Source organism: Bradyrhizobium sp. 153 (assembly GCF_023073835.1).
In the GTDB taxonomy this organism is placed as follows: domain Bacteria; phylum Pseudomonadota; class Alphaproteobacteria; order Rhizobiales; family Xanthobacteraceae; genus Bradyrhizobium.
Genome location: NZ_JADPKH010000120.1, coordinates 220,110 through 277,598, shown reverse-complemented (window position 1 = coordinate 277,598; position 57,489 = coordinate 220,110). Strand labels below are relative to the sequence as shown.

Annotated in this window: 49 protein-coding genes, 1 tRNA gene and 8 pseudogenes (1 of these 58 cut by a window edge); 33 read left to right on the top strand and 25 right to left on the bottom strand. The window is 61.1% G+C overall.

The features are described from left to right. Positions 1–536: 536 nt before the first annotated feature. Positions 537–1,457 carry a hypothetical protein gene (locus tag IVA91_RS29130; RefSeq protein WP_247459729.1) on the bottom strand — a complete coding sequence of 307 codons (921 nt, stop codon included), beginning with the start codon at positions 1,455–1,457 and terminating at the stop codon, positions 537–539. Positions 1,458–1,898: 441 nt separating this feature from the next. Between IVA91_RS29130 and IVA91_RS29125 the strand changes: the two genes are divergently transcribed. Next, complete coding sequence (locus tag IVA91_RS29125) at positions 1,899–3,068, top strand: hypothetical protein (protein WP_247459728.1); 1,170 nt, start codon at positions 1,899–1,901, stop codon at positions 3,066–3,068. 112 nt (positions 3,069–3,180) lie between these two features. On the opposite strand, the gene IVA91_RS29120 is transcribed toward IVA91_RS29125, so the two are convergent. Beyond that, positions 3,181–3,256 (bottom strand) — tRNA-Ile (locus tag IVA91_RS29120). A gap of 356 nt (positions 3,257–3,612) precedes the next feature. After that, positions 3,613–3,819, bottom strand: coding sequence for a hypothetical protein (locus IVA91_RS29115; protein WP_247459726.1), 207 nt, complete (start codon positions 3,817–3,819; stop codon positions 3,613–3,615). A gap of 365 nt (positions 3,820–4,184) precedes the next feature. Here IVA91_RS29115 and IVA91_RS29110 point away from each other — a divergent pair, with 365 nt between their 5' ends. Further along, on the top strand, positions 4,185–4,418 hold the full coding sequence (locus IVA91_RS29110; RefSeq protein WP_247459724.1) for a hypothetical protein: 234 nt from the start codon (positions 4,185–4,187) through the stop codon (positions 4,416–4,418). A 2-nt stretch (positions 4,419–4,420) separates the two neighbouring features. Here IVA91_RS29110 and IVA91_RS29105 read toward each other — a convergent pair whose 3' ends face one another. From IVA91_RS29105 to IVA91_RS29090, 4 genes and pseudogenes are all read right to left on the bottom strand, one after another. Beyond that, positions 4,421–4,600, bottom strand: a complete 180-nt coding sequence (locus IVA91_RS29105; protein WP_247277346.1) for a hypothetical protein — start codon at positions 4,598–4,600, stop codon at positions 4,421–4,423. 874 nt (positions 4,601–5,474) lie between these two features. Then, complete coding sequence (locus tag IVA91_RS29100) at positions 5,475–5,789, bottom strand: GNAT family N-acetyltransferase (RefSeq protein ID WP_346015538.1); 315 nt, start codon at positions 5,787–5,789, stop codon at positions 5,475–5,477. A gap of 742 nt (positions 5,790–6,531) precedes the next feature. Then, on the bottom strand, positions 6,532–7,911 hold the full coding sequence (locus tag IVA91_RS29095; protein ID WP_247459722.1) for an aspartate aminotransferase family protein: 1,380 nt from the start codon (positions 7,909–7,911) through the stop codon (positions 6,532–6,534). 345 nt (positions 7,912–8,256) lie between these two features. Further along, positions 8,257–8,534 (bottom strand): annotated as a pseudogene (locus tag IVA91_RS29090) (IS3 family transposase); the annotation flags it as partial. Between the two features lie 43 nt (positions 8,535–8,577). Here IVA91_RS29090 and IVA91_RS29085 point away from each other — a divergent pair. Next, positions 8,578–9,711: pseudogene (locus IVA91_RS29085) on the top strand (IS30 family transposase). 40 nt (positions 9,712–9,751) lie between these two features. Here the strand turns inward: IVA91_RS29085 and IVA91_RS29080 are convergent. The 5 genes and pseudogenes from IVA91_RS29080 to IVA91_RS29055 form a co-directional block, all read right to left on the bottom strand. Beyond that, positions 9,752–10,380, bottom strand: a pseudogene (locus IVA91_RS29080) (IS3 family transposase); the annotation flags it as partial. Next, positions 10,381–11,741 (bottom strand): annotated as a pseudogene (locus tag IVA91_RS29075) (IS110 family transposase). A gap of 238 nt (positions 11,742–11,979) precedes the next feature. Next, positions 11,980–12,234 (bottom strand): annotated as a pseudogene (locus IVA91_RS29070) (transposase); the annotation flags it as partial. Between the two features lie 723 nt (positions 12,235–12,957). After that, entirely contained in the window at positions 12,958–13,647 is a 690-nt protein-coding gene (locus IVA91_RS37225; RefSeq protein WP_247418314.1) for a P63C domain-containing protein, read from the bottom strand. Between the two features lie 407 nt (positions 13,648–14,054). Further along, complete coding sequence (locus IVA91_RS29055) at positions 14,055–14,228, bottom strand: hypothetical protein (protein WP_247418318.1); 174 nt, start codon at positions 14,226–14,228, stop codon at positions 14,055–14,057. Between IVA91_RS29055 and IVA91_RS29050 the strand changes: the two are divergent. From IVA91_RS29050 to IVA91_RS29040, 3 genes and pseudogenes are all read left to right on the top strand, one after another. Next, a pseudogene (locus IVA91_RS29050) lies at positions 14,191–14,390 on the top strand (erythromycin esterase family protein); the annotation flags it as partial. The gene IVA91_RS29055 and the pseudogene IVA91_RS29050 overlap by 38 nt on opposite strands. Positions 14,391–14,564: 174 nt before the next feature. After that, on the top strand, positions 14,565–15,956 hold the full coding sequence (locus IVA91_RS29045) for an alpha-amylase family protein (protein WP_247459768.1): 1,392 nt from the start codon (positions 14,565–14,567) through the stop codon (positions 15,954–15,956). A 17-nt stretch (positions 15,957–15,973) separates the two neighbouring features. Continuing rightward, positions 15,974–16,213, top strand: coding sequence for an alpha-glucosidase C-terminal domain-containing protein (locus tag IVA91_RS29040; RefSeq protein ID WP_247459720.1), 240 nt, complete (start codon positions 15,974–15,976; stop codon positions 16,211–16,213). Between the two features lie 105 nt (positions 16,214–16,318). On the opposite strand, the gene IVA91_RS29035 is transcribed toward IVA91_RS29040, so the two are convergent. The 4 genes from IVA91_RS29035 to IVA91_RS36885 all read right to left on the bottom strand — a co-directional run bounded on the left by IVA91_RS29035 (position 16,319) and on the right by IVA91_RS36885 (position 18,400). Further along, positions 16,319–16,717 carry a low affinity iron permease family protein gene (locus IVA91_RS29035; protein WP_247418312.1) on the bottom strand — a complete coding sequence of 133 codons (399 nt, stop codon included), beginning with the start codon at positions 16,715–16,717 and terminating at the stop codon, positions 16,319–16,321. Between the two features lie 238 nt (positions 16,718–16,955). After that, the gene (locus tag IVA91_RS29030; RefSeq protein WP_247280273.1) at positions 16,956–17,141 is read right to left on the bottom strand and encodes a DUF3606 domain-containing protein; all 186 of its coding nucleotides are present in this window, start codon (positions 17,139–17,141) and stop codon (positions 16,956–16,958) included. A 66-nt stretch (positions 17,142–17,207) separates the two neighbouring features. Next, the gene (locus tag IVA91_RS29025) at positions 17,208–18,257 is read right to left on the bottom strand and encodes a glycosyltransferase family 4 protein (RefSeq protein ID WP_247280272.1); all 1,050 of its coding nucleotides are present in this window, start codon (positions 18,255–18,257) and stop codon (positions 17,208–17,210) included. 14 nt (positions 18,258–18,271) lie between these two features. Next, a complete protein-coding gene (locus IVA91_RS36885) occupies positions 18,272–18,400 on the bottom strand; it encodes a hypothetical protein (protein WP_256464978.1) in 129 nt (42 codons plus the stop codon). Positions 18,401–18,514: 114 nt separating this feature from the next. On the opposite strand from IVA91_RS36885, the gene ligD reads away from it, so the two are divergent. The 5 genes from ligD (at position 18,515) to IVA91_RS29000 (ending at position 23,443) form a co-directional block, all read left to right on the top strand. Then, a complete protein-coding gene (gene ligD, locus IVA91_RS29020; protein ID WP_247418311.1) occupies positions 18,515–20,332 on the top strand; it encodes a DNA ligase D in 1,818 nt (605 codons plus the stop codon). A 5-nt stretch (positions 20,333–20,337) separates the two neighbouring features. Beyond that, entirely contained in the window at positions 20,338–20,835 is a 498-nt protein-coding gene (locus IVA91_RS29015) for a hypothetical protein (protein ID WP_247418310.1), read from the top strand. 5 nt (positions 20,836–20,840) lie between these two features. Then, positions 20,841–21,584, top strand: a complete 744-nt coding sequence (locus IVA91_RS29010; RefSeq protein WP_247418309.1) for a PIN domain-containing protein — start codon at positions 20,841–20,843, stop codon at positions 21,582–21,584. Between the two features lie 266 nt (positions 21,585–21,850). Next, the gene (locus IVA91_RS29005; RefSeq protein ID WP_247418299.1) at positions 21,851–22,210 is read left to right on the top strand and encodes a cupin domain-containing protein; all 360 of its coding nucleotides are present in this window, start codon (positions 21,851–21,853) and stop codon (positions 22,208–22,210) included. Positions 22,211–22,381: 171 nt separating this feature from the next. Next, positions 22,382–23,443 (top strand): transposase, encoded by a 1,062-nt coding sequence (locus IVA91_RS29000; protein WP_247459717.1) that lies wholly within the window; start codon positions 22,382–22,384, stop codon positions 23,441–23,443. An 8-nt stretch (positions 23,444–23,451) separates the two neighbouring features. Here the strand turns inward: IVA91_RS29000 and IVA91_RS28995 are convergent, their stop codons facing one another. The 6 genes and pseudogenes from IVA91_RS28995 to IVA91_RS28970 all read right to left on the bottom strand — a co-directional run bounded on the left by IVA91_RS28995 (position 23,452) and on the right by IVA91_RS28970 (position 29,515). Next, entirely contained in the window at positions 23,452–23,601 is a 150-nt protein-coding gene (locus IVA91_RS28995) for a hypothetical protein (protein WP_247280266.1), read from the bottom strand. Between the two features lie 1,530 nt (positions 23,602–25,131). Then, a complete protein-coding gene (locus IVA91_RS28990) occupies positions 25,132–26,859 on the bottom strand; it encodes a methanol/ethanol family PQQ-dependent dehydrogenase (RefSeq protein ID WP_247459715.1) in 1,728 nt (575 codons plus the stop codon). A gap of 84 nt (positions 26,860–26,943) precedes the next feature. Beyond that, the gene (locus IVA91_RS28985) at positions 26,944–27,528 is read right to left on the bottom strand and encodes a ubiquinol-cytochrome c reductase iron-sulfur subunit (RefSeq protein WP_247416190.1); all 585 of its coding nucleotides are present in this window, start codon (positions 27,526–27,528) and stop codon (positions 26,944–26,946) included. 123 nt (positions 27,529–27,651) lie between these two features. Next, a complete protein-coding gene (locus IVA91_RS28980) occupies positions 27,652–27,930 on the bottom strand; it encodes a hypothetical protein (protein ID WP_247416193.1) in 279 nt (92 codons plus the stop codon). Positions 27,931–28,078: 148 nt separating this feature from the next. Beyond that, positions 28,079–28,423 carry a hypothetical protein gene (locus IVA91_RS28975; RefSeq protein WP_247280263.1) on the bottom strand — a complete coding sequence of 115 codons (345 nt, stop codon included), beginning with the start codon at positions 28,421–28,423 and terminating at the stop codon, positions 28,079–28,081. Beyond that, positions 28,423–29,515: pseudogene (locus tag IVA91_RS28970) on the bottom strand (IS5 family transposase). Before IVA91_RS28970 ends, IVA91_RS28975 begins: the two are co-directional and overlap by 1 nt. Before the next feature lie 729 nt (positions 29,516–30,244). Here IVA91_RS28970 and IVA91_RS28965 point away from each other — a divergent pair. The 8 genes and pseudogenes from IVA91_RS28965 (at position 30,245) to IVA91_RS28930 (ending at position 38,708) form a co-directional block, all read left to right on the top strand. Further along, positions 30,245–30,625, top strand: coding sequence for a hypothetical protein (locus IVA91_RS28965; protein ID WP_247416196.1), 381 nt, complete (start codon positions 30,245–30,247; stop codon positions 30,623–30,625). 97 nt (positions 30,626–30,722) lie between these two features. Continuing rightward, positions 30,723–31,352, top strand: coding sequence for a TerC family protein (locus IVA91_RS28960; protein WP_247459712.1), 630 nt, complete (start codon positions 30,723–30,725; stop codon positions 31,350–31,352). Positions 31,353–31,551: 199 nt separating this feature from the next. Further along, positions 31,552–33,057, top strand: a complete 1,506-nt coding sequence (locus IVA91_RS28955) for a CHASE3 domain-containing protein (protein ID WP_247416201.1) — start codon at positions 31,552–31,554, stop codon at positions 33,055–33,057. Between the two features lie 1,091 nt (positions 33,058–34,148). Further along, positions 34,149–35,945 carry a lanthanide-dependent methanol dehydrogenase XoxF5 gene (xoxF5, locus tag IVA91_RS28950; RefSeq protein ID WP_247459710.1) on the top strand — a complete coding sequence of 599 codons (1,797 nt, stop codon included), beginning with the start codon at positions 34,149–34,151 and terminating at the stop codon, positions 35,943–35,945. Positions 35,946–36,196: 251 nt separating this feature from the next. Further along, a pseudogene (locus IVA91_RS28945) lies at positions 36,197–36,429 on the top strand (ion transporter); the annotation flags it as partial. An 837-nt stretch (positions 36,430–37,266) separates the two neighbouring features. After that, a complete protein-coding gene (gene ybgC, locus IVA91_RS28940) occupies positions 37,267–37,707 on the top strand; it encodes a tol-pal system-associated acyl-CoA thioesterase (RefSeq protein WP_247280257.1) in 441 nt (146 codons plus the stop codon). A 23-nt stretch (positions 37,708–37,730) separates the two neighbouring features. Beyond that, a complete protein-coding gene (locus IVA91_RS28935) occupies positions 37,731–38,162 on the top strand; it encodes a YbgC/FadM family acyl-CoA thioesterase (RefSeq protein ID WP_247416337.1) in 432 nt (143 codons plus the stop codon). Positions 38,163–38,240: 78 nt separating this feature from the next. Continuing rightward, positions 38,241–38,708: a nuclear transport factor 2 family protein gene (locus IVA91_RS28930; protein WP_247280240.1), complete on the top strand. Its 468-nt coding sequence runs from the start codon at positions 38,241–38,243 to the stop codon at positions 38,706–38,708. A 109-nt stretch (positions 38,709–38,817) separates the two neighbouring features. Here IVA91_RS28930 and IVA91_RS28925 read toward each other — a convergent pair whose 3' ends face one another. Both IVA91_RS28925 and IVA91_RS28920 read right to left on the bottom strand, forming a co-directional pair. Next, entirely contained in the window at positions 38,818–39,537 is a 720-nt protein-coding gene (locus tag IVA91_RS28925; protein WP_247280239.1) for a type 1 glutamine amidotransferase, read from the bottom strand. Positions 39,538–39,589: 52 nt separating this feature from the next. Continuing rightward, a complete protein-coding gene (locus IVA91_RS28920) occupies positions 39,590–40,516 on the bottom strand; it encodes a LysR substrate-binding domain-containing protein (protein WP_247280238.1) in 927 nt (308 codons plus the stop codon). A gap of 273 nt (positions 40,517–40,789) precedes the next feature. Here IVA91_RS28920 and IVA91_RS28915 point away from each other — a divergent pair, with 273 nt between their 5' ends. The 10 genes from IVA91_RS28915 (at position 40,790) to IVA91_RS28870 (ending at position 50,887) form a co-directional block, all read left to right on the top strand. Next, complete coding sequence (locus IVA91_RS28915) at positions 40,790–41,824, top strand: ABC transporter substrate-binding protein (protein WP_247280237.1); 1,035 nt, start codon at positions 40,790–40,792, stop codon at positions 41,822–41,824. Between the two features lie 27 nt (positions 41,825–41,851). Next, positions 41,852–42,892: an ABC transporter ATP-binding protein gene (locus IVA91_RS28910; RefSeq protein WP_247280236.1), complete on the top strand. Its 1,041-nt coding sequence runs from the start codon at positions 41,852–41,854 to the stop codon at positions 42,890–42,892. Further along, entirely contained in the window at positions 42,889–43,764 is an 876-nt protein-coding gene (locus tag IVA91_RS28905; RefSeq protein WP_247280235.1) for an ABC transporter permease, read from the top strand. The genes IVA91_RS28910 and IVA91_RS28905 overlap by 4 nt, the downstream gene beginning before the upstream one ends. After that, the gene (locus tag IVA91_RS28900) at positions 43,761–44,567 is read left to right on the top strand and encodes an ABC transporter permease (protein WP_247280234.1); all 807 of its coding nucleotides are present in this window, start codon (positions 43,761–43,763) and stop codon (positions 44,565–44,567) included. Before IVA91_RS28905 ends, IVA91_RS28900 begins: the two co-directional genes overlap by 4 nt. A gap of 8 nt (positions 44,568–44,575) precedes the next feature. Then, entirely contained in the window at positions 44,576–45,772 is a 1,197-nt protein-coding gene (locus tag IVA91_RS28895; protein ID WP_247280233.1) for an FAD-dependent oxidoreductase, read from the top strand. A 139-nt stretch (positions 45,773–45,911) separates the two neighbouring features. Beyond that, positions 45,912–46,208 (top strand): (2Fe-2S)-binding protein, encoded by a 297-nt coding sequence (locus IVA91_RS28890; RefSeq protein WP_247280232.1) that lies wholly within the window; start codon positions 45,912–45,914, stop codon positions 46,206–46,208. After that, positions 46,205–47,623: an NAD(P)/FAD-dependent oxidoreductase gene (locus IVA91_RS28885; RefSeq protein WP_247280231.1), complete on the top strand. Its 1,419-nt coding sequence runs from the start codon at positions 46,205–46,207 to the stop codon at positions 47,621–47,623. The genes IVA91_RS28890 and IVA91_RS28885 overlap by 4 nt, the downstream gene beginning before the upstream one ends. Further along, a complete protein-coding gene (locus IVA91_RS28880; RefSeq protein WP_247280230.1) occupies positions 47,620–48,741 on the top strand; it encodes an FAD-dependent oxidoreductase in 1,122 nt (373 codons plus the stop codon). The genes IVA91_RS28885 and IVA91_RS28880 overlap by 4 nt, the downstream gene beginning before the upstream one ends. Positions 48,742–48,755: 14 nt before the next feature. After that, entirely contained in the window at positions 48,756–49,103 is a 348-nt protein-coding gene (locus IVA91_RS28875; protein ID WP_247280229.1) for a RidA family protein, read from the top strand. 170 nt (positions 49,104–49,273) lie between these two features. Next, positions 49,274–50,887, top strand: coding sequence for an ABC-F family ATP-binding cassette domain-containing protein (locus IVA91_RS28870; protein ID WP_247280228.1), 1,614 nt, complete (start codon positions 49,274–49,276; stop codon positions 50,885–50,887). 175 nt (positions 50,888–51,062) lie between these two features. On the opposite strand, the gene IVA91_RS28865 is transcribed toward IVA91_RS28870, so the two are convergent. After that, positions 51,063–52,391 (bottom strand): dicarboxylate/amino acid:cation symporter, encoded by a 1,329-nt coding sequence (locus IVA91_RS28865; protein WP_247280227.1) that lies wholly within the window; start codon positions 52,389–52,391, stop codon positions 51,063–51,065. Between the two features lie 125 nt (positions 52,392–52,516). On the opposite strand from IVA91_RS28865, the gene IVA91_RS28860 reads away from it, so the two are divergent. From IVA91_RS28860 to IVA91_RS28845, 4 genes are all read left to right on the top strand, one after another. After that, a complete protein-coding gene (locus IVA91_RS28860; RefSeq protein ID WP_247280226.1) occupies positions 52,517–53,851 on the top strand; it encodes a solute carrier family 23 protein in 1,335 nt (444 codons plus the stop codon). Between the two features lie 54 nt (positions 53,852–53,905). Next, positions 53,906–54,736: an SDR family oxidoreductase gene (locus IVA91_RS28855; RefSeq protein WP_247280225.1), complete on the top strand. Its 831-nt coding sequence runs from the start codon at positions 53,906–53,908 to the stop codon at positions 54,734–54,736. 211 nt (positions 54,737–54,947) lie between these two features. Then, entirely contained in the window at positions 54,948–56,747 is a 1,800-nt protein-coding gene (locus IVA91_RS28850; protein WP_247280224.1) for a cation:proton antiporter, read from the top strand. A gap of 76 nt (positions 56,748–56,823) precedes the next feature. Beyond that, positions 56,824–57,489: the 5' portion of an NAD-dependent protein deacetylase gene (locus tag IVA91_RS28845; protein WP_247280223.1), read on the top strand. 156 nt of this gene lie beyond the right edge of the window; the window shows 666 of its 822 coding nt (coding positions 1–666); the start codon lies at positions 56,824–56,826; its stop codon lies off the right edge, out of view.

The window sequence follows — 57,489 nt, the reverse complement described above, 5'->3', positions numbered from 1 at the left end:
GTCCGAAATTCATGATCGTTGCGCGATTGTTCACGATGGCGCGCTAAAATCATGGTGAAGAACGGCGACTACGTCCCCAGCGCGACGCTGAGCCGTCCATGAAGATCGCCATCGGGGTCGATGGCTTCGAACTCCAGCGATGGATTCACATCGCTCAGCCTTGGCACGACATCGCTCGTACGCGAATCGCTTCCTCCGGAGAGCCGCCGCGTGGCGGGTCCTGACCGACGACGCCTAGGGCGCGCTCTCGGGCATACTGGGCAGAGCGGTCCTGTATCCACCCGTGCTCCTGGTATTCGCGAAGGGCGCCGGCCTCCTGCAGCACCGAGATCGACCAGCCCCGCGGCGTTCGAATCGTGGGCCACCTTTCCTTGAACATCAGCATCGAGATCGCTCCTGCCGGAGACGAATGCTTGCGAGTCGCCCTCTCCGGCTAATACAGGGCGGGGATTCCAGACTGCCGCGGCTGCGACTTTTCCATGGTGTTCCGACGCACATTGTACAAAAGGCGTTCACCGTATCGCGTTGGCCGGAAGTTAAAGAACGCGGAGACGAGCCGAGCTGAGGTGGTACGCGCTAGACGAGTTCCTTTCTGCAATCTCGGCGTGCGTGATGAAGAGCCGGTTGATCTTTCCATCCCTCATCGTCGGCTGTGCGACGACCTTGAGGACGAGGCCTTCATTAAGTGCGCGGGTGTACACGTTCCCAGGCTTGCCAAGTGCATCGTCGGCGATCTTCCCGGAGACGATCTTCTTCTTTGGCTCGTTCAGGATTTCGACCCGACAGGCGCCGTTTGTTTTGAAGACGCCGTGAATGCGGACAACATACTCCTCCTTATCACCGAGGCTGAGAGTATCCGGCGATCGGAGCACTTCTGCTGCGGGCTCGTCGATCACGGTAGCGGCGCTCGCGTCACCGATCTGCATGTGATTGACAGTCTTTCCGACCGGGTCGGGGAGCTGTCGGACCGAGGCGCGGTTCTCGCGTGTCATGGTTGTGATCATCCGTTGTAGCCAGGCCTTATCGCGCATATGGCCTTCGTGGACCTGTTTCGCGAACTCGTTGTGGGCCATCGCGAGTTCATGGATCCGATCAACGGCATTATTGCTGTCCTTCTTCGACAGGACCTTATCGATGACCGCCTTGCTCGAAAGGTCGATGAATTTCTTCGCTACCGTGATGAGGATCGGACTATAGAGCGGGAGCTGTCCCGAATTGGAGATGGCGAAGATCTCCTGCAGCAGGCCGTTCTCGCGGCTCGGCCCCACGCAAAAGCGTATGTGGTAAGAGCGCGGGTCGTGCGTGATGTTCTCCCAGAAAAGTTCGTGACAGATGCTATTCGCGAGCTTAGTCGCGCCCATAAGCGATCGGCCGAACTGCTGTGCGTCCACGAGATGTTGGTCGGCGAGTAGTCCTCGGTACGATATTGTTATCGGCTCGAAAAGTGGCTCCGTCATCCCAAATCCCCCTCAATCCATTAGTTTACTTGCATTTTCTCAGATGGTCTACGGACGGTTGAAACCCGCGGTTCCGTTGGATCAAGGTCGCCGCGGGAATTCGAGTGGCGGATTTCGAGTGTCTGTCTTGATAATCTGTGATCTCAGGCTGCGCGCAGCGGCAAGCGGCCGAGGGTCCAGGGTTCAGAGTGTTGATCTTGTGATCAGGAAGTGTGCCGTTGCTGAAACGAGGCCTGTGACGGCGAACGACGCTTCACAGCACGCGCGGATCATCTAGCACTTTCCTAACTTGCGGATGACTCCTAACAGAGCAGTTGGCGCCGGCGCAGCCATGGTCGAGCCACCGCGCGACTTGACGACTGAAAAGCAACGGAGAACTCATGTTCCGCGCCCGGTCGTCCCACAGGAACCGAGAAGTTCTCGATGTTAAGAGCAGCAATCATGAATGGTGAATATATCCGGAAGGAGCTGTACGACTTGGTGTGGTCTCAGCCGATGAGAACCGTGGCAGCGAATGTCGGTATCTCCGATGTTGCGCTCGCTAAGCATTGTAAGAACGCGGACATCCCTGTGCCGACCCGAGGATATTGGGCGCGCAAACAAGCCGGAAGGTCGACCACCCAAATCGCGTTGCCGCCTCGCTTCCCCGGTGCTTCCGATCGGATTGGTGAACCGCCACGCAACGATTATTGGGGCGCGGATTGGACGGAAAGATTCAAAGACGTTACGATCCCACCTATTCCGACCTTCGAGGAGGACATGTCTTCCGTCGAAGAGCGCTCCAGAAAGTTGGTGGGGCAGGTCCGCTGCGAGCGCAAATTCGAGCCTGCACATCCGCTCGTAGCGAAGCTCCTGGCACATGATGAAGAACGACGTAAGGAATTCGCCAAGCAGCGTCACAGCTTGTACGCGCCAAAATACGACGCAGGAACGGCGCGGCGGCGCCTACTGATCATAAACGCTCTCTTCTTGACGGCCGCTCGCATCGGGTGCCGACCCTTAATGAATACGTCGAAATACGTAGAAGAGCCCGGCGGCAAGAGAGATCTATGGATCACGATTGGCAAGGCCCACGTCTGCTTTACCATCGAGCCCATCAAATCGAAGAAAGGAGGCCAGAGCGAGCGCTTATGTCTCGTTTTCGGCAGAGAGCGTGATCGCTCGAACACCGACAAATCCTGGGAAGATCGGGAAGAAAGCCAACTCGAAAATCAGCTGACCGAAATCTTGGTGCAAATGCTGCTCAGTGCGGAGGCTTCTTACCGCAACGGCCTCGCCCGACATAGAGAATGGATCATTGAGCGAAAAGCTGAAGCCGAAGCTGAAATTAAGCGGCGGCTGGACGAGGCCGAGCGCAAGGCACGCGAGCTTCAGCAGAAGTCGGAAAGGCAACGGATCGGACGTTTGCTTTCTCAAGCGAAGGCGTTCGACCGCGCCAATCAGATTCGAACCTATGTGGAATCGGCACGATTGCGGGTCGCTGAAACAGCGACGGGACAATCGGGATTCGAGAAATGGGCGAACTGGGCGCAACGGGAAGCGGATCGCATTGACCCAGTGAAGAACGGCACGATCGCAGCAGCCATCGAAGAGCATTTAGACAGAAGCTGACGTTTGCCGCGAGCGCGATAGTCTCTTCATGGTTGGTCCGAAAGAATCCACCCGGTCCACCAAACGGTCCACGCGGTTTTTCGCCAAAAGCATAAGTGATGATTGATACCATTGGTGGGCCCGGCAGGACTCGAACCTGCAACCAGACCGTTATGAGCGGCCGGCTCTAACCATTGAGCTACAGGCCCCGCTGCTGGCGACCGCTGAACGACGCTCGGACCGGCGCGGGGCTCGTTTACAGAATGGCTGGCATTCTGGCAATCCCATTGAAGAGCCTCCCTCCGCTCCTCCTCCCTCGTAAGCGCTGAAAACGACGCTTACCCTCCCTCCCGAGAAGTGCCGATTGAGTCATGCCTTAGCTCATTCTTGCTGAACAGAACAGGCCGACCGACTAGGTGAGCTTCTCGCGTTGGTCCACTGGGCGCGCAGGCAGTCGCCGCCACACGATGGCAATGACGCTTATCATCTCTGGAGCTCCGATTCGTGTCTGACAGGCCCGTGATTACTGCGCCGGCCTCCCACGGCGAGAGAGGGATTGCACGCATCAGCCGGCTTTTAGGCCTTTATCGCTTTCGCTTATCAGCAACGACTCGTTGAGGCTGAGCGGTTTGCCGACCTCGCGGTGAAGCTCGCTTGGCGCCGTCACAGCCATGTCGCCGTCGATGCCGAAATCCTGTCCACAGTGCTGCGGCTCGACACGTCGAACGATCTGGCCAATTATCGCGCCGTGACCGCTTACATTGGCAGTCAAAATGCCGATCTCAAGTCACATCTTTCGGTCACTCTCACGTTCTTGGATCGGATCTGGTTAAGCAATCGGCCACCCGAGTTGCGCGAGTTGAAGGCGAGAGGCATCCGGTTCTCGCTTGTGCTGTCGCCACCCGGAATAGGCCAGGCTGGAAGTGATAGAGGCGGGGACGCGCCCAGATGGTGTGGATCGCGCCGAGGCCGGGCTCGATCGATGAGCTGCGCCGAGCAATGGGGAACCCACGGCCGTCGAAAGCGCGGCCGGACCCAAGCTGATCGAGCAGAAAGACGGCGCATCACAAGGGTCAAACGCTGCTAATCGCCATGGTTGCGATGGTAGAAGTCCCTCGTCGACTGCCTGGGGGCAACATGGTTAAGGCATTTCGCAATACGGTCATGGCACTTAGTTTTGTAGGAGTCGCCGGCTGCAACATGTTTTTGAATTTCATGAATGACTATTTGGTCTGCGGCCTTGCGCTGGCGGCTTCAGTGACCGCCGGCTTTTGCGTTGAGCGCATCTTCATCGAGCGGTCCCGTCGGGAGATGGTCCGCCTCCACGGCGCGGACTGGCATTCGGCGGAGAACCGACAGGTCGACTCATGAAGTCAACGCGCGCTCGTAATTTTCATCATCCGATTTTTCGCATTCGACCCGAGGGGCTTGGCCCGATGATCAAACCGGTCCATCCATTCCGGTTCGCTCGCATCGAGCGCCTGCGAGAGCTGCTTGAACCAGACTACGGAATGGCAGTTGATCCGAATGGGGGGCGTGAGCACCACGAACATGGTGAGACCCGATCCGCAGCTGCTCGATGCAGATTTGGTACTCAGTCGTGATCCAAGAGGGTACGAGCTGGGTCCTTCGTTGCGAGCCTGCGAGCGCTACGGCACGCAAGCGGTCGATACCGCCCGAGTAGCATCACGATCTGGAAGGACGACGAACATAAGCTGACCCGACGTAGGGGGCGATTGGACGCGCCCGTTGCGGTTGAATCGAGGTGGATTTGTATGCCGGCTGGCAAACCAGATCGGGACATAGCCAGGGGTACCCCGGCGAATCATGCGTTTGTTGCTGCGTGCAGTTGAGGCATTCGACGTCAACGATGCAGTTCGGAGAAGGCGGGAGACCTGATGCGCTATATCGTCTCGAAGATCGCGACGCTGCCCTGGCTGGAGAGTTTTGCCGCGCGCATGGCGCCGGGGCCACTCGCTCTGCAATTTAAGTCTGTCCCACGCTCATGCAGGTGGCGATCGTCCGTCTGAATAGGCGGCCCCGACTTCCGCTGACCACGACGCTTCGCGCATCCGCTCACGTCGCGAGCCCACGACGCTCCAGAGCGTCTTCGCCTATCCGCCGCTGGCGCACCGTATCAGCTCTCGTTTTGAATTCAAAGCTGGTTCGGCCAGGCGTGAGTTTGTGCGTGCGTTCGAGGCCTATCGGTCGCGAAACCTTCGACTCCTTCAGCTACAGTGACACGATTCATTCCGATCGCAGATCTCGCGGGACTCAACGAGAAAGTCCTCGCGGATGTGACGGTTTTATCTGAGCGCTTCGACATCATTCCCAAGGGCGAGTTTGGGCGTTTGGGCGATAGTCGGGGGCAAGTGACTGAATTTGTGCTCGTTGCGCGTCCGTAGAGCTCCACTGGACTATCCGGTCTCACAACCTCATTTGCTCATGCGGGGTCATCCTGGCGAATGAGCCCGCTTTCTCGTAAAAGATCACCGCATATCCATGCAACATCCCTTCCCTGCGGCGAACATAGCCAGCGCTCTCATAAAGTCTTTGGGCCCCTACTTGGATCGTTGTTGTGTCGAGCATTACCCACTTGAAACGGAGAGCTACAGCTCGCGACTCCAATTCACGAAGAACGCTCCTTCCAAACCCTCGTCGCTGAAAGACGGGGTCGACCCGCATACGTCTAAGTTCTGCGACATCATCGTCAAAACGTTCAGCCCACCCATGGCAGCGAATCGGGCACCAATATGCGCAACTACGAAGTCTCCGCCCGAGGCGATGTATACTTCCCCGATATTGCGTTAATCATCCTCCCAAGCCGCCTTCCGGGCCACACACACCAACATCCTGCGATGCGCTTCTGTGCAGATGCCATACATCATCGCTATCCCCGGACTCGATCCGCGCTATGATGCGACCCATGTTGGTTGCCGAAGCGTCGACCTCGCCGAAGAAGCGAACTTCTTCTTCCCGGCCTGCCTCAGCAATCGGATGGCGTTTCTCAGCTTGGCATCGATTCCGACGAATGCTTCCCTATAATCTGCCACGGCTTGTCCTCCTGCGATGAGGATCGGCTGACGCGCAGTGTAAGGCGAGCTATCTCATCGGCAGAGACGGACATACGGTCTTACCCTTCATCGGGGATGACCTCTTGAATATCCACGACCGGCTCTGTTCCTTCTGGAAAACAATCGTCGCCGGATTTTAAGTCGCACTAACGCCTATTCACTAGAACTCACTCGTCAGTATCGCGACATAAAGAGTTTTGGTTCCATCAGCATGCATGCTTGTTCGGAGTCGAGACGGCAAGCTCGACTGCGACCGATACGTTGCGTACTATTTGGGAAGCCGTGCGACGCTGGTGGTATTCCAAAGGGCCAGCCGACGGAAACTCGCAGGATCGCTGGGAAGGATAATTCCGCCGCATTTTGAAGCGATATTGGCAGGTGCGCGAGGTAGCCGGTGTAAGGCGGCCTTTTCAAAAAGTGGCAAAAACAGCATTGACTGCGTCCACTGTACTCTCGACGATGATATCAGCTTCGTGCTTTGTTAAGCACAGCGGCGGCGCGAACCCGAGAATGTCGCCCTGCGGCAAGGCGCGGCCGATAACGCCACGCTCAAGCAGCGCGGCGGCGACCTGCTCACCCACTTTTTTTGATGTATCGAAGAGGATGCGATTATCCCTATCCTCGACAAATTCCACCGCCGCCATCAGCCCGTCGCCGCGCACCTCGCCGACGTTTCCATGATCGCCCAGCGCCTCAGTCAGTGCGGACTGGAGATAGGCTCCAATATCGCGAGCATTCGTGATCAGGTCCATCTCATCGATTAGCTCAAGATTTGCAATAGCAGCCGCCGCGCAGATAGGATGGGCGGAACAAGTCCAACCATGACCGATACTACCGAGTTGATCGGAGCCTTTCACGAAAACCTGCCAAACCTTGTCCGAAATAATGACGCCGGACAAAGGAGCGTACGCGGAGGTCAGACCTTTTGAGATTGTGATCAGGTCCGGTCTGATGTCGTAGTGGTCGGAACCAAACATCCTGCCCAAGCGGCCGAATCCGGAGACGACTTCATCCGCGATGAGTAGAATGTCGTATTTCTTCAGAACCGACTGTACCTTCGCCCAGTATCCGGTGGGCGGCGGAATAATGCCGCCGGCACCTTGGATCGGCTCTCCGATGAACGCCGCGACTGTATCGGGACCCTCGGCTACAATCATTGCCTCAAGCTTGTCGACGCAGGCCTGGACGAACTGCTCCTCGCTCATGGTCGCATCAGCGCGGCGGAAATAGTACGGAGCTTCAGTGTGGAGAATTGGCGTACGCGGTAGATCAAAGGCGTTGTGGTACAGTTCAAGGCCTGTCAGCGAGCCTGTCATGACGGTTGAGCCGTGATAGGCTCGCCAGCGAGAGATAATCTTCTTCTTCTCCGGTCGGCCAAGCGCATTATTATAGTACCAAATTAGTTTGATGTTTGTCTCGTTCGCGTCCGAGCCTGATAGACCGAAAAAGACGCGACTCATGCCTTTCGGCGCCCGGTCGATGATCATCCTGGATAGCGTGATCGGGGCTTCTGTGCCGTGGCCATCGTATGCGTGGTAATAGGGGAGTTCGTTCGCCTGCTTTGCAATCGCCTCGGCGATCTTCTGGCGGCCATATCCGACATTCACACAAAAAAGACCCGCAAAGGCGTCAAGGCTGGTTCGCCCAGACTTATCAGTGATGTAGACTCCTTTGCCCCCGCTGATCACGCGAGTTGGAAGTTCACCTCGCGCATGCGCGCCGATGTGCGTCCCCGGGTGCAAGAGGTGATCGCGGTCCCAAGCACAGAGTTCGTTGAATCTGTGGGACATTTTCTGCTTCCTCTCCTACTCTGCATCAGAGGGTCTCGAGCCATATTCTAAGGGATAAGCGCCCCCACCTTATGGCTCGATGGGGGCCCACTTGCTGCCACCGAAAGGTTGGAGTCGCATCCTTGTCCGTTCGACGTTGCCGTTCAACAATAGCGAAATCGGATGTAGCGAAAAGAGGCCCGGCGCAACCAAGGTTGGTAGTTGCGCCAAAATGATGGTGCGACGCCAAGGCTAAGAGCACGACGACCTCAGTAGCCCGGGAGGACGCGTGAACGGAATCGCGGGCAGCTTAGTCGGCTATACAATTTGTTGGTTTGAGCTGCTGCCGGTTTGATGGACACCAGGTTAAGCTAATCCCACCTTGCGCTCGAACTCAACCGGACTGAGATAGCCGATGGTCGAATGCCTGCGGGTCGTGTTGTAAATCGTTCGATGTAGTCGAACACATCGGCGCGTGCCTCATCTCTGGTTCGATAGATCTTGTTGGCCGTACGCTCGGTCTTGAGCGAGGAGAAGAAGCTCTCCATCGCCGCGTTGTCCCAGACGTTGCCGGAGCGGCTCATGCTGCAAACGATGCCGTGGTCGGCCATCAGGCGCTGGAACTGTTCGCTGGTGTACTGGGCGGATTCTAACGGTCGTCGCAACACCCTGAAGTTGGAGGTTGCGATGAAAGTTGTAATTCGACGTTCGGCGCGGTCAGGACGAGCGCCATTGCCATCGGCAGGCCGGCCGTCTGTGGCCGGACGCGATGAACAGAATAGATTTTGGAAGGCGATTGCCACGGGGCAGAGCAGCGAAGATGCTGCGTTCGAGGCCGGCTTATCGCAACCTGTCGGAAGCAGATTGTTGCGAAAGGCAGGCGGCATGCCACCAGCGATGTTCAGATCTTCGGCCAAGCCTCTCCTTGCGCACTTATGTGGAGGAGAGACTTGCCGGCAGTGTTGTAGCCCCGAGCGGAGCTTGTATTGCTGGCCCCATCGTTCAGTGGAACGGCCGCCGGCATGGCCGGCGAAAGGATCGACGATGGGCCAAGGCATGGAGCGCTGAGCAGATTGCCCGACGCTTGCCGATCGACTTCCCGGACGACAAGACGATGCGCATCAGCCACGAAGCCATCTATCAGGCTCTCTTCGTTCAGGGCCGCGGTGTACTACGCAGCGAACTGACGGCCTGCTTGCGAACCGGACCCGTGTTGCGCGTGCCCAGGGGGCGCGTACGCAGGCGGGGCAAGGGCTTTGTCTCGCCGGAGATCATGATCAGTGAGCGCCCCGCTGAAGCGGCGGATCGAGCCGTGCCGGGACATTGGGAGGGAGACCTCATCCTCGGTCTTGGCAGCTCGGCGATCGGCACGTTGGTCGAACGCACGACGCGCTTCACTATGCTATTGCACCTTCCCCGATTAGCGGGGCATGGCGAAGCTCCGCGCAAGAAGAACGGACCTGCGCTTGCGTGACACGGGGCGGAAGCCGTGCGTGACGCGATCTCGCGCACCATCATCACTTTGCCCGAAGAACTACGTCGCACGCTGACTTGGGATCAAGGAGCCGAAATGGCTCAGCACGACCGCCTCAAGATCGATGCGGGCATCCAAGTCTACTTCTGCGACCCGCAAAGCCCTTGGCAGCGCGGCACTAACGAGAACACCAACGGGTTGCTGCGGCAGTACTTTCCGAAAGGCACAGACTTAGCATCCACAGCGCCGACGAGATATCCGCTGTAGCGGCGGCCCTCAACGCCCGACCGAGAAAGACACTGGGCTGGAAAACGCCGGCAGAAGCGCTTGACGAATTACTGTCATGAGTGAAAACAATTGGTGTTGCGACGACCGTTTGAATCCGCCCTGGCTACCCTGGTCGGAGTGATGCAACAGCGCATCCGGCTTGCCGCGCCGCCAGACGGCCATCAACAATGCGTCGGTCACGAGCTGCGCCGTCATGGCGGCACTCATCGACCAGCCCACCACGCGGCGTGAGAACAGGTCGATCACCGCTGCCACATAGAGCCAGCCTTCGGCCGTCCAGAGATAGGTGAAGTCGGCGATCCATTTCTGGTTCGGACGCTCGGCAGCGAACTGCCGGTCCAGAAGGTTGGCCGGCATCGTTTCGAGCTGTCGATCGCCGCTGTCCTTCGGCAAGCGCCGACGTCGCGGCCGTGCCCCTCAAGCCTTGCAGGCGCATCAGCCGCTCAATCCGGTGCAGGCCACAGTCCGCCCCATCGGCGAGCAGATCACGCCACACCCGGCGCGCACCATAGGTGCGGTCGCTGGCGGCGAAGCTGGCCTTGACCCTGCCGCCGAGCTCCTCGTCGCTGCGGGATCTGGCGCTGGGAGAGCGGTTCAGCGCAGGCATGGAAGCCCGACCGCGACACTCCCAGCGCATCGCATAGCCATGCCACCGGCCAGATCGTCCGGTGCTTCGCGACGAAGGCGAACTTCATGTCGCTTCCTTCGCGAAGTAGGCTGCGGCCTTCCTAAGAAACAGCCGGATTGGCGTCCCCGGGAATGGCCTGCAAGACGAAGCCTAGCGATTTGGCCCTCCGCTGAAGGTTGGCGACGACGCGGCTGCGATATTGTTGCTCATATTGGTCGGCACCCGGATCCTTGTAGCTCATGCCGTGCCGGAGCGTGTTGTAGAATAAAACCGCAATCTTGCGGGCGGTCGCCGTCACCGCCTTCGACTTACCTGCCCGTGAGGACAGCCGACGATAGAATGCTCCCAGCGCTGTATCACTTCGACCGACCGTTGTGGCCGCCGACCGCAACAGCGCAGCTGCCCGACTGGAGGATCGTCGCGTACGCGAAGACAGCACCTTGCCGCCGGAGATCTTGTTGCCGGGTGCGAGGCAGAGCCAGGAGGTGAAGTGCTTGGCGGTCGGCCATGCCCTCAGATCTGTGCCGCACTCGCCGATAAGCTTTAAGGCGAGCGACGGACCCAATCCATGGATCTCGGTCAGATCGACGCCGAGCACACCATGCAGCGCGGTCCTGACATCGAACGTGGGTGTGTTGACCTGCTTGGTCTTTACGCGTGGCCTGGATAGCTTTCCGCCCGGTTTCGTCCCTCTGTTGCCCAACGCAGCGATCAAGACTTCGAGCTTGCGATCGCAGTCCAGCATCTTCGCCTGGTAGATGTCGTAGAGTTCCAGCGATTGGGTCAGGGCGAAGACATGTTCATGTCGGTTGTTGCCCACCAGTGCGCCGCGGATCGTCTCCATGGAAGAATGGCAGCGTACGTCCCGGTAGGTTGCCAACACGTCGGGATTGCGCTCGCCCGCAAAATAGCTCGGATGATCCGCATGCCGGTCGCGCCCGTGATATCCGAAACCACGTGATGGAGCTGCAGGTTCATCTCCATCAGGGCCTTCTGCATATGTTGGATATGGCAGCGGCATACCAACCGCTCCCGCTGGCGCAAATAGGCGCGCAGGGTTGCAACCTCGGCATCAGGTCGGAAGCTGCCGCGTAACAGGCCATAGGAATGAAGCTGGCGCAACCATGCGGCATCGCTGACATCGCTTTTGCGCCCGGGCACGTTCTTTGCGTAGCGAGCATTGACCAGAATGACCTCAAACCCGCGCTGCTCCAGGATCTCGTAAACCGGGATCCAATAGACCCCGGTGGATTCCATCGCGACACTCGTCACGCCGCAGGCCTTAAACCAGTCCGTCAGATGATGCAGGTCTTCTGTGAATGTGCCGAAGGTGCGCACTGGTATATCAGTGCAGGCTGGGTTCACCGCAGCCATGTGCATCTTTGATCCGATGTCGATGGCGGCCGCGCCGACATTGACCGGCTTCAACTCCGGGCGGTCACCCGTCGTCATCTTGGGCATAAGCAGGTCCTCCATTTAAAAATGGGCAGGAGGGTCAGGGTTATGCCAATCGTCATCTTCCTAATCGGGATCGCCGCCGGAGCAGCGTCACCACTCCCAAGTTTCGCATGCACCCATGGACCACGTTTTTTAACGGGGATTCTGCCTCCAATAAGCTGACGGCCGCTACCCTCCCAGCCAAGAAGATACCACAAGGCTGTTTCTACCCCGCGCAGGCGCGCCACAACGCTGGACAGTTTTTTAGGATATCCCGCTCGGCCTTCAACCTGGCGACCTCACGGCGCAACCGCTCGATCTCCTGCTGCTCCGGCTTCATCTGCCCGTGGCCGGGAAAGGCCTGCACCGGATCGGAGCCGAACTCTTTCACCCATTTGCGCAGAACGTTCTCATGAACATCCAGGTCGCGCCCGGCCTGCGCCACCGACACCCCACGCTCCCTAACCAGCTTGACCGCCTCGATCTTGAACTCGCGACTGAACTTCCGTCTCTTCATCGCCCACCTCCGGCTTCATGAAACACCAAATCCTGGTGTCCATCAAACCGGCAGCAGCTCACACGGAGGTCGCTACGCTCGATCTAAATCGACAAGATATGGACCAAGTCTTCGGTCTGAGCTTGGATAGCTCCGTTTCCATAGATGACAATCTCGGCTTCGTCAGCTCTGCGAACTGTCAACTTGGCCGTCGAGGAGCAAAGTGGGAGGCCGTTCGATGTAATCGTGGTCAAGTCATCACGAACCCAGTCCTCTTTGCACAACTCGAGCGCTTCCCGGAAGTTCTCGAGAAAACAGTCATTGACACTCACTTTCATCAGCGCAGCCGCGGTTCGCAATCCGTTCTCGGTCACCGACTTGTTCTCACTCGTTGCCCGGCGCTGGCCTGTTTTAACCCCTAGTGGCCTGATTTGAATTTCGCAGTGGCCTGTTTTGTTCTATGCGACTTTTGACGTGTATCTTCCAGCGGAACATCCGGGGCGGCATGTACATTAATGGATTGGGAAAGGATGGACCAATTCGGGAGGTTGGCCATGGGCATCGAGCGTATGCGACCGCCGAAGTACTGGCGAATGCGAGCGGAGGAGTTTCGTACCAAGGCTGATAACTGCGAGTTTCCAGAGACGAGGGAGAGCCTCCGTAAGGTCGCCAAGACTTACGAAGTCCTCGCTAGCCGCGCCGAGAAAATCCGACCCGTGCAGGACGTAGCAGAGTAGGGCCGCCTCAGTTGGCGGCCTCTTTCTTATCTAAATCAGGTTCCTCAAACGGAAGCTGCAACGTGTCACCCCGACGCGGCAATACCTGATCCACCATGTGCAGGAATCGCTGCCAACCGAAACCGTTCGCAATGGCGAGCCGCTGAAACATCATCAAACTGTGCAGGTGCTGCGCCAGCATGGGGTCGCCAACATCCTCCGTAAGCCATTGATGCATTTTATTCGGGCGATGTCCTTTTTCATTGTTCGGAGTCTTGACGCGCAATTCCCTCAGTAGCCCCGGGGCTAGGCGCTCGAAAAGATTGTTTGTGTAATGTCCAACAACGCTATAGCGGTTTTTAGACATGCCGGGCCACTTCCAGCCCTTTAGTTTGTAAATGTTCTCGTAGAAATCATCCGGGAACTTCTTCACCCATGCGGCAAGCTCTTTTCGGACAATGATTGCCAAGTATTCTTGCAGAGCATTTTGCGGGCGAACTTTCTCGTAGCCAGTTGCCTCATCGATCAGCGCAACGACCGCAGTATGCGCGAGGGCGCGGGTAAGAATTTCCGCCTTTTGAGCTTTAGCGAGTTGCTGCTTTTGCAGGGCTCCCGCCTCTCTCGCACGCAGCCAGGTGTCGCAGACTGCGACCAGGCACCCCCGCCCGCAGCGGCCAAGCGTCGGCTGACGCCTAGGTCGACCAGGCTCGATGGGCACTCAGGCAGTCGGCTTCAGAAGCTGCGAGATCGCCGTAACCAGTTGCGACGGCGCGAACGGCTTTCCGATGAGGATGCTGTTCGGCACGCCTTAGGACTTCCACTGCTCGGCGTGTCCGCCGATCATGTAGATCACCGGAAAATCGGGATCGATCTCGCGGATCCTTCGGGCGAGGAGCCGGCCGTCCAGCCCCGGCGCCGATGCCGACGTCCGTCAGCACTGCACGATATCTGGAGCGGTCGTCGCGAAACCGAGAAAGCGCCTCTTGCCCCGAGTGCGTGACGTCCGCCTTCGAACGCGCCATCCGATAGAGCTCCCTGCACAGGTTGCTGGATCGTGGATTCGTCCTCGACACCAGAATGGAATGGCATCGGTCACGCACGGCTCCGAAAATAACCCGAAATGGACTATTCGCCGGCGGCCTCGGGCGCGTCGTCACTGGTAGCGTCTCGAGGTCGTTCGGCCTGCTCCTTCAGGTCGGCCGCCTTCCCGACCACTCCGGCCGTGACCCCCAGATCAGCGACCGCGTTCGAAAACCTGAGCAGGGTCGTCGAGCCGCGCCTGGAGCCTTTCATCGGCATCACCTATCGCCCGCACAGCGAGCTGCAAAGCCATCACGCGGAAGCGTCATTACCCTAGCAATTCGATGTGTTTCGTGGCTGGACGGAACGCACGCGGTCAGGCCGCTGGGACCGGAGCATCGCCGCGCCGGGGTTCCGGACACCTATCCATTCGGGCTGTGAAGCGGCCGCCCACAGGAGTTCAGGAACGGTGATGCAATGCCATCCGTGCGAAGCAAAAGTGCAGTTCATGTTGCGGCGAGCGACGCGCGAACGATCCTCGCCGGGAACAAGCGGCAATCATGCCGGTTGTGATCCGCGGGCGTCAGCTTACTCCCTGACGCCTTTTTGCATAAGGTGCCGCCGCAGCTGTGGACGGGAAGATTTTTCGATCTCTGGTACAAAAATGCCGTCATCTACAGCCTGAACGTCGCCACCTACAAGGACGGCAACGGCGACGGCATCGGCGACTTCGCAGGGCTGATCGAGCAATTGGATCATATCGCCCAGCTGGGGGTAACTTGCCTGTGGCTGCTTCCGTTCTATCCCAGCCCGGGGCTGGATCACGGCTACGACGTCACTGATTACTACAATGTGGCGCCGGCCCTCGGCACGCTTGGTGACTTCGTCGAGTTCAGCCATCAGGCGAGACTCCGCGGATTGCGGCTGATCGTCGACTTGCCGATCAACCATACGTCGGAGCAGCACCCGTGGTTTCAGCAGGCGCGAGCCGGCCCTGCGTCGCCCTATCGCAAATACTATGTATGGGCGAACACGGAGCCGGAGAACAGCGCAGACGGGATTGTGTTCCCTGGCTTTCAATCCAGTGTCTGGACCTACGACCTGCGCGCCCGAGCCTGGTACTATCATCGCTTCTATCAATATCAGCCCGACCTCGACATCACCTGCCCCGCCGTTCGCGAGGAAATCTTCAAGATTCTCGGCTTCTGGCTGGAGCTCGGTGTATCCGGTTTCCGGATCGATGCGGCCCCGTTCGTCGTCGAAGAGGTCCGTCCGAACCGATCGCCGAAACGTCACTACGAGTTCTTTGGCGAAATGCGCGACTTCCTGTCGTGGCGCAAGGGCGACTCGGTGCTGCTGGCGGAAGCCAACGTGCGCGCCTCCGAACTCCCGAGATATTTCGGCGACGGCTCGCGCATCCACATGCTGTTCGCCTTCCTGGTCAATCAGCACCTGTTTCTGTCGCTTGCGGAAGACCGAGCCGAGCCGCTGCGGCGATGTCTGACCACACTTCCGAAGCTGCCGCAGTCCGCCCAGTGGGCCCAGTTTCTGCGCAACCATGATGAGTTGGACCTGAGCCGCCTGCCACCCGAGCAGCGCGATCAAGTGTATGCGGCGTTTGCGCCAGAACCGAAAATGCAACTGTACGGACGCGGCATTCGCCGCCGCCTCGCGGGCATGCTGGGCAATGATCGCCGGCGGATCGAGCTGGCATTCAGCCTCCTGTTCAGTCTTCCGGGCACGCCGGTCATTACGGCGATGAATTGGGAATGGGGGACGATCTCCGCCTGCCCGAACGGTGGCCGGTTCGAACGTGCATGCAATGGACCGACGATCCCAACGGCGGATTCTCGACGGCACCGAACGACCGTTTGCTGCACTCGGCGATCACCGATGGCGAGTTCGGTTCGAAGCAAGTCAACGCCGCCGCGCAGCAGCGCGATCCGAATTCACTGTTCAACTGGCTGCGTCGGCTCACCGAGATGCGGAAAACTTGCCCGGAGATAGGTTGGGGCGATTGCAACTTGCCGCAAGCCGCCTCCTCGTCAGTCCTGGTGCAGCATTATATGCTGGAAGGAAAATCCGTGCTTGTCCTGCACAACCTTGGGCCGGGCGAATGCACGACGGTACTTCACGAGCTTTCGGGCGGCCACAAGCTGATCGATCTTTTCGGAAATCGAGTCTACCCCGCGAAAGGCACCCCTGCCGGCGAGATCGAACTCGACGGCTATGGCTATCGTTGGTTTCGGATCGACTCTGGCTGATGCGATCGCGTCCTTAATCCATCGTCGGGCTACCGGGCATAAAGATGCGGATCTGAGCCCGGCAGTCGCGGTGAGCCGAGCGCTTCGCCGCGCGTGACTCTGCGCTCACCCTCTTGGGGCCGCGACAACCTTAGCCCTCGCCTCGCATCGCGTCCGCAAGTCCTCCAGTTCGTCGGCGGAGAGATGCTCAATACCGACGAAGGAATTCTGGGCGGTACCGGTCCGGATGAGTTCGTCCAGCTTCACCTGTATGGCTGCGCTGTCCCGGTTCTGCGAGTTTTGGATCAGGAACACCATCAGAAACGTTACGATAGTCGTGCTGGTGTTGATGACGAGCTGCCAGGTGTCGGAGAACCGGAAGAGAGGTCCGGTAACCGCCCAGATGACGATGGCCGCGCAAGCCAGGACAAACGTGGATGCGCGTCCAGCCGCCTGCGAGGCTGTATTGGCAATCGAGGCGAAGAACCGCGGATGTCGCTCGGGTCCGTGCTGGCTTTGCCGCATGCTGTACACCTTTCTGTTTTCCTAGACGCCCCTCGATTCGGGCAGGCGTACCGATAAACGTGCAGTCCCGCCGCGGTTGCAGCCTAAACGCGTCGTTTGGTATCGGAAGGATTCTGCTAGGCGCATGGCCCCGGCGGCGTAGAGTTGACGTACTGAGCGGCATCAGTGCGTGTCCTGGAATGACAAACCCTGCAGCGGCCGATTGCCGCCGGGCCGGTTACGTTGGGAGCCGGATCGGTCAACGACCGAGCCGCCCCTGGACCTTCTTGGGGCTGCTGCCGAACTTCTTCACCGCCTTCTTCACTGCCGCCTTCGAGCGCCCAATTTTCGCGGCTTCGTAGCGGACTTCGTAGTCCTGTCCGCCCGCCACGCGGGCGCGATCCTGGTTGCGGCCCGGCTCGTCTGCTTCTTCGCTTTTTGGCATCAGTAGAGTCCTCTTGCTTCGCCAGCGCAGGAAGAAATGCCGCGGTTCCGATGTCAGGAGTGTCGATCACGGCCAGCAGTTGGCGTCTGCACTCGCCTGGAGCAGTTTGCGGTAGTGACCTTCGTACGCGCGGGCCATCCGCTCCGCCGTGAAGCGCTCCTCGAAGCGGGCCCGAACCGTGCGGCGGTCAATTCTGTCCAGGTGATTCAGGGCCCGGACCGCCTCCTCCTCGCTCTCCACGATAAAGCCGGTGACCCCGTGCTCGACCACCTCGGGCACCGAACCCGCCCGGTAGGCGATCACGGGCGTGCCGCAGGCCATCGCCTCGATCATCACGAGACCGAACGGCTCCGGCCATTTGATCGGAAACAGCAAGGCCGCCGCTTCGGCCAGAAACGGCTGTTTCCCCCGCTCGTCGACCTCGCCGACGAGATCGACGTTTCCGCCGTCGATCTCCGGCTCGAGATGCTTCTTGAAATAGCCCCTTTCTCCTCTCGGAACCTTCGCCGCGATCCGCAGCGGCATTCCGACCGCACGCGCGATGCGAATGGCATCGTCGGGCCCCTTGTCGGGCGTGAGGCGTCCAAGAAAGGCCAGGTAGGAGCCGGGTTCATACGAGGCGCGAAACAGATCGGCCGGCAAGCCGTGATGCACGGTGCCGCACCAATTCGCGGTGGCGAGCGGAGCCCGCTGGCTGTCGGAGATCGAGACGAAGCATGCGGCCCGAAACTGCCGAACCACCTCGTCTATACAGGGGATGTCGAGCCGCCCGTGTAGGGTGGTCAGAAACGGCGTTCCGGATCGCGCCAGCACGGGCAAGTGAGCCCAGTCGAGATGAGCATGGATGATGTCGAATTCTCGGGCGCGACCGGCGACCGCCTCTAGCAACATCGCGCAGACCGCGTTCGGGTCGGGATGTGGGCGGCCTAGGCGCAGGGCGCGGGGCCAGACCGCATGCAGCTGTCCGCGCGTCCTCGAGTCGCCGCTGGCGAACAGCGTCACGTCATGGCCGAGTTCGACAAGTTCGTCCACCAGCCAGGCGACGACGCGTTCGGTCCCGCCGTAGAGCTTGGGAGGGACACTCTCGGCAAGCGGCGCGAGTTGGGCGATCCGCATCGACCGGGCCGCCATCAGCCTTCGGAGGTGCGTGAGGTGCCGCACACCAGCAGGATGCCCAAGAGAACCGCGAACAAGAACCATCCCGCCGAGATTTCGGCATTCCCGTGCGAATGCTGACGTGGCGCGAACACGGCTGTCATGACTGTCTCGCAGAACAATCGCGACCAACGGCGGCCGTCAAGGTTCGTTCCCTTCGCGTCGGCACTTGCCCCGGCTCTGGAGGGAACGAATTCTCAGGCCGGTGTTGAATCGGCATGTGTGCTGTGGCGTTGCGTCAGTCTCGTTCGGGAGTATCGCGTGTCCATGGCGCCGTCAAAGCTGCTATTCCTGGTTTCGTCGAGCCGTGTGATCCCACGTTGCGCGAGAGGCCGCCGCGCGGCGAAGACTGGGTCTACGAAATCAAGGCCGACGGCTACCGCGCGCAGCTGCACCTGCGAGATGGGGACGCCAAGGTCTATTCACGCACAGGCCTGGACTGGACCGAACAATTCTCCTCGATCGCCGCGAGCGCCGACCTGATCAAGGCAAACAGTGCGATCATCGACGGCGAGGCCGTGGTGTACGGCAGTGGCGGCCTGCCGGACTTCCAGCAGCTCAGGCGGGAGCTCGGCACCAAGCGCAGCGAGCGTGTGCGCTACCACGCGTTCGATCTCCTGTACCTCGGCGGCTATGACTTGCGTGCCGTCGCGTATGAGGATCGCAAGCGCCTGCTGCAGGGCCTTCTGAAGGACGCGCCAAAAACCTTCATCTATGTCGAGGCGCTTGCGGCCGACGGCAACGTGATCTTCGACAAGGGGTGCAAGCTGGGGCTGGAAGGCTTGGTCGCCAAGCGGCTGGGCGAGCCGTACCGCTCGGGCAGGCAGGAGAGCTGGATCAAGCTCAAGTGCAAGAAGAGCGAGACCTTTCCGATCGTCGCCTTCGTGGAGAAGCTTGGGGCGCGCCCGCGCAAAGTCGCGTCTCTCTACATCGGCCGGCAAGATCACGGCAAGCTGCTCTACGCCGGCAAGGTGCGTACCGGTTACACCGAGACGACGGCGCGCGAATTGCGCGAGCGCCTGGATCCGTTGATCCGCAAGACTTCTCCGCTCGATCTGGCGGTCAAAAAGCCGAAGGCGACTTGGGTCGAGCCGACCGTTGAGATCGAGGTCCAATATGGCGCGCTGACAGATGATGGCCTGCTCCGCGAAGCCGTGTTCAAGGGCTTTCGCGATGATCTTGCGGTGCGCAAGGTCAAGGCGCCGCGGCTGGTACCGTCCGTCGCCGGCCGACCAAAACTGGGCGTCCCCCGAGAGAACATCCTGCAGCTTCTGCCCGAAGCAGTTGCTCCGTCGAAAGAAGAACTCGCAGACTATTGGACCAGGGTCTGGAAGAAGGCGCTGCCGCACCTCGGGCATCGTCCGCTGAAGCTCGTGCGTCACGTGCACGGCACGACCTTCTATCACAAGGGGCCGCTGCCGAAGGACATTCCGGCGGCCGTGCATCAGCTTCGTATTCAGAAACGCGAGGGCGGCCAGGGAACGCGCCTGTGGATCGACAGCCTGGATGGTTTCCTTGGGCTCGTCGAGATCGGCGCCGTCGAGTTGCACCCGTGGAATGCGACCGTCGAGGACTTCGAACATGCCGACCGCCTCGTGATCGATCTCGATCCCGGCGAGGGCGTCGACTGGGATGCCGTGGTGGAGACCGCGCTCGATCTGCGCGCGCTGATGAAACGAGAGGGTTTCGAGACCTGGCCAAAGCTCACCGGCGGCAAAGGAATTCATCTGATGGCGCCACTGGATCAGCCGGTGCTGCACGACAAGGCGCATCGGGTCGCGCATCAGCTGGTCTCCGCGCTCGCAGCGCGCCATCCAGATCGCTACCTCCTGTCTGCCCAGGCAAAGCGTCGCGATCGCATCTTCCTGGACTATCTGCGCAATGGCCGCGGCACCACCGCCATCGGCACCTATTCCCCGAGAGCCCGAGAGGGATTTCCGATCGCAGCGCCCGTGACCTGGAAGCGCATCGAGAGCGGGATCGCGCCGGACGCCTTCACCATCGACAGTCCATTCCGCGCCAACTCGAGGAGGTGACCGATATGTCGGACGCATTCGATCAATGGGTGGAATGGCGCTGCAAGCCTCTGGGCGACAGGCGCAGCATTCCTGCCGATCTCTACGGCGCGGTGATGTCACTGCCTGAAACCGATCGATCGGACCGGCAGAGGGTGAACGAGGCGGTTCGCCGCCATGACACGGCTCGCCGCGAGGGCAGGACCATATGGCTCTACCTTGATGACTACGAGAACGGCGAGTCGCGCACGATGGGCGATCCCGAATGGGTGAAGGTATTTGCATCGGGGCGTGCGGCCGACGCCTGGCTCCAGGACAACGATCCCCAAGGCGTTGCCTGGGAATATGAAGTGGAAGGCGGTCCAGTCGAGGGATCGGTGTGGCTCTGCTTGCCCGATCCGGCGTCCAGAGCGATCGGTGAGCCCGATTGGATCAAGCTCTTTGCCTCGAAAGAGCGCGCGCAAAAATGGCTTGAGGAGAACGAGCCAAAGCGCGACATTTGGCAGTACCCGGTCCAGGAGTGACGCGCATGAGTACGTTCGTTGACAGCTCGGTGTGGTTCGCTGCGGCCGCCAAGCGGGACGCCCAGAATGAGCGCGCCAAGTCGATCCTTCAGAGCATCGACCAATACCTCACGACGGACTTGGTGCTGGTCGAGACGTGCCAGCTTTTAAAAGCCCAATTTGGCCGCGGCGCGGCGGAAGTCTTCTGGGAGCGGCTGCGCGGCACCGGGGTTCGGATTGAACCCATCGTCCGCGCCGATCTGGACGCGGCTTCGGAGATAGGGGCGCGCTTCCCGAACGAGAGCTTTTCCTTCATCGACCGAACGAGTTTTGCCCTGATGGAGCGCATGGGGATCACGCGAGCAGCGACCTTCAACCCGGGCTTCCCAGCGTACCGACCCCACCGCGGTCGCAAGCGCCCCTTCCAGATCCTTAGCGACGGCCACAGCGAAGTCTTCGTGGCGCTCAGAGAAGCGCTGCTTGAACGCCGGCCCGTTCAGGTAAGCCGTGACGGCAAGTGCCAGACGGTCTGCCCTTACATTCTGGGCCACGCCACCGGCGAGGAGCGCGCATTCGTCCTCCTGGTGGATGGAAGTTCGCGCACGAAGCGTCCGGTCCAGGCCAAGTGGATCTGCCTTCGGCTGTCGAAGATCGAGGACGTTCGCTTTGCCGATGAGCCCTGGATCGAGCAAGACTACCCCGGTCCGGTGCAGCGATGTGTCGATCAGGTGCACTTGGAGGCGACGCGACTAGGACAGCCTCTGGCATAGCGTGGGCTAAGGTCTGTACTCACAAACGTCGGCTCCACATGCCAAAGCGGAAGTCACCCCGCTTGAGCGTGATCGGCGGCTCGTGACCCAAACCGGGCCACTACAGCAATCCGCCCTTGAAGCGAGTGGACGTGGAGCGCATGGGGAAGTGGATTGACCACCCATTTCTGCTCCGCAGCTTGCACAGCTTTGCGCGTGCGTATCAAATACCCCCTTTGAACAGGCGCCCTCGAGCGCCATTTCAGCGGGAGAATAGGACTCGTCTAGTGACTGCATTGATCTTCGCTCTCACCGTCTCCGCATCCGCACAGTCAAACCGCCAAGAGCTGAAGCGCGCCGATCTGACAGGCACCGATATGGAGATTATCGTCAGCGTGGTCGACGTGCCGCCGGGAAACGAGCTGCCTAGACATACTCACCATGGAGAAGAGGCCGTGTACGTTCTCGACGGCGCCACATTATCGCTTCCTGACGGCAAAGAAGTGTCGTTCCCCGCCGGCAGGGTCTCCATCAACAAACGGGATGTCCCTCACGCCGGGTTCAAGATCGCAGGGGACAAAACCCTCAAAATGCTGACTGTCCACATCGTCGACAAAGGCAAGCCGCTTGTCGAGCCGGCGCATTGACTGGCTCAATTCATGATGAGCAGGACGCCGCGCGGATGCGGTGTCCCGCTGTCCTGAAGGAATGAGTGATTTTGCCGCTTGCGCTGAGGCACATTACCGGTCCAGCTTCTAGTCCATCACCTCGGTCTGGCGCTTGGCGGTCGACCGGCAGCAGGCTTTGCAAAGCGGCTAATGCTGCCGGTGAGCAAAGATACGCTTCTTCGGGTAGTTCGGCGCCGTAGCCATCCCCCAGCTGGCCCGCTAAGGGTTATCGGCATTGATGACTGGGCTTGGCGGCGCAATCACCGATACGCGAGCATCATCTGCAACCTGGAAAGGCGCCGGGTGGTCACCCTGCTGCCGGATCGTGAACCAGCGACCGCTCAAGCCTGGGCTCATCCCACGTCGCAATCGTCGCCCGCGATCGTGGCGGGGGATATGGCGAAGCAGCAGCAAAGGCCCTGCCGCACGGTGCAGGTCGCCGATCGTTGGCATCTGATGGAGAACGCCAGTCGGGCTTTCCTCGATTCCGTGCGCAAGTCGATGCGCCAGATACGCATCGTCATCGGTGCGACCACGATCGGTCCCAAGCTGCTCACGGCCGCTGAGCGCCTCCAGTATGAGGGCTATCTGCGCCGCGAGGAGACCAACGCGGCTACCCTGACTCTGTCGAATAATGGCTACCTATCAAGCAGAGCGTGCGTCAAACCGGCCATAGCAGGAAGCTGGTGCGACAGGTGGTCCGCGGCGAACGTCACGACGACTTCCGAACCCGGAAAAGTTCGTTGGATATGCACTTGCCGTGGTTCGACGATCAATGGGCGTCCGGCTGCCGCAAATGGAGCTGAACTTTGGCGCCGCTTAGCAGCGCGTGGCTTCCGAGGCTCGCTCCGCGTCATCAGCGAATGGGCAACTCGCAGACGACAGGCTGAAAAGGCCGACGCGCGAAATCTTCAGAGGATTCCGTCTGCCAGGACGATCGCGCGGCTAATGACAATCGGCCGGGACTTGCTAACGAAAGCGGAGACCGTCACGGTAGCGGCAATCGAAGCCGGGGTACCAACCCTGGTCGAGGCACGCGAGATCATTGCCGAATTCCACCTGATGATCCGACGCAAGACCGAGGCGGGCCTCATCCCATGGATCGAGCGGGCCCACGCAAGTCTCGTCGCTTCGTTTGCTAATGGCGTCGCCAAGGATGAGCCGGCAGCGGTGACGCCGCTGCGGCGAACCGGTCGAAGACCGCCGCACTGATCCGAGTATCAAATATGCACCTCGTTCTCGGGTGACTCCCAGTTCGCCAGGAACGTCCCAGGAAAATGCGAGGTGCAGGCCATCACGTGAGTGATCGCATCCACGTCGTACTCGTCGCCGGAGCGGAAAGCCTCGAAGTAGGCGTTGACGCGATTCACGCGCTCTGGGTGGCGAAAGGGGCGGTGAGTGTCCCGACCGTCGCTGCCACCGCGAACACGCGACTAAAGCGCGAGGCGATTCGGATTGAATCGTCATCGCGCTTGAGATTGTTGCTTATGCGCGATCTTTCGGTAAACTGCTTCGCGCTTTTGCGGAGCATGCTGTAGCAGCGCGACTGCCCGATGATCCCAACGCAGCCGGCCGACGACAGCTTGCACCCAAGCTTTCTTCCCATCACGCACACCAGCCTACCGGCCTCACGGTGCAGCTCAGGCTGCAGCGAAGCTCTGGTTGTGCTGCTGACTCGGCTGAGCAATTTGTGCCTTCGCAGTCCCAGCGGACCGGCGCGCCAAATCGCCGTCTCGACTCTGTGGCGGTGGTTCCGCCTCGGCCGTCTCGTCTTTCGAGGGAGGGTTGTGGCCTGTTTCCGGGCTCAGTGGCCTAATTTGATTTGGGGGGTGGCCCAATTTGGCGCTTTCCTATAGCCAGGACCGGATTGTAGGCGTACAGGTATTGCATCACCGCGCGATCCCTTAATGGCAGCTATCGGTGACCGAGAGACATCACAGCGCTCCCGCCTTGGTTCGGAGCGAGAGCTATGTCCCTCCAGTCGGCGCGAGACCTGCCTTCTCCCACAGACAGTCAGATCAAGTGTGACCGCTGTGCAGTCAACCCCCCACTGCTGCAAAAACTCCTGAATCCCCGAACTGGCGGCACCGTGCGCATCTATAGATGCCAGTGTGGCCAGCAGATGTGGCGCGAGACCCAAGAGTAAGGCGCCTCAGTTGGCGGCCTCTAGCTCAATCTTCATTTCGACCGGGTCGCTATCCAGATCATAGACCTGAGAGACGTTCATTGCGAACGTTCGAAACCAGCGGACGCGTTGGGCGGCAGGCCAGTCACCGGATGTCGGTATCTTTTTCAACAGCGCGATAAGCAACGGATCGAGCCCAAGCTCGCCAAGCCCATCATCACCGCCGTTGCCGCCGCTACCATTTTTATTTTTGTTCTTTTCGTCCTGATTTTCTACGGGTCATTCGCGTCGAATTGGTCGCCTCATAGCTATATCTCAGATGTCGAGTGTCGGCCGAAATTGGCCGCCTAGGGAAGCATAGGCGGCTATCTCAGCCCCTACATCCTTCCCATTTTGATGTCCGGGGCGCCTCGCAAAACAAATCGCGACTGCGGGATGGTCATTCATGATGCATACCTTGGCGCTGATATTTATATCGCGGGCGCCCGCGCCAGGTTTAACAGTCTCTTGGCAAGAAGGGCCAACGCATGAAGATCAAGGACTTTTAACTGCGGAGCGACATTCAAGGGCAGCGCAGGTGGTGACGCTGCTTGCCGTTGGCATGGGAGCTGGAGCTTCCGAGAAGCGCATTAAAGCAACAACCGGTTCGCTTCGGGCGTCAGCACGTAACGCTCGCCTGTTTGTCATACCGCTTGCCATTCCGGCTCAGCAAAGTGGCTGCTCGCCACGGAAGCGACGGACGTTTCTGTCCGCCGCTCATCGCGTCGTGGCGCGGCTATTTCTGCACAGCGAATACCCAGACCACCCCGCCTTGCGGCACGTTGTTTTCAACCCCGACGTTCTGGGTGGCGAGCGCATCCTGGATGCGTTGCGCGTCAACGCCCCAGCCGGACTGGATCGCGATATACTGGGTGCCATCCACCTCATAGGATACCGGCATGCCCATGATGCCTGAGTTGGTCTTCAGCTCCCACAAGAGTTCGCCGCTCTTCGCATCGAAAGCGCGGAAGTTGCGATCGTTGGTCCCGCCGACAAAGACGAGATCGCCCGCGGTCGCCAGTACCGAACCGAACAGTTGCGATTTCGGGAACTTGTGAGACCAGACTTTCTTGCCGGTTGCGGGATCCCAAGCCTGCAATTCGCCAATGTGTGTGGCGCCGGGACGGAGCGTCAGACCGATGTCCTCAGGCTTGGTGCCAAGCCATAGTTCGCCAGGCTTCAGCGCAACCTTCTCGCCGGTGAAGCCGCCGCAGGTGTTCTCGTTGGCCGGCACATAGACGTACTTGGTCCTCTGGCTATAGGCCGCCGAAGGCCAGTCCTTGCCGCCCCACAGTGACGGGCAGAACTCGACCCGCTTGCCGATCACCGGCTTGTGCGCAGGGTCGACAATCGGCTTGCCGGTCTCGGGCTCGATGCCTTTCCAGACGTCGGTATGAACATAGGGCCAGCCGGCTACGTAGCTGATCTTGTCCGGCTGACGCTCCAAGATCCAGAAGATGGCGTTGCGGCCCGGATGGATCAGGCTCTTGACCGTGCGGCCATCTCTTTGCAGGTCGACCAGTATCGGCGCCTCTACTTCGTCCCAGTCCCAGGAGTCGTTCTGATGGTACTGGAAATGTGTCTTGATCCTACCGGTATCGGGATCGAGGCCGAGCACGGAGCTCGTATAGAGATTGTCACCCGGGTGTGCGTCCCCCGGCCACGGCGCAGCATTGCCAATGCCCCAGTAGATGGTCTTGGTGTCCTTGTCGTAATTGCCGGTCATCCAAGCCGATCCGCCGCCGGTCTTCCAGTCGTCGCCCGTCCAGGTTTCGCTGCCGGGTTCACCGGGCGCTGGAATGGTGAAGGTGCGCCACAGCTCCTTGCCGTTATCTGCGTTAAAGGCCACGACGTAACCACGGACGCCGAGCTCACCGCCAGAGCCGCCGACGATGACTTTACCGTCGATGACGAGAGGCATCAGGGTGAGATACTGACCTTTCTTATAGTCCTGGACTTTGGTGTCCCAGACCACCTTGCCGGTCTTCGCATCGAGGGCAACCACGTGATCATCGGTTGTGGCCAGATAGAGCTTGTCCTGCCACAGACCGACGCCGCGATTGGTCGGATGCAGCTGGAACAAATCATCCGGTAGCTGGCGCTTGTAGCGCCAATACTCTTCGCCGGTCTTGGCGTTCAGGGCGATTACCTGTCCCATCGGGGTGGTGACGAACATCACCCCGTTGTTAACGATCGGGGGCGCCTCGTGGCCCTCGATTACACCGGTGGAGAAGGTCCACACCGGCCTGAGATTCTTGACGTTGGAGGTGTTGATCTGCTCGAGCGGACTGTAGCCCTGCCCGTCGTAGGTGCGTCGGTACAGCATCCAGTTACTAGGTTCCGGATTTTCCAGCCTGGCTTGTGTCACTGGACTGTAATTTTCAATCGGCCCGCCGAATGCGGCGGCCGAGAAAAAGGTCGTGCACGCAACACAACCGGACAATAGCCATTGCCTTTTGGTCATGGACGTCATCTCCCTAAGCTCTTTCTCTTGCCGACCATAAATAATGCGACCAACTGTGGCACGGGAATCCGATGCGACTACTCGTCACCCTCCTTGTTGAGCACCTACCTTTCCAACGAATGCTGCAGCGATGGTGAGCGAGCCGTCGGCGGTTGCAAGCGGCAGCGCTGCCAAACGCCGGGGCGCGGGTCCGAACACGACTTGCGCGCTTTCCCGCGGATCGAACTCGGAATTGTGACAAAAACATTTGAGCACGTCGTTGTCGCCGGCCTCGGATTTCAGCCAGCCGGTGACAGCACATCCGGCATGAGTACAGATCGCCGAATAGGCTACAATGCCCTGCGTGGAGCGCGAGCGCGTCTCCTCGTCCATCTCCCCGGGATCAAGCCTTATGAGAAGGATTTCGTTCAGCCGCGAGCCGTTGCGGACAACCGAAGTCTTTGCGTCCTTTGGCCAGGCATGCAGCGGCGCCTCACCGAGCCTCACGTCATCGGGCACGATGATGCCGCCGGCGCGGTCACCCTCTGAGACCACAAGAAGGTCGCCTTTCCTCGGCCGATCGCTGCTGCCGGGCTGGTCTTCCTGCGCCGCAGCGAACCTCCTCACCGTTAGAAACGCTCCGAGCGTGGCGAAAAAAAGCGACCGTCGCGTTTGCTTCGGACTTCGCATTGGTCCGTCTCTAGCCCCACTGTAGAGCCTCGAAGTCAGGCACGTGTGTCTTCTCGAGCGAGACGCAAGAGCAATGGACTACAGGGCAGGCGCGCGGTCGCGCCTGCCTTGGCGAGGCTCAGCTCACCGCTGCTTTTCGCCGCTACCTGGCGCCCCCGTGGAGGTGCCACTGGTCGAGCCGGTTGTCGGCGCAGCAGTGTCAGTCTTTCCAGGGGGATGAGCAGAAGCACCTGGCTTTTCCTGCTCACCGACATAGCCGGACTCGCCGGACTGGCGGGTCTTGATGCCCTTGTCCGCCTCCTCCTGCATCTGCGGGTTCGGTGCCGTCGGCTGCTGGGCCAGCCCCGGTAAGGCGAACGTAATTCCAACAGCTACAAGCATCGCAACGATTGTGGTTCGCATAGCAGTCCTCCCCATCGCAGCGCGCACTTTGTACGACAACGAACGCACCGGCCCGCAAAAGTTTCCTCGCTCATCAGCCGTATTTGCGAAAAGGCGATACCGCACAAGGCGGGCGAGTAGACCCGGCTTTAGCAGGCTGTTGAAGAACTCATCCGCGTTCGCAAACGAAGGCTGAGTCGTCGCCATTGTGGATGTAGAAGTGGCCGACGAGCCTGCCCGCAGTGCCGATCATGACCCATCCGCGACCGCAGGCAGGGTCATTCTCGTCGTGCCCTTCCCATGAGAACTCCGCACAGGCCGAACCGTCTCGCGCGCCGTAGCGGACGTCGAGGAAGCCCTTGAGAGCCCCAAAGGCGATTTCGCCATCGGACTTGCCCTCGAAGGTGAGATGCGCCTCTTCGACAAGATCGAGGAAGTCGCTGTCCCAGACGTCCATCTCGACGATGCGCCAGCGGCCGGCAAAGGCCTTGGCGAAGCCGGGCACCTTGGCCATCAGCCGGTCTCCGCGATCAGCTTGGGCAGTCGCACCAGATTGTAGGCGGTGGCAGCGAAGGTAAAGGCCCATGCGACGCGATCACGGCCACGGAAGCTGGTCTTCTCTTGCCCGGCGACCGTCTTGATCCAGCCGAATGCCTCCTCGATCCGCTTGCGGATGCGCTGGCTGACGGCATAGCCGCCGTGCCGGGTCGTTCGCCCGTCAATCGCCGAGCTGCGGCCGCTGGTGTTCTGCGCAACATGCGGCGTGACGTTCATCGAGCGCAACTCATTGACGAAGTCTTCTGCATCGTAGGCTTTGTCGGCGCCGAGCGTGATCGCCGTCGGCCGGTCGGCATAAGGCTCGATCATGTGCAGCGCCGCCACCCGTTCGGCATGCCCGTCCGCCAGCGTGAGGCAGGCGTCGATGAGCAGGCCGTGGCGGTTCTCCATCAGCCCGTGCCCGATGAAGCACAGCTTTGTCTCCTTGCCGTTGCCCTTGCGGTAGAGCCTGGCATCGGGGATCGGTAGTCGAAGCATGGGTGGCGTTCGAGCGTTTCTGGCCATGGAAGTCCGCCTCGGCATTGCGGCCACCGCCTTGCGCCGGCGGCTCGCCAGAGCTGTCCTTCGGCCTGACGCTCTTCATCGAGGCCCAGGCCTCGATCAGCGTGCCATCGACCGAGAAGTGATCGCTCGATAGAAGCTTCTTCACCCTGGGCTGCGCCAGCACCGCTGCCAGGAACTTCGCCGCGATGTCGCCTTCCAGCAGCCGGTCGCGGTTCTTCGAGAACACCGAATGATCCCAGGCCGCGTCGTCAACGCCGATTCCGACGAACCAGCGGAACAGGAGGTCGTATTCTAGCCGCTCCATCAGAAGCCGCTCGGAGCGGATCGAATAAAACGCCTGCAACAGGATCGACCGCAGCAGCTTCTCCGGCGGGATCGACGGCCGCCCAATCGGCGAATAGAGCGCGGCAAACTCGCGCTCCAGCACCGCCAGCGCCTCGTTCACGATCGTCCGGATCGCTCGCAGCGGATGATCACGCCGCACCCGCGCCTCCAGATCAACGTAGCTAAACAGCTCACCCGTTCGATTGTCGCCGCCGCGCACACACCATCCACGAATCTCGTCGGAGCCAATGAATCACGATCGTTGGTCCACGACGAGCGCCTTTTTCAACAGCCTGTTTAGAGCGACGTTCCGGCGGCGGCATGCGCGATCGCCGCGCTTGGAGGTGTCCGACGTGCCCGGCGGCTTCTAATCGGTGGTCGGCATCAGGTAAGGACATTAGCGTAGCGAACAGCGATGCAGCGGCACCTCGACACTTCCGGGCTCAGCCGTCGCCGGCGATGTTTTGACGGGCGCGCGTCCTGTGGGTGATCAGGCCGCAACGCCACCGAACTTCTCGGTTTTGAGGGCGTCGAACCACCCACCTGCGCTCGCGCCGCCACGTTCCAATAGAAGGGGGGGTGTGCGTGCTAACGGCTCGCGGTCATCTTGCCGCGCGGTTAAAGCGCGCGCGACAATGCGTAGCATTGTCTTTCTGATTGCACTGGTCGTCTTTAAAGAGGCAATTTTACGATCGTGGGTGCGCTCTTCAGAGGGGCCAGCACATGATTGAGCTTTGGATCAAGTGGTTTGAGTCCCTGGCCTCGGTCGAGGGGCTGGCAGCCATCGTCGTTGTTGCCGTAATGACCGCTGGCGTTCTTACGCTGATTGAGGGGCGGCGCAGTAGGACCAAAAAACATTAGCTGCAAGAACCAAAAGAACAGCCAACTGGACCAGGGTGGTTCCACAAAGTAAGTGGCCCTATGAGATGCTCGTATGCAGGAGGATCGAATGATCGCTTCTCATGCAAGTTGGAATGCTCCTTGGCGAGAGACATTCTGCATCTTCGTGCTGTTGAGCATGCTGGTCGCGGCTCCGGCCCTTTTGATAATATTCCTGCTGGAATGGCAACTCGTCTTACCAGCGCTGAGTCTTCTGTTTTTCTCGGATGCGATGATCACCGCGCTCTTGGCCCTGGCAAAGTCAGGGACTGCAACGGTAGGCAAAATTTCTCTGTGGGATATCGCAGGTGCGTTCACAATGATCGGTTGCGCCGCAGCGATTTTTGGCGAGCCAGATCAGGTAGCACTGCTTTTCGGGCAGACCGCTGGACCGCATTCGGACGCCGCTGCCGGAGATAGATACCTTAGCGATCGAGCCGCGATGGACTAGAACTGGATCTGTATTGGGGCTCTGGAGGTGACTCGAATGGGTCGGGCTGGCAGATAAATACGCGCCTCGCTCGGAGCCGAACCTGGGGCCATGACCCTTGATAGACCATCTTCATACGGATGTTCTTAGCGCACTCGTGCAGGTCGTTCTGATTGACCTTGTGCTCGCTGGTGATAACGCCATCGTCATCGGCCTTGCTGCAGCGGGACTTCCTCAAGGGCAACGATCCAAGGCCATTTTGATCGGGATCGTCGCCGCGACGATACTGCGTCTTCTCTTAGCGGGGATAGCCACGCAAATCCTGCAGATCGTCGGCCTTCTGCTCGCTGGCGGGATCCTGTTGCTGTGGGTATGTTGGAAAATGTGGCGAGAGTTGCGCACGTCTCCCGCAGGGTCAACTGTTTGGAAAGGGACCATAGGGGCCATTGCAGAAAGCAAACCTCGCAAAACGCTCTTCCAAGCGAGTTGGCAGATTATCGTGGCCGACGCTTCCATGTCTCTCGACAACGTCCTTGCCGTCGCAGGGGCGGCACGCGATCATCCAGTAGTCTTGATTTTCGGCTTGGGGCTTTCCATCGCGATGATGGGCCTGGCCGCTTCTTTCATTGCCGGCCTTCTGCAAACTCATCGATGGCTCGCTTACGTCGGACTGGCCGTCATTCTCTATGTGGCAGTGGAGATGATCTGGCGCGGAACATTGGAGATCATGAAGGTCGCATCGATATGAGGGCCCTGTTGTGTCTGACGGCACCGCATGCCTAGAATTTCCCAGTTGTCCGACGAGATGCTGTATGCTCCACTCAGGGGAAGGCTGCACTGCTTTGCCCCTATCACAGCCCCATGCCAAATTCTTGCGAATGCCACCGCTTGGGAGCAATCTTGAGTTAGCCAGCTGGTTGGTCGCGGATTTCGGCGTTGAGGGTCACGTGTCCCCTTTCTCGAATTTACTGATCTTGCACAAATTGATGGCCGCGTTTGCAGCCGTGATAGCCGTCATATTTGTGAGTGGCGCAATCGTATATGACAGACTTGGCGTGATCGAAGAGGCCAAAAACTGGCGTGTCCATACCACTGACGTGTTGGACACGCTAGAGATGGCGGTGGCCGCAGCGCTTGATCAAGAAACGAGTTTGCGCGGTTATTTGATCAGCGGCGATGAGAAATTCTTGGATCCATACCGCGAGGGCGGCGACAAGTTCATCGCGGCGATCCGGAAACTTAGAGCACAGACATCGGATAACCAGGACCAGCAACACCGGCTTGATGAATTGAACAAGTTGGCGACTATGTGGCGCATCGAGACCGCCGAGCGCGAGATCGCGCTGATGGCGAATCCCGCGACTCGCGAGGAGGCGCGCACGTTGGAGGGGGCGACCGGCAAAGCTGCCATGGATGCAATCCGTGCCAAGGCAAATGAAATCGAGAAGGCTGAGCGCGATCTGTTGGCCAGGCGTGACGCCGTGCAGAAGCAGGCGTACGCCACTGCATACACGGCGACCGCGCTGGGCGCCGCAGCCTCGCTCCTGATTGCGGTATTGATGGGCATCCTACTGACGCGCGTTATCGCGACGCCGATCACCCGAATGACCGGCGCCATGACCGCACTCGCAAAGGGCGACACTAGCATCGACGTGCCCGGGATTGATCGGCGTGACGAAATCGGCGCGATGGCGGGTGCGGTCGAAGTTTTCAAGAAGGCTGTCATGGAACGGCAAAAGACCCAGGTCGAACTCGCTCATGTCAGTCGTGTCGCGACGATTGGGCAGCTGACGGCTTCGATTGCCCATGAAGTCAATCAGCCGATCTCGGCTGTGCTCACCAATGCGGACGCCGCCTTGAACTGGCTCGGCGCTAACCCGCCCAATCTAAATAAGACCCGCGAGTCCCTCGAGCACATTGTCGCAGATAGCCGACGAGCTGGCGAGATCGTCGACCGTATCCGCTCTATGGTCAGGAAAGCGCCGGTACCCAAAAGCCGCCTCGACCTCAACGAAGCCGTCCTGGACGTCGTCGCTATGGTCCGAAGCGAGGCGGTGAGGCATGAGATTTCGCTACAGACGCAACTGGCGGAGGACCTGCCGCAGATCGAAGGTGAGCGCATTCAGCTGCAGCAGGTGCTCCTGAATCTGATCCTCAATGCCATCGACGCCGTGAACAGCGTTGAGGATGGCTGGCGGGAGCTGCAGATCAGTACCGAAAGGGATGTTGCGGGTGATGTACGCGTCTCCGTGCGAGACTCGGGCCCGGGGCTCGACCCGACGAGTGAAGAACTCGTTTTCGAAGCGTTCTACACGACCAAATCGCACGGCTTAGGGATGGGCCTGGCCATTTGTCGGTCGATCATCGCAGCTCATGGCGGCCAGTTGTGGGTCACGAGGAATAAGCCTCGGGGGGCCGTCTTCCAGTTCACCCTCGCTCCCCACCAGGACTAGGCCGTTTGGCCAGAGCCAGTGGGCTGGGCCTATGCTTGGAGATTGAGTGGTGCGCCGATTTGGGCTAGCTCCTCCAAAACAACGTCTTCCCCTGCTCCGATTCTTAGCGCTCGGCTCCAATCACACCGACTGTGATCTACCAGGTCCTCAGATTAGAAATGAAGGCTGGCGCGCGCCTAAGCCTCGGTAGAACGGTTGCTTCGGCACAACCGAGCGTGTCGCCGCCTTCGTGTCCGGCGCGTTGCCGTTGTGCTCGTCCTCTGGTCCTGATCTTAGCCTTCGCAAATTCTGTCGATCGATACCCGGAAATGGCAGCACTCGACATGACTGAAGACATCATCGTTCTGGGCGGCTTGGCCACCCTGTTCTGCTGGACCTACAGCTGCTTGCCACTGATCTTTTACAACTGAGTTTCGGCACGCTGGGGCTGCGGCCGAAATATGCCGGGCGAAAGCGCCTCCACTCGGCTCGATTCGGGATAGGAGGTCGCCCAGGCGAGTAGTTCAGAAGCCTCCAGACGGGGCTGCCGCAGACCACGATCCACTTGGCGGGCGCGCGACTTCGATGGAGGGTCCGCCTGCACCTCTACTGCGCTATCAGGGTCAGATCGGCTGCCCTCGCCCGCAATTCGAGGCATGATCGTCGCGCGGGGACGAGACATAGAACTTAGCAGACAACGCTGACGAACGGGACCATTGACGCTTGTCGACGAGGCCGGACACGCTCCGACGCCCATCAGGCCGATGGCAAACACCCAAACGAGCAGCGCGTCTTGGATTGGCCAGGGGGATTGCCATTTCCTCTTTCTGGATACCTTCGGCGGACTAGCCGGCGTTTGCCGAACGGGTTCGGAGGAATGCAATGCCCTCTACAGCCGCCTCGATGCGATGATGCCGTGTCCTTTCTCGGAGGGTACCAATGACTGACGACTCGTTCTTATTGTTTGAAGAAACTTTGTCGCGCGACAAAAATGCGCCTGCCGGAGTGCGAAAAATGGCAGTACACCCCCCGACGTGCGGCACTCGGCGTTGCCGCTACGGTACGGCTGCAGCGGCCGGCAGACCTGACAAGTGCAATAGGGAGGGTCTCTAATGCGCGATTTGCTCCTTAAGCTCTGCGTAGGCACAGCGGCGATATTGGCCGCCGGCGCGGCAGTTGCCAGCGACGAACTTCTTAGGATGTCGCAGAACCCGAAAGACTGGGTGATGCCGACTGGCAACTACGCCAACCACCGCTATTCCCAACTCAAGCAGATTACCTCTGACAATGTGGCCAAGCTAAAGGTTGCGTGGACGTTTTCGACTGGTGTCCTGCGCGGGCATGAGGGCGGACCGCTGGTGATCGGCAATGTCATGTATGTGCATGGACCATTTCCGAATCCACTGTATGCGCTTGATCTCGACAACGACGCCAAAATTCTCTGGAAATACGAGCCAAAACAGGACCCAAACGTGATTCCCGTTATGTGCTGCGACACCGTCAATCGCGGAGCGGCATACGGCGACGGGAAGATATTCTTGTACCAAGCCGATACGACGCTGGTGGCCCTAGACGCAAAGAGCGGCCAGCCGGTTTGGTCGGTCAAAAATGGTGATCCGTCAAAGGGTGAGACCGGAACATCGGCTCCCATGGTGATCAAGGACAAGGTATTCGTCGGCATCTCTGGCGGCGAGTTTGCGGTTCGTGGTTCGCTAACCGCGTACGACGTAAAAACTGGGAAACAGGCGTGGCGTGCGTACTCGATCGGTCCGGACAATGAGATTCTCATCGACCCGCAAAAAACAACAGAGCTCGGCAAACCGGTCGGCCCGGACTCGAGCCTCAAGACCTGGCAAGGTGAACAGTGGAAGCTCGGCGGATCGACCACTTGGGGATGGTACTCATACGATCCTGAGCTCAACCTAATTTATTACGGCTCCGCCAATCCAGGAACGTGGAATCCAAGCCAACGACCAGGTGACAACAAATGGTCAATGACCATCTTCGCGCGAGATGTCGACACCGGAGTGGCAAAATGGGTGTATCAGATGACACCCCACGACGAGTGGGACTACGATGGTGTCAACGAAATGATCCTTGTTGACCAGACCATCGGGGGTACACCTCGGAATCTGCTCGTTCACTTCGACAGAAATGGATTCGCCTACACCCTCGATCGCGGCAGCGGCGAGCTCCTGGTCGCGGAAAAATATGATCCCGTGGTAAACTGGGCGACGAAGATCGACATGGACAAGCGGTCGCAGACTTACGGTCGTCCGCTCGTGGATCCGAAATTTAGTACGCGGCAGGAGGATGTGAATGTGACTGGGATCTGCCCAGCTGCACTTGGAACCAAAGACCAACAGCCGGCCGCATTCTCGCCTGATACGGGCCTGTTCTACGTCCCGACGAACCACGTCTGCATGGACTACGAGCCATTCAAGGTGAGCTACACAGCAGGGCAGCCTTATGTCGGCGCTACACTGTCAATGTATCCGCCTCGTGGCGAGAATCATATGGGCAACTTCATTGCTTGGGACGCACGTACTGGCAAAATCGTTTGGTCGAACAAAGAGCAGTTCTCAGTGTGGTCCGGCGCACTAGCAACGGCGGGAAACGTTGTGTTCTACGGCACACTCGAAGGGTATCTCAAAGCTGTCGACGCGAAGACGGGCAACGAGCTTTACAAGTTCAAGACGCCCTCAGGAATCATTGGAAACGTGACGACGTACGAGTATGCAGGCAAGCAGTACATTGCCGTTCTATCGGGCGTCGGCGGCTGGGCCGGTATCGGCCTTGCAGCCGGTCTTACCGAGCCAACTGCGGGTTTGGGTGCTGTTGGGGGCTACGCTGGGCTACGCGATTTTACGACGCTGGGAGGGCAGATCACTGTTTTCTCATTACCTTAACGCAGCCGATCCCTGTGAACCGAGTGTTCAGCCGCCACGGTAGTTCTCGGGCAACTCTGCGAACGTAATAGTGTTCGGCTCCAGCGATCGGCTGATAACGCTTTCGTAAACGCGCAACGCATGGGATAGCTCTCCGGACAGGGCATGAAATTCCGCAACTTAGGCGAACGCGCGAAGCACGTTGGTCGGATCGAAACCTTGCATCGCAAGATCGATGGCGGTTTCAAGCATCAATTGAAACTCGTCCTCGATTGCTGTTCATCATCGCGACCTCATTCCTGCACCCCAGTGAGATCATGGAGACGCTCGATGTACTATTCGGCGAATGATATTTGCTGACTTTTCAGCACGCCTCCTCGTCGACCGGCACCCGGTTCGATCATTCAGTCAACTCGCGACGTGGGCTGACATAGTCGCGATCGTATCTTTCTTGGCGCCGCTTGCGGGGGAGGCGGGCGGCTTTCTGCGGATTCTGCGAACGTTAGGGAGCACCTGTTGTTCGGCAGGTGCTGGGGGATTAATCGCTCCAAACGAGGGGTGTCTGACTAGGACAGCACCCAGAAATTATTCCAGGGATTCAAAGTTGTGAATCCGATGCGAAAGAACGCGCTGGAGCTAAGGTTCGCAACAGGTCTTGCAAGACGATGGGACGCAAGACAAACAGTCGAACCGAGTGCGAACTCAATCGTTCCTGAAGCCGGCCGCGGGGGCCGCAAGCAATGCCGATGGCCACTAGCGCCTTCGGCCGGTAAGCTTGGCTCGGCGTGGACGCTTGCTTTTCTGTTTGAGCCTCGTTGGTTTTGCGCTCTTCTCAGCCGCGAGAACTCGGGCTCGGACTTCCTCTAATTCAACGAGTGCAGAAACGATGCTCTGAAGACGTTTGCGAATAGCAGCAGCAGGAATGACTGCTCGACTGCGGGTACTCATTAGACGCCCCTACTTACTAGCCCGCCATTGGCCAGCCCGAGTTGTTCCCAGGGGAACAGTCGCAATGTCCTGCCGGATCGCTTATCTTAGGCACATGCGTATGGCATACGAGCTCTGCCTGTCATTCGGCGCGCTGATTGACCCCTTGTCGGCGCCGAAGAAGGTTGACCCCGGCGGGCAATGGCGAAGCCGTTGAACAATTGCCGAAAATACATCGAGCGTGGGGTCAATGTTGGGCTCTGACTCATTTCTGATGAAGTTCGCCGGCGACTGTGGTTCTAGGTGCATCCCAAGCAAAGTTCAAACCCAAAGCGATGGCGCTTGCTGAGGAAGGTGCCTCTATGCAAGACAATCGGCCCCGAAGTGCGAGAAGTGCAATAAGAGAAATCCCCCTGTGCCAGTATCTCTTGACGGCGAAATTCGCGATGGCCGCCATCATATGCAGGTCCGTATCTATTTCGAAGATACGGACGCCGGCCAGATTGTTTATCACGCGAATTTCTTGCGCTTCATGGAACGCGGCAGAACAAATTACTTGCGTCTGCTCGGAACGAATCAGCAAGAGCTCCTCAAAGAAGCGCAGGAAGATGCGCCAGGCTTTGCTTTCGTAGTCCGTTCGATGAGTATCGATTTTCTAAAGCCAGCAATCCTGGACGACCTACTTGAAGTTGTCACGGTTCCAGAAGAGGTAAGGGGTGCGTCGATTACCCTGCTGCAGGAATGCAGGCGCGGGGACGATCTTTTGGTCACGGCCCGCGTGCGCGCGGCGTTTATCTCAGGCGGAAAAGCGCAACGTATCCCGAAGGCGCTGCGGTTCGCCATAGGAGGAGCGTAGAAAAATCGACGCTTGTTTACGCTATAGCCCTCCAACGTCCCAATGAAATCAAGGCGCTGTGTTGCGATGTTGGCAAGCCAGAGTTCTCCGGCATCGTCTATCATGCCAATTATCTGCGCTATATGGAGCGCGGGCGGACCAATCATCTGCGGCTGATGGGCGCCGAGCAGCAGGCGCTGTTCGAGCAGCCCGAGACCGACGGCGCCGGCTTCGCCTTCGTGGTGCGCTCGATGCATCTGGACTTTTTGAAGCCCGCGCGGATGGACGACGTGCTCGATGTCGTGACCTGGCCGATCGCGGTGAAGGGCGCTTCCATCATGCTGGCGCAGGAGGTGCGCCGGGCTGAGGACGTGCTGGTGAAAGCGGAAGTGCGCGTCGCCTTCATCAGCGGCGGTCGCGCGCAGCCGATTCCGAAATCGATCCGGACCTTGATGAAGGCCGATCTGATTTCGTGATCGCCCGATTTGCAGTGGCCTATCGACTCCACCAATTGCAGCGATAGATTGCGGCCCCAACCAACCGATGAGGCCATCATGTCGCGCCCGCCGCTTCCGCCCTTCACGAGAGAGACCGCTGCGCAAAAGGCGCGCATGGCCGAGGACGCCTGGAATTCGCGCGATCCGGCGCGCGTCGCGCTCGCCTATACCGAGGACAGCCGCTGGCGCAATCGTTCTGAAGTCTTTCAGGGCCGTGAGGCAATCGTTGCATTCCTCACCCGCAAATGGGAGAGGGAGCACGACTACCGACTGATCAAGGACCTCTGGGCTTTCGACGGCAATCGTATCGCGGTGCGCTTCCAGTACGAATGGCATGATGGCAAAGGTCAGTGGTATCGCTCCTACGGCAACGAGCAGTGGGAATTCGACGAGCACGGCCTGATGAAGCGGCGCGAGGCCTCGATCAACGACATTGCGATCGCCGAGAAGGACCGCCGCTTTCACTGGCCCGCGCCGGGGCCGCGGCCGGCAGATGTGCCGGGGCTGGGCGAGAGTCCGTTCTGAGCCCTCAACCCTCATGGTGAGGAGCCGCGAAGCGGCGTCTCGAACCATGCAGGCCTCGCCGTTGCGGTGGGGGCCTCGATTCTTCGAGACGCGCGCGAGAGCGCGCTCCTCAGGATGAGGGGATGGATTTGCGCGTCAAGAACCTTGTGATCGCCCCACCGAGCTTCGCGTTGTCCATCGGCTGCGTCAGTGACGCTCGCGCCGTTGCGACGACATCATCCGGCGCCTTGCCGTCGCGCAGGTCGCAACACACCTGTGCGAACGCCACGTCGAACTCCGGATGCGGCTGCACGGTCAGCGTGGTGCCGTTGGCGTAGAGCAGGCCGGCATGCGGCGTGAAGTCCGACGACAGGATCGTCAGCGCCTCGTTCGGCGGCTCGATCACCTGGTCCTGATGCGAGGCGGCGATTGCGATGGCTTCGCCGTCGACGACGCCATTCTCCGGCAGCACCTGATAAACGTGCCGGCCGATGCCCCAACCCTTCTCCGACTTGCGTACAGTGCCGCCGAGCGCTTGTGCGATCAGTTGATGGCCGAAGCAGACGCCCACCATCGGCGTCTTGTTGGCGTAAGCCGTGCGCACGAAATCTTCCAGCGGCGCGATCCAGTCGAGCCTGTCATAGACGCCGGCCGCCGCGCCGGTGATCAGGATGGCCTCCAAGCCGCGCGGATCGGGCAGCGCATCCCCATTCGGAATGCTGACGATGTCGATTGTAGCCATAGGGTCCTCGGCGAGGATCATGCGCTCGAACATGTCCGGAAACGAGCCGTGCCGCTCGCGATGCTCTTGAGGAACGAGCCCGGTCTCGACGATGGTGATGCGTGCCATATGCTACCTGCGGAGGCAGGCAGCATACAACAGGACCCGCACGGCGTCCAAATCAACCAGGCGCAAAACCATGTGCGGACTTGTCCTCGAGCTCAGTGAGCGCCTTGCGCATGGTCTCGACCAGATCCAGCGCCACCGGCGAGGGGCTGCGCTGGGCCGGGAAGACGGCCGAGAACTCGAAGTCGATGCGCGGCAGGAAGCGGCGCACGACGACGCCGCGCGTTGCAAATTCCTGTGCGGTGAAGGGATCGCAGATCGACACGCCAAGCCCCGACGACACCATGCCGCACATGATCTCCGACAGCGTGGTCTCCACCCGCAGCACGCGGCGAACGTCGCTGCGATGGAAGACCTGGTCGACCAGGTGCCGGCTCGATGATCCCGCCGACAGCGAGATGAACGTCTCGCCCTCGAAATCGCCCGGCTCCAGCACTTCCTTCTCCGCCAAACGATGTCCGGTCGGCAGCACCGCGACACGCGCCAACGCCGGCAGCCGCAGGCTCGGCAGCCCGGAATGGGCGATCGGCACCTCGGCAAAGCCGATGTCGCATTGATTGTTCAGCACCCAGTCGACCACGATCGGCGAGATCACGCCGAAGAAGGCGAGGTTGAGGTTGGGCCGCTCCTTCAAGAACTGCCCGGCGAGCCGCGGCAGATAGCCGTTCGCGAGCGCCGGCAGCGCGGCGATGCGCAGCGAGCCGGTGCGCCGGCCGCGGATTTCTTCGGCCGCCGCGGTGATGCGTTCGAGACCGACGAACGAGCGCTCGACTTCGGTGTAGAGCGCCATGGCCGCCGCGGTCGGCACGAGACCGGTGCCGCGTCGTTCGAACAACTCCATCTTCAGCAGCGCCTGGAAGTCGCGCAGCAACCGGCTGACGGCGGGCTGCGTCACCACCATCAGCTTTGCCGCCTCGGTGACGCTGCCGGTCAGCATGGTCGCCCGAAAGGCCTCAACCTGCCGCGAATTGATCCGCGCCATCTCGAATTCCACTCATAACATTTCGGCATGCAGAGGGTGCCATTATTCATTGGACGATGGAAGCTTGGTTTTGCGATCTTTTTCATCAGAGCTGGAGCCAGCCCGCTTTTTCGGCAGATTGGAGACGTTCAAACCTCCAAATCGCGCCAAAACCCGCCGAGCAGGGGCCGGAGCCCTGGTCGGAGAGGAATTTGCGCGGAAGGAAATGCGGAAGGTGCTTCGGCCGGAGACTTGTCGGCACGTCACCTCATTCCGGTATGGAGATCGGTCCACATGAAGACTTTTCGCCTTCTGACCGCGGTCAGCATCGCGGCGCTGATTGCCGCCCCGTCGGCCGCCTCGGCCCAGCAAAAGACGCTCTATGTCGCCGGCTATGGCGGCTCGTTCGAGAAGACGATCCGCGACGAGGTGATCCCCGCTTTCGAGAAGGAGAACGGCGTCAAGGTCGAGTACGTCGCCGGCAACTCGACCGACACACTGGCAAAGCTCCAGGCGCAGAAGGGCAACCAGCAGATCGACGTCGCCATCGTCGATGACGGCCCGATGTACCAGGCGATGCAGCTCGGCTTCTGCGGCAAGCTCGACGGATTGCCGGCCGATCTCTACGACACCGCCCGCTTCAAGGATGATCGTGCGGTCGCGATCGGCATCGTCGCGACCGGCCTGATGTACAACACCAAGGTGTTCAAAGAGAAAGGTTGGGCGCCGCCGACCTCGTGGAACGATCTGAAGGACCCGAAATACGCGAAGCAACTCGTCATCCCCCCGATCAACAACACCTACGGCCTCGAAGCCCTGGTGATGCTGTCGAAGATGAATGGCGGCGGCGAGACCAACGTCGATTCAGGCTTCAAGATCTTCAAGGAGCAGATCAATCCGAACGTGCTCGCCTATGAGCCGTCGCCCGGCAAGATGACCGAGCTGTTCCAGTCCGGCCAGGCCGTGATCGCGGTGTGGGGTACCGGCCGCGTGCAGAGCTTCGCCAATACCGGCTTTCCCGTCGACTTCGTCTATCCGAAGGAAGGCGCCGCGACGCTGCTGACGACGGCATGTCCAATCGCCAAGCCCAACGCTTCTCCTCTGGCCGCGAGCTTCGTCAAGATGCTGCTCGATCCCAAGATCCAGCTGGTGATGCTGAAGGACTATGGCTACGGCCCGGTGCTGAAATCGCTGGTGATCCCGCCCGAGCTCGGCAAGATGGCGCCGATCGGCGAGCGCGCGGCGAAGCTCTATAATCCGGACTGGACCGTCATCAACGAGAAGCGCGAGGAGTGGACCAAGCGCTGGAATCGCGAGGTCGAGCGCTGATCTGATCGTCCGTAGCGGAGACAGCGCATGGCCTATCTCGAGCTTGATCGGGTCGCAAAACAGTTCGGCGCGCAGACCGTGGTCGATGACTTCAGTCTGTCGGTGAGGAAGGGGGAGTTCATCTCCTTCCTCGGGCCTTCCGGCTGCGGCAAGACCACGACGTTGCAGATGATCGCGGGCTTCCTCGATCCCACCCGCGGTGCGATCCGGCTGGAGGGCAAGGACCTCACCGCGATCCATCCGGCCAAGCGCGGCCTCGGCATCGTGTTCCAGAGCTACGCGCTGTTTCCGCACATGACCGTGGCGGAGAACGTCGCCTTCGGCCTCGAGATGCGCAAGGTGTCGCGCGCTGAAAAAGCCGAGCGCGTCCGTGCCGCGCTGGCGATGGTCGGCCTCGCCGGCTATGAGGACCGTCATCCGCGCCGCATGTCCGGCGGCCAGCAGCAGCGCGTGGCGCTGGCGCGCGCGCTGGTGATCAAGCCGAGCGTCCTCCTGCTCGACGAGCCGCTGTCCAACCTCGACGCAAAGCTGCGCGAGGAGATGCAGATCGAGCTGCGCCAGATCCAGCGCACGATCGGCACCACCACGATCCTGGTCACTCACGACCAGAACGAGGCGATGTCGCTGTCCGACCGCATCGTGGTGATGAGCCAGGGCCGCATCGAGCAGATCGGCACGCCGCAGGAGACCTATGAGAAGCCGTCCTCGGCCTTCGTCTCGCAGTTCCTCGGCAAGACCAACGACTTTGCGGCGGCGATCGATCGGACCGTCACGCCGGCGCGGCTGACCGCGGGCTCCTGGAGCGCGCCGGCGCCGGCGGGTCTCAGCGGCCCTGTTACTGTCAGCATTCGCCCTGAAAGGATCGGCTTCGGCGATGCCGGCCTCAGCGCCAAGATCGTCACCCGCATCTTCCAAGGTAATCACTGGCTGTTCCAGTGCGAGAGCGAATGCGGTCCGGCGATCGTGATCCGCCAGAATGACGGCAAGGCGCAGCCGGCCGAAGGTGAGGCGGTGCGTCTGGCTTGGCGTCCCGAGGACATGAGTGTGCGTGCGAGGGGCGTCGCATGAGCGCGGCCGCCGAGGAACGTAACGCGCGTGCGCCGTGGGCTCTGACTGCGCCCGCCCTGATGCTGTTCGTCGGCGTGCTGCTGATTCCGCTGGCGATGACCGTGATGCTGTCGTTCCACGATTGGGGCCAGTACAAAGGCATCGAACCGGTCTTCATCCTCAAGAACTGGCACGAGATCGCGACCGATCCCTATTACGCCGAAATGTTCTGGCGGACCTTTCGAATCGCGATCCTGACCACATTACTCACCGCCGTCCTCGGCGCGCCTGAAGCCTACATCCTCAACCGCATGAGCGGTGGCTGGAAGAGCTTCTTCCTGCTGATCATCCTCGGGCCGCTGCTGATCTCGGTGGTGGCGCGCACGCTCGGCTGGGCGCTGCTGTTCGGCGGCAATAACGGACTGGTCAACAAGCTCTTGATGTCGCTCGGGGTGATCCGCTCCCCCATTCCCTTCATGTTCACTGAAACCGGCATGGTCGTTGCGCTCGCGCATGTGATGATGCCGTTCATGGTGCTGTCGGTATGGGCCGCGCTGCAGCGGCTCGATCCGCAGATCGAGAACGCCGCGACGTCGCTTGGCGCGGGACCCGCGACCATCATCCGCCGCATCATCATGCCCCAGATCATGCCGGGCGTGCTGTCGGGCGCCATCATCGTGTTCTCGCTCTCGGCCAGCGCCTTTGCGACGCCTGCGATCATCGGCGGCCGCCGGCTCAAGGTCGCCGCGACGCTCGCCTATGACGAGTTTCTCAACACGCTGAATTGGCCCCTCGGTGCAGCGGTCGCGACGCTCCTTCTCGTCGCGCTGGTGCTGATTGTGGTCGGCAGCAATGCGCTGATCGAGCGCCGCTATGCGGAGGTGTTCCGATGAGACGGAACGGGCCGCTGGCGTTGATCTTCCACACCATCTTCGTCATCGTCATGGTGGCACCGATCCTGGTGGTCTGCCTCGTCGCGTTTACACCCGAGGGCTTCCTGTCGCTGCCGACCAACGGATTTTCGCTACGCTGGTTCAGGACGATCGCCAACTACCCCGAATTCGTCCATGCGTTCTGGGTCAGCCTTGGGCTCGGCGCGTTGTCGTCCTTGGTGGCGCTGCTGTTCGCGGTGCCGGCGGCGCTGGCGATCGCGCGCTACCGCTTCCGCGGCCGCGATGCGCTCGCCGCGCTGTTCCTGTCGCCGCTGATGATTCCGCATGTCGTGCTCGGCATCGCCTTTCTGCGTTTCTTCACCTCCGCCGGCATGAGTGGCAGCTTCGCGGCGCTCATCATCGCGCATGTCATCATCGTGTTTCCGTTCGCGCTGCGACTAACACTGGCGGCGGCCACCGGCATGGATCTTTCTGTCGAGATGGCCGCGATTTCGCTCGGTGCCAACGGCTGGACGTTGTTCCGCCGCGTGACGCTGCCCTTGATCCTGCCCGGCGTCATCAGCGGCTGGGCGCTCGCCTTCATCCAGTCCTTCGACGATCTCACCATGACCGTCTTCCTCGCGGCGCCCGGTACCGAGACGTTGCCGGTGCGCATGTTCCTTTATATCCAGGACAACATCGATCCGCTGGTGACGTCGGTCTCGGCCTGCGTGATCGCGATCACCATGACCGCCCTCATTCTGCTCGACCGCTTCTACGGGCTCGACCGTGTGCTCGCCGGCAAGGGCGATACGGGACGATAGGAAAATCTATGTCTAAAGCGTTTTCGAGCGAAGTGGACGCCGGCTCGCGTAGAGACAACGCGTCAAAGCAAAAATCTGAATACGACGTCGCCGTCGTCGGCGGCGGGCTGCTCGGCTCCGCCATTGCCTGGGGCCTCGGCCGGCTCGGCAAAAAAGTCGCGGTGCTCGACGAAGGCGACATCGCCAAGCGCGCCTCGCGCGCGAACTTCGCGCTGGTCTGGGTGCAGAGCAAGGGGCTCGGCATGCCCGCCTATACGGTGTGGACCGTGCAGGCGTCGCAGGCGTGGAGCCGACTTGCGTCGGAGCTGAAGCAGCAGACCGGGCTCGACGTCTCTCTTCAGCAGAATGGCGGCTTCCATCTCACCCTCGGCGAGGACGAACTCGGCCAGCGCACCGAGCTGGTCAAACGCATGCACAACCAGGTCGGCGCGGCCGACTACAAGATGGAGATGCTCTCCGCATCCGAAGTGAAGAAGTCGCTGCCGCTGATCGGCCCCGAAGTTTCCGGCGGCAGCTATTGCCCGCTCGACGGCCACGTCAATTCGCTGCGCACGTTCCGCGCCTTCCACACCGGTTTCAGGGCGTTCGGCATCGATTATTTTCCGGAACGTCCGGTGTCGGCGATCAGCAAGAGCGGCGGCGAATTCCGCCTGACCACGCCGAACGGCGAGCTGCGCGCCGCGAAGGTCGTGCTTGCCGCCGGCAATGCCAACCAGACGCTGGCGCCGATGGTCGGGCTCTACGCGCCGATGGGCCCAACCCGCGGCCAGATCGTGGTGACCGAGCGCACCATGCCGTTCCTGCCACATCCGCTGACCACGATCCGCCAGACCGACGAGGGCACGGTGATGATCGGCGACAGCAAGGAGGACGAGCTCGACGACCGCGCGCTGAAGCATTCCGTCAGCGCCGTGATGACCGATCGCGCCCAGCGGATGTTTCCGCATCTGTCGCGGCTCAACGTTATCAGGAGCTGGGCCGGAATCCGCGTCATGCCGCAAGACGGCTTTCCGATCTACGACCAGTCGGAGACGCATCCCGGCGCCTTCGTCGCTTGCTGTCATTCCGGCGTGACGCTCGCCTCCAACCACGCGTTCGAGATCGCGCGCATGGTGGCGCAGGGCGCGCTCGAGCCGGAGCTGGTCGGCGCGTTCTCGGCGAGTCGTTTTGGCGGTGCGGGCGCTGCGAACCACAGCGGTTATTAGAAATAGGAGGCTCGATTTGAATCGATGCTGGCCCAGAGCTCAAATCACCTCTCCCCGTTGGGCAGAGGTGAACCCTCGCGCAGCCGAACAAGATTCCATCACGCTCTAGAACTTCTTAAGGAGCCAAGAGGCATTCCCCATGTTTAGGCGATCCGAACAGGACAAACGGCCACAAGTGCAGATTTTCGTCGATGGCGCTGCCGTTGCAGCACGTCAGGGCGACACTGTCTCTGCGGCGCTATTGGCCTCCGGCGTTGATGCGCGGCGGTCCACCGCAGTGAGCGGCGCGCTGCGCCTGCCCTATTGCATGATGGGGGTGTGCTTCGATTGCCTCGTCACCATCGATGGCATCGGCAATCGCCAGGGGTGTCTCGTGCCCGTCGCAGAGGGCATGAGAATCGAGATCCAAAAGGGCAAGCGGGAGATCGGCAAATGACTGTGGCTCCCAAGCGCGAAGCCTACGACATCGTGGTGATCGGCGCAGGTCCCGCCGGCCTCGCGGCCGCTGCGACCTCAGCCGAAGCCGGCCTGTCGACGCTGCTGCTCGATGAGAATATCGGTCCGGGCGGTCAGGTTTTCCGCGCCATTGGCTCGACGCCCCTGACAGAGCGCAATCAGCTCGGCGCCGATTATTGGGCGGGCGCCGATCTCGTGCAGGCGCTGCGCGCCAGCAATGCCGAGGTCATCCATCGCGCGACGGTCTGGAGCCTCGATCGCAACCTCGAGATCGCCGTCTCGATCGGCGGCGCCTCTGCCTTCGTTACGGCGCAGCGAGTGATCGTCGCGACCGGCGCGCTGGAGCGGCCGTTTCCAATTCCCGGCTGGACGCTGCCCGGTGTGATGACCGCGGGCGCCGCGCAGACGATGCTGAAATCGTCGGCGCTGGTGCCTGACGGACGCACCTTGATCGCAGGGCAGGGGCCGCTGCTCTGGCTGCTCGCCGCGCAGATCCTGCGCCTCGGCGGCCGCATCGACTGCATCCTCGACACGACCGAGCGCGGCAATTATTTCGCCGCGCTGCCGCACGCCTTCGCCTTTCTGACCTCGCCCTATTTCACCAAGGGGCTATCCATGATGCGCGAGGTGAAGGCGAAAGTGCAGGTCGTCTCCGGCGTTACCGAGCTCTCTGCATCCGGCGACGGTCAGCTCGCGAGCGTGAGCTATGTCGCCGGCGGCAAGCGCGAGACCATTCCTTCGGATCTGTTGCTGCTGCATCAGGGCGTTGTGCCCAACGTCAATCTGGCGATGTCGGCCGGCGTCGAGCATCGTTGGGACGAGCTGCAATTGTGCTGGTCGCCGGTGCTCGATGCTAACGGGGATTCGTCGGTCGCCGGCATCGCGATTGCCGGCGACGGCGCTGGCATCGGCGGCGCGAGCGCGGCCGTGGCGCGCGGCCGCATCGCGGCGCGCGCGGCAGTGGAAGCACTGGCGCCCGCGGCTGCCGCGAAGCTCGCGCCAATGTCGGCGCTTCGTGCCGATCTCGCTAAGGCCGAGCGCGGCCGCATCTTCCTCGATACGCTGTTCCGCCCGTCGCCGCAGTTCCGCATTCCCTCGGGCGATACCATCGTCTGCCGCTGCGAGGAGGTCACCGCAAGGGACGTTCTCGACTCAGTCGCGATCGGCGCGACTGGGCCGAACCAGCTCAAGGCCTATCGCCGCACCGGCATGGGTCCGTGCCAGGGCCGGCTCTGCGGTCTCACCGTCACCGAGCTGATGGCGCAGGCCCGCGGGAAGACCCCGCAGGAGATCGGCTATTACCGGCTGCGCGCGCCGGTGAAGCCGATCACGCTCGCCGAGCTCGCCGCCGTTCCCAAGAGCGAGGCCGACGTCAAGGCGGTGGTGCGCGGATGACCAGAAACGTGGATGCAATCGTCGTCGGCGGCGGCATCCACGGATGCTCGACCGCGCTGCATCTGTGCCTTGCCGGCATGAAGCCGGTGCTGATCGAGAAGGATTATGCCGGCCGGCACGCTTCCGGCGTCAACGCCGGCGGCGTGCGCCAACTCGCCCGGCACATCCCAGAGATTCCGCTCTCAGTCCGTTCGATGGGAATTTGGGAGAGGATCTCGGAGCTCGTCGACGACGATTGCAGCTTTGAAAGCTACGGCCAGGTCCTCGTCGCGGAGAACGAAGAGGAGCTGGCCGTCTGCCGCGCGCGCGTGGCCGAGCTCAACGCGCTCGGCTTCACCCATGAAGAGCTGATCGATGCGGCCGAGTTGCGACGTTTGGTGCCGGCCGTGGCCGAGACCTGTCCCGGCGGCGTCGTGTCGCGTCGTGACGGCGCAGCCAATCCGGCGCAGACGACGACCGCCTTCCGCCGCAAGGCCGAGCAGCTCGGCGCCATCGTGCGCGAGGGCGAGGCGGCCGGCAACATCCGTCACAGCGGCGGTCTCTGGCACGTCGATGTCGGCCCGGACACCTATGCCGCACCGGTGCTGGTCAACGCGGCGGGCGCCTGGGCCGGGAAGATCGCCGCCGCCCTCGGCGAACCCGTTCCGGTCGAAACCGTGGCGCCGATGCTGATGATCACCTCGCGCGTGCCGCACTTCATCGATCCCGTCGTGATCCTGCGCGGCCGCAAATTGTCCTTCAAGCAATTCTCGAACGGCACCGTGCTGATCGGCGGCGGCCATCTGGCAACGCCGAACCAGGATCGCAACGAGACGGTGCTCGACTGGAAGAGCCTCGCCATCAGCGCCCGCACCGTGTTCGAGCTGTTTCCGGTGATGCGCAGCGCGATGATCGTGCGGGCCTGGGCCGGCATCGAGGCCAGGATGAAGGACGACATCCCCGTATTTGGCCCGAGCTCACGTCACGTGGGCCTCTATCACCAGTTCGGCTTTTCGCTGCATGGCTTCCAGCTCGGCCCCGGCGCCGGCGCCGTGATGGCGGAGCTGATCGTCAACGGCGGCACCCAGACCCGCGTCGGCGATCTCGGCATCGACCGCTTCCATCCTTCCACGCTCTAGAACAAGAGGACATCATGAGCATCACCCGCAGCATCCGCACGCCCATCATGCACCGCGCCGTCGAAGCCAATGGATTCGTCTTCCTCGGCGGCACCATCGCCGACGACACCTCGGTCTCGATGGGCGACCAGACCCGCAACATCCTCGGCAAGATCGCCGGCTATCTGAAGGAAGCGGGAACCGACAAGAGCCGAGTGGTCAGCGCCTCGATCTTCGTCACCGATCTGTCCAAGAAGAAGGAGATGGACGCGGCCTGGACCGAGTTCTTCGGCGACGATCTGCCGACCCGCGCCACGGTCGGCGTCGCCGATCTCGGCGGCGGCGCGCTGATCGAGGTGGTGGTCACCGCCGTGAAGGGCTGATCGTGCAGACCGATAGGGACGTCAGCGCTTTCCTCGCGCTGTCGCGCCCTTCGAGCTGCGCTTGATCTTGCGCTTCTGCGGGACTACTAGGGAGCTCTCAATCAGGAACTTCGCAGCCATGGATTTTACCCCAACCGCAAAGCCCATCCGCCTTGCTCACGGGGAATTCCATGCCTGCTTCGATCATCCTGTCGAATCTGTCGCTGTCCACGCCTGACGGCCGTTCTCTTCTCTCCAACATCGATCTGACTTTCGCGGCCGAACGGACCGGTCTCGTCGGCCGCAATGGTGTCGGGAAGACGACGCTGCTCGCGTCGATTTTGGGCGAGCATGTTCCCCAGTCCGGGCGCATTCTTGTCAACGGGACCGTCGGCCTGTTGCGCCAGAACGTCCAACCGCTTGCAGATGCGACGGTGGCCGATGTGTTCGGCGCGCGGCGGGCTCTGGAGCTGCTTAGCCGCGCTGAGCGGGGCGACGCCTCGGCCGACGAGATCGCCGCGATCGACTGGACGCTCGAAGGGCGGCTTGAGAAGGCCCTGGGGCGCCTCGGCTTCGATCCCTGTCCCGATACGGAGCTCGCCCGCCTGTCCGGCGGCCAGATCACGCGCGTGCGTCTCGCCGCATTGGTGTTTGCCGAGCCCGACTTCCTGCTGCTGGATGAGCCCACCAATAATCTCGACCAGGATGGACGCGGGGCGGTGACTGATCTCCTTGCTGCCTGGCGCGGCGGCGCGATCGTCGTCAGCCACGACCGGAACTTGCTCGAAACGATGGATGCGATCGTCGAGCTGACATCGCTCGGGTCAACCCGATACGGCGGCAACTGGAGCAGTTTTCGCGCGCAGAAGGCCGTCGAGCTCGCTGCGGTCAGGCACGACCTCGCGCATGCCGAGAGATACCTGTCCGAGATTGACGGCAAGGCGCAGGAAACAGCTGAACGGAAGGCGCGCAAGGATAGCGGCGGCAGGAAGAAGCGCGCCAAGGGTGACATGCCGCGTATCCTGGCCGGCGCGCGCAAGGACCGCAGCGAGGACAGCGGGGGCAAGAATGCACAAATCGCCGAGCGGCGGCGCGCGGAAGCGGTCGAGGCCGTCGATACGGCACGCCGACGCATCGAGGTTCTTCAACCGCTGTCGGTCAAGCTGCCCGCGACCGGCCTGCCGGCGGGCAGGGAGATGGTTTGGCTCGACGGGGTCAGCGCCGGCTATCGGCCGGAGCAGCCCGTCTTGCGCGATCTCTCGCTCACGATCGTCGGTCCGGAGCGCGTTGCGGTCGTCGGACCGAATGGCTCGGGCAAGACAACGCTGCTGAAACTCATTGCAGGCGAGTTGCACCCTGTCGCGGGTACGGTCCGGGTCAGGCCCGACTTCGCGCTGTTCGACCAGAAGGTCAGCCTGCTTGATCCTGCGATCTCTATCTTTGAGAATTTCAGGCGTCTCAATCCGAAAGCGGATCCTAACGCCTGCCATGCAGCCCTGGCTCGCTTCATGTTTCGCGCCGATGCTGCCTTGCAGCTGGTCGGAGGCCTGAGCGGCGGGCAAATGTTTCGCGCTGGCCTCGCCTGCGTGCTGGGTGGGACGCCGCCGCCGTCCCTGCTGATCATGGACGAGCCGACCACTCATCTCGATATCGAGTCTATCGAAGCCGTTGAAGCTGGCCTGAGGGCCTATGACGGCGCACTGCTCGTCGTCAGTCACGACGAGGCATTCCTGCAGGCGATCGGGATCACGCGCCGGCTCGAACTTGCCGGCAAGGAGATTCGCGTCAAAGACGGGATCATCTGATCCCGCCTTACCTCCCGACACGGCGGCTGATCATGGTGAAGATCTCCAAAAGCCCGACGCCCTGCCCCCAGCGCGTCGGGCGGAAAGATTGACTATCAATCGGTGATCCCAATGCCATTGTTGTGACGCGTATCTCACCGCTTTTCCATTCCGGGAAACTACCGCGTCGGAACCGCTACGCCCTGCCGACCGGTTCCAACGCCTCGCCGATCTCCAGCGGGTGGGCCATGGTCTCGTGCAGCGCGTCGCGATCGAGCTCGCCTTCGGAGATGCTGATGACGACGCAGGCAACGCCATTGCCGATCAGGTTGGTCAATGCGCGGCACTCGCTCATGAACTTGTCGATGCCGACCAGGATCGCGATCGACTGGATCGGGATGTCGGGCACGATCGAGAGCGTCGCGGCGAGCGTGATGAAGCCGGCGCCGGTGACGCCCGAGGCGCCCTTCGAGGTGATCATGGCGATGCCGAGAATGCCGAGCTCCTGCCAGATCGTCAGATGGGTGTTGGTCGCCTGCGCCAGGAACAGCGTTGCCAGTGTCATGTAGATGTTGGTGCCGTCGAGGTTGAAACTGTAGCCGGTGGGGATGACCAGGCCGACGACCGAGCGCGAGGCACCGAGATGCTCCATCTTCTGGATCATCTGCGGCAGCACAGTCTCCGAGGACGAGGTGCCGAGCACGATAAGCAACTCGTCCTTGATGTAGGCGATGAAGCGCAGGATCGAAAAACCGGCGAGCCGGGCGATCGCACCGAGCACGATCAGCACGAACAGGATGCTGGTCAGGTAGAACGCGCCGATCAGGGCGGCGAGGTTGAGCAGCGAGCCGAGACCGTAGGCGCCGACGGTGAATGCCATCGCGCCGAAAGCGCCGATTGGCGCCACGCGCACGATGATGCGGATAATACCGAAGAACATTTTTGCGGCCTTGTCGATCGCGTCCGCTATTGGTTCACCGGCCTTGCCCAGGAAGGCGATGGCGAAGCCCGACAGGATCGAGATCAACAGCACCTGAAGCAGGTCGCCCCGCGCGATGGCGCCCAGATAGCTGTCGGGGATAATCGCCATCAGATGGGCGACGATGCCCTCTTCCTTGGCCTTGGTGACGTAGGTGGCCACCGATTTCGGATCGATCGTGGCGGGATCGATGTTGAAGCCGTGCCCGGGCTGGAGAATCTCCCCGACGAGCAGACCGACCGCGAGCGCGACGGTCGAGACCGTCTCGAAGTAGATCAGGGACTTCAGCCCGACCCGGCCGACACGCTTGAGATCGCCCATCGAGGAGATGCCGTGCACCACGGTGCAGAAGATCACCGGTGCGATCATCATCTTGATCAGCGCAATGAAACCGTCGCCGAGCGGCTTCAAGGCCTTGCCGAGATCGGGAAAGAAATAACCGATCAGCACGCCGAGCGCGATCGCGATCAGGACCTGGACGTAGAGGATCTTGTACCAGGGCTGGTGCCGGCGGAGGACGGCTGGCTGGACCGCGACTTGTGTCATATTGTAGGCCGGGAATGTATCGATCTTGCTTGATTTGCATCATGTGATGGCCGCCGCGGAAGCGACAATCACATTTTTGTCGGATCGCACGAAGATCGACTGCTGCACCGCAAGTCGGGGGAAACATGTCGACAACAGGCTCCGAAGAACGCGTGCAAGGCTATTTTCCGCGATGGAAACTCAAGACCTCGGGCGTGATCATGCCGGAGGAGCGGCTGTCTTGGGGCCAGACCGTTGTCTCCGGTCTCCAGCATTGCGTCGCAATGTCGGGATCAACGATCATCGCGCCGCTACTGATGGGGTTCGATCCCAATGTTGCGGTCCTGTTCTCCGGCATTGGCACGCTGATCTTCTTCGTCATCGTCGCAGGGCGCGTGCCGAGCTATCTCGGCTCGAGCTTTGCATTCATCGCCGTCGTCATCGCTGCCACCGGCTATGTGGGGCAGGGGCCGAACCCGAACCTGTCAGTTGCGCTCGGCGGCATTGTCGGAGCCGGCGTGCTGTACGGCGTGATTGCGCTGATCGTGATGTGGTCGGGGGTTGGCTGGGTCGAGAAGCTGCTGCCGCCGGCGGTCACCGGCGCCGTGGTCGCCGCGATCGGGCTCAACCTTGCGCCGGTGGCGGTCAAGGCGGTGAGCGCCGGCACGTTCGACACCTGGATCGGGCTTGCGACCGTTCTGATGATCGGCGTGGTCGCCGTTGCCGCGCCAAGCCTGTGGCGCCGCCTGCCGATCATTGCCGGCGCCATCGGCGGATATCTTTTGTACTTGCTGTTCGCGAACGGACTCGGTTTCGGCAAACCGATCGACTTCGCGCAACTCTCGGCCGCGCCGTGGTTCGGCCTGCCCAACTTCACCGCGCCGAGCTTCCATGCCGATGCAATCTTCCTGATCGCGCCGGTTGCGATAGTTCTCGTCGCCGAGAACCTCGGTCACATCAAGGCGGTCGGCGCCATGACGGGCCGGAGCCTCGATCGCTATCTCGGCCGCGCCCTGTTTGCCGACAGCCTCGCGACCATCGTGGCCGCCTGCGGCGGCGGCACCGGTGTCACCACCTATGCCGAGAATATCGGCGTCATGGCGGCGACGAAGGTCTATTCCACCTTGTTGTTCGCCTTCGCGGCCACGGTGTCGATCCTGCTCGGCTTCTCGCCGAAATTCGGCGCGCTCATCCTGTCGATCCCAGGTCCCGTCATCGGCGGGCTCTCGATCGTGCTGTTCGGGTTGATCGCGGCGATGGCGGGACGGATCTGGGTCGAGAACAAGGTCGACTTTGCAAATCCCGCGAACCTGATTACCGTCGCGGTGGCGCTCACGGCAGGCGCCGGCGATCTCACGCTCAAATTCGGTGCGTTCACCATCGGCGGAATCGGCACCGCGACCTTTGGCGCCATCATCCTGCATCAGATTCTGACCTCGCCACTCGCACGCGGCGCCGAGCGAATCGAAGCAATGCGCTGAGGGATGGAACAAAAAGCCAGTTCCGCCGATGATCAAGCATCCCGGAGAGAACTCATGCCACAAACCTCAACCTCCTTTCCCTCGCGCCTCGTGGGCCAATACGCGCTGGTGACCGGCGCCTCGCAAGGCATCGGCCGCGCCGTCGCCATCCGGCTCGCCCAGGAAGGCGCGACCGTCGCCATCAATTATTTCGATCATCCTGAAAGAGCCGAGGAGACGCTTGCGCTGGCGCGGACGGCATCGGGCGATCGGGGTCATGGCAGGCTCGATCACATCATCGTCAAGGCCGATGTCGGCAACGAGCAGGACATCGCCGCGATGTTCGAGACGGTCCTGGCGCGCTGGAAGCGCCTCGACTGCTTGGTCAACAATGCCGGCTTCCAGCGGGAATCGCCGAGCGATGCGCTCGACGTCGAAACCTATCGTCGCATCATTGACGTCAATCTCAATGGCGCCGTGCTTTGCGCCCAGAAGGCGCTCGCGCATTTCGTCGCCCGCGGCGGAGGTGGCAGTATCATCAATTGCTCCAGCGTCCACCAGATCATCCCAAAGCCCGGCTATCTCGCTTATTCGATCAGCAAGGGCGGCATGGCCAATCTGACGCGTACGCTGGCCCTCGAATTCGCCGGCCGCGGCATTCGCGTCAATGCGGTTGGACCCGGCGCGATCGATACGCCGATCAACGCGGCCTGGACCGGTGATCCCGAGAAGCGCGGCATCGTCACCTCCCACATTCCGCTCGGACGTGTCGGCACGCCGGAAGAGATCGCCGCGGTGTTCGCCTTCCTCGCCTCGGATGATGCGAGCTACATCACCGGACAGACCATCTATGCCTGCGGAGGCCTGACGCTGTTCCCCGAATTCCGGGAGAATTGGGCGAGCTGAACGTCAGCTTGGGAGCGTGCGCATCTGCGACGGCCCGACCGGTTGCAACGATTAGATCGTGGTCGCGAGGCAAGCCTTCTCGCTGGGCGTGCTGGCCACCAACGCCCGCGCGGCAAAGGCCGTCGGAGCCCGGTAGGGGTCTGCGGCGCCGTGTGCTATCGATCGTGGACGACGCTGCCGCTAGTGGTAAGCGCCGACACATGAAGGCTTCGTGACCACAACCATAAACATCAATGCCTACAGTGACGCGCTGGTGGTCCTCGGCACTGCCGGCGTCGTGGTGCCGATCGTCCGCCACTGGGGCATCAATCCGGTGTTGGGCTATCTTGGTGCCGGCGCCATCCTCGGCCCTCTCGGACTCGGCTCGCTCGTTCAGGACCTCCCGTTCCTGTACTGGTTCACCGTGGTGGACGCGCAGAACGTCGAAGGTATCGCCAATCTCGGCGTCGTGTTCCTGCTATTCCTGATTGGGCTCGAGCTGTCCTTCAGGCGGCTCGTGACGATGCGGCGCCTGGTGTTCGGGCTTGGCGGCCTGCAGGTGCTGGCGACGTCCGCGATCATTTTCGGCGCGACGCTTCTCGCGGGGAAGAATTCCCATACCGCCGTGATCCTCGGCGCAAGCCTTGCGCTGTCCTCGACGGCTATCGTGCTTGAGCTTCTGTCCAGCGACAGGCGGCTCGCGACCGTTGCGGGGCGCGCCAGCTTCTCGGTGCTGCTGGCCCAGGATCTTGCAGTGGTTCCCATTCTCGTGTTCGTCTCGGTGCTCGGCGCGGGCAGCGACGGCTCCGTCGTGACGCACATCTCCAGTGCGACCTTGAAGGCTGTAGTGGCGGTCGCTTTTCTCATTCTGATCGGACGGCTGCTGATGCGTCCGCTGTTCCAGATGGTTGCGGGCACTCATTCGACGGAGTTGTTCGTCGCGGCAACCTTGTTCGTCATCGTCGGCGCAGGCCTTGCCGCGCACCAAGCCGGCCTATCGATGGCGCTCGGAGCATTCGTTGCAGGGCTGATGCTGGCTGAAACGGAGTATGGCAAGGCCATTGAGGCCACCGTCGAGCCGTTCAAGGGCCTGCTGCTAGGCATCTTCTTCTTCACCGTCGGCATGGCCATCGACGTCCGCGTGTTCATGCGCGAGCCTGGTTGGTTGCTGGCCGCCGTCATCGGGGTTCTGACCGGCAAGGCGATCGTGCTCATCATCCTGGGCCGCCTCTTCAGGCTCTCGTGGCCGTCGGCGATCGAGGTCGGCTGCCTGCTGGCTCCAGTTGGCGAATTCGCTTTCGTAAGCATCGGGATGGCGGCGGCCCTCGGCCTGATTGAACCGCGCGTGTCGAGCTTTGCCATCGCCATCACCGCCGTAACGATGGCATTGACGCCGTTTTTGGGCATGCTCGGGCGACGATTGGCCGCGAAACTGGGTGGCGAGCGAACCCTCGATCCCGAACTGACGGTTCGGCCACCCGGGGACCGGGCGCAGGCCATCGTGGTCGGCTACGGCCGCGTTGGAAAAGTCGTCTGTTCGCTGCTGACCAGCCACGGCCTAAACTACATCGCGGTCGACAACGAAGCCGTCGCCGTGGCGCGCGACCGCCGCGATGGTCATAAGGTCTATTTTGGTGATGCGACAGAACCGGGCTTTCTCGAAGCCTGCGGCCTGATGCAGACGACCGGTGTGATCATCACCATTCAGTCGCGACCAGCAATCGATGCTGTCGTTGAGCGGATCCGCGCAGTGCGGCCGGACGTGTTGATCGTCTCACGTGCGCGGGACGCCGATCATGCCCGCCACCTCTATGCGATCGGCGCAACCGATGCGGTGCCGGAAACCATCGAGGCAAGCCTGCAACTTTCCGAAGCCGCACTGATCGGCCTCGGAGTCGCGGTCGGGCCTGCGATCGCCTCGGTGCACGAGAAACGGGACGAATTTCGGCTGACATTGCAGCAAGCCGCCCGCATTGCAGCAGAAGAGAAAACTCGTCTCCTCGATAGCACAGTGCGCCGGTCCCCGAGATAGCCACCTCTGCAGGCGGCCGGGCGCTGCGGACTATCATCATCTGGCAAAGCCCGCCCGCACGAACTACATCTGCGCCATGATAAATGCTCCGCTGCCAAACCTTCCGCTCCAGGATTTCATCGGCCGACACGAACGTCTGTTCGTGCTGACCGGCGCGGGCTGTAGCACCAATTCGGGCATTCCCGACTATCGCGACAGCCACGGCAATTGGAAGCGCACCCAGCCGGTGAATTTCCAGGCCTTCATGTCGGACGAGCATACGCGCCGGCGCTATTGGGCGCGCAGTCTGATCGGATGGCGGCGGTTCGGCCAGGCCAAGCCGAATGATGCGCATCATGCGCTGGCCCGGCTCGAGGCGAACGGCCGGTGCGGGATGCTGCTGACCCAGAACGTCGACCGGCTGCATCAGTCTGCCGGCCACCGGCAGGTGATCGACCTGCACGGCCGACTCGATCTGGTCCGCTGCATGGGCTGCGGCTGCAAGACGCCGCGCGATGAGTTTCAGCACGCGCTTGGTCGCGCGAATACGGCCTGGCTGAGGCTCGATGCCGCCGATGCACCTGATGGCGACGCCGATCTGGAGCACGAGGAGTTTTCGTCCTTCGAAGTGCCGGCCTGCGAAGCCTGCGGCGGCATCCTCAAGCCCGACGTCGTGTTCTTCGGCGAGAACGTCCCCCGCGATATTGTCGCCACCGCGCACGATCATCTGGCGCAGGCCGACGCCATGCTGATTGTCGGCTCC

What these genes read in the sequence shown, in the direction of transcription:
- IVA91_RS29130 (WP_247459729.1), bottom strand. Translation starts at nt 1,457, where the DNA reads ATGACGGAGCCACTTTTCGAGCCGATAACAATATCGTACCGAGGACTA.
- IVA91_RS29125 (WP_247459728.1), top strand. Translation starts at nt 1,899, where the DNA reads ATGAATGGTGAATATATCCGGAAGGAGCTGTACGACTTGGTGTGGTCT.
- IVA91_RS29110 (WP_247459724.1), top strand. Translation starts at nt 4,185, where the DNA reads ATGGTTAAGGCATTTCGCAATACGGTCATGGCACTTAGTTTTGTAGGA.
- IVA91_RS29105 (WP_247277346.1), bottom strand. Translation starts at nt 4,600, where the DNA reads ATGTTCGTGGTGCTCACGCCCCCCATTCGGATCAACTGCCATTCCGTA.
- IVA91_RS29095 (WP_247459722.1), bottom strand. Translation starts at nt 7,911, where the DNA reads ATGTCCCACAGATTCAACGAACTCTGTGCTTGGGACCGCGATCACCTC.
- IVA91_RS29055 (WP_247418318.1), bottom strand. Translation starts at nt 14,228, where the DNA reads ATGCCGATGAAAGGCTCCAGGCGCGGCTCGACGACCCTGCTCAGGTTT.
- IVA91_RS29035 (WP_247418312.1), bottom strand. Translation starts at nt 16,717, where the DNA reads ATGCGGCAAAGCCAGCACGGACCCGAGCGACATCCGCGGTTCTTCGCC.
- IVA91_RS29030 (WP_247280273.1), bottom strand. Translation starts at nt 17,141, where the DNA reads ATGCCAAAAAGCGAAGAAGCAGACGAGCCGGGCCGCAACCAGGATCGC.
- IVA91_RS29025 (WP_247280272.1), bottom strand. Translation starts at nt 18,257, where the DNA reads ATGCGGATCGCCCAACTCGCGCCGCTTGCCGAGAGTGTCCCTCCCAAG.
- IVA91_RS36885 (WP_256464978.1), bottom strand. Translation starts at nt 18,400, where the DNA reads ATGACAGCCGTGTTCGCGCCACGTCAGCATTCGCACGGGAATGCCGAA.
- ligD (WP_247418311.1), top strand. Translation starts at nt 18,515, where the DNA reads ATGTGTGCTGTGGCGTTGCGTCAGTCTCGTTCGGGAGTATCGCGTGTC.
- IVA91_RS29015 (WP_247418310.1), top strand. Translation starts at nt 20,338, where the DNA reads ATGTCGGACGCATTCGATCAATGGGTGGAATGGCGCTGCAAGCCTCTG.
- IVA91_RS29010 (WP_247418309.1), top strand. Translation starts at nt 20,841, where the DNA reads ATGAGTACGTTCGTTGACAGCTCGGTGTGGTTCGCTGCGGCCGCCAAG.
- IVA91_RS29000 (WP_247459717.1), top strand. Translation starts at nt 22,382, where the DNA reads ATGCTGCCGGTGAGCAAAGATACGCTTCTTCGGGTAGTTCGGCGCCGT.
- IVA91_RS28990 (WP_247459715.1), bottom strand. Translation starts at nt 26,859, where the DNA reads ATGACCAAAAGGCAATGGCTATTGTCCGGTTGTGTTGCGTGCACGACC.
- IVA91_RS28985 (WP_247416190.1), bottom strand. Translation starts at nt 27,528, where the DNA reads ATGCGAAGTCCGAAGCAAACGCGACGGTCGCTTTTTTTCGCCACGCTC.
- IVA91_RS28980 (WP_247416193.1), bottom strand. Translation starts at nt 27,930, where the DNA reads ATGCGAACCACAATCGTTGCGATGCTTGTAGCTGTTGGAATTACGTTC.
- IVA91_RS28975 (WP_247280263.1), bottom strand. Translation starts at nt 28,423, where the DNA reads ATGGCCAAGGTGCCCGGCTTCGCCAAGGCCTTTGCCGGCCGCTGGCGC.
- IVA91_RS28965 (WP_247416196.1), top strand. Translation starts at nt 30,245, where the DNA reads ATGATCGCTTCTCATGCAAGTTGGAATGCTCCTTGGCGAGAGACATTC.
- xoxF5 (WP_247459710.1), top strand. Translation starts at nt 34,149, where the DNA reads ATGCGCGATTTGCTCCTTAAGCTCTGCGTAGGCACAGCGGCGATATTG.
- IVA91_RS28930 (WP_247280240.1), top strand. Translation starts at nt 38,241, where the DNA reads ATGTCGCGCCCGCCGCTTCCGCCCTTCACGAGAGAGACCGCTGCGCAA.
- IVA91_RS28925 (WP_247280239.1), bottom strand. Translation starts at nt 39,537, where the DNA reads ATGGCACGCATCACCATCGTCGAGACCGGGCTCGTTCCTCAAGAGCAT.
- IVA91_RS28920 (WP_247280238.1), bottom strand. Translation starts at nt 40,516, where the DNA reads ATGGCGCGGATCAATTCGCGGCAGGTTGAGGCCTTTCGGGCGACCATG.
- IVA91_RS28915 (WP_247280237.1), top strand. Translation starts at nt 40,790, where the DNA reads ATGAAGACTTTTCGCCTTCTGACCGCGGTCAGCATCGCGGCGCTGATT.
- IVA91_RS28910 (WP_247280236.1), top strand. Translation starts at nt 41,852, where the DNA reads ATGGCCTATCTCGAGCTTGATCGGGTCGCAAAACAGTTCGGCGCGCAG.
- IVA91_RS28905 (WP_247280235.1), top strand. Translation starts at nt 42,889, where the DNA reads ATGAGCGCGGCCGCCGAGGAACGTAACGCGCGTGCGCCGTGGGCTCTG.
- IVA91_RS28900 (WP_247280234.1), top strand. Translation starts at nt 43,761, where the DNA reads ATGAGACGGAACGGGCCGCTGGCGTTGATCTTCCACACCATCTTCGTC.
- IVA91_RS28895 (WP_247280233.1), top strand. Translation starts at nt 44,576, where the DNA reads ATGTCTAAAGCGTTTTCGAGCGAAGTGGACGCCGGCTCGCGTAGAGAC.
- IVA91_RS28890 (WP_247280232.1), top strand. Translation starts at nt 45,912, where the DNA reads ATGTTTAGGCGATCCGAACAGGACAAACGGCCACAAGTGCAGATTTTC.
- IVA91_RS28885 (WP_247280231.1), top strand. Translation starts at nt 46,205, where the DNA reads ATGACTGTGGCTCCCAAGCGCGAAGCCTACGACATCGTGGTGATCGGC.
- IVA91_RS28880 (WP_247280230.1), top strand. Translation starts at nt 47,620, where the DNA reads ATGACCAGAAACGTGGATGCAATCGTCGTCGGCGGCGGCATCCACGGA.
- IVA91_RS28875 (WP_247280229.1), top strand. Translation starts at nt 48,756, where the DNA reads ATGAGCATCACCCGCAGCATCCGCACGCCCATCATGCACCGCGCCGTC.
- IVA91_RS28870 (WP_247280228.1), top strand. Translation starts at nt 49,274, where the DNA reads ATGCCTGCTTCGATCATCCTGTCGAATCTGTCGCTGTCCACGCCTGAC.
- IVA91_RS28865 (WP_247280227.1), bottom strand. Translation starts at nt 52,391, where the DNA reads ATGACACAAGTCGCGGTCCAGCCAGCCGTCCTCCGCCGGCACCAGCCC.
- IVA91_RS28860 (WP_247280226.1), top strand. Translation starts at nt 52,517, where the DNA reads ATGTCGACAACAGGCTCCGAAGAACGCGTGCAAGGCTATTTTCCGCGA.
- IVA91_RS28855 (WP_247280225.1), top strand. Translation starts at nt 53,906, where the DNA reads ATGCCACAAACCTCAACCTCCTTTCCCTCGCGCCTCGTGGGCCAATAC.